Annotated in this window: 41 protein-coding genes and 4 pseudogenes (2 of these 45 cut by a window edge); 6 read left to right on the top strand and 39 right to left on the bottom strand. The window is 42.8% G+C overall.

The features are described from left to right. Positions 1-830, bottom strand: partial view of a LacI family DNA-binding transcriptional regulator gene (locus AC58P7_RS23170; protein WP_497347071.1) — the 5' portion only. Its footprint begins 169 nt before the window's first position; only the first 830 of its 999 coding nucleotides appear in the window; it begins with the start codon at positions 828-830; its stop codon lies off the left edge, out of view. A gap of 367 nt (positions 831-1,197) precedes the next feature. Between AC58P7_RS23170 and AC58P7_RS23165 the strand changes: the two genes are divergently transcribed. Continuing rightward, on the top strand, positions 1,198-1,359 hold the full coding sequence (locus AC58P7_RS23165; protein ID WP_497347069.1) for a hypothetical protein: 162 nt from the start codon (positions 1,198-1,200) through the stop codon (positions 1,357-1,359). Between the two features lie 83 nt (positions 1,360-1,442). Here AC58P7_RS23165 and AC58P7_RS23160 read toward each other — a convergent pair whose 3' ends face one another. The 27 genes and pseudogenes from AC58P7_RS23160 to AC58P7_RS23030 all read right to left on the bottom strand — a co-directional run bounded on the left by AC58P7_RS23160 (position 1,443) and on the right by AC58P7_RS23030 (position 35,484). Then, positions 1,443-1,922 (bottom strand): DinB family protein, encoded by a 480-nt coding sequence (locus tag AC58P7_RS23160; protein ID WP_497347067.1) that lies wholly within the window; start codon positions 1,920-1,922, stop codon positions 1,443-1,445. A gap of 233 nt (positions 1,923-2,155) precedes the next feature. Next, the gene (locus AC58P7_RS23155; RefSeq protein ID WP_497347066.1) at positions 2,156-2,392 is read right to left on the bottom strand and encodes a tautomerase family protein; all 237 of its coding nucleotides are present in this window, start codon (positions 2,390-2,392) and stop codon (positions 2,156-2,158) included. Positions 2,393-2,445: 53 nt separating this feature from the next. Beyond that, positions 2,446-3,183 (bottom strand): SDR family NAD(P)-dependent oxidoreductase, encoded by a 738-nt coding sequence (locus tag AC58P7_RS23150; protein ID WP_497347064.1) that lies wholly within the window; start codon positions 3,181-3,183, stop codon positions 2,446-2,448. 282 nt (positions 3,184-3,465) lie between these two features. Beyond that, a complete protein-coding gene (locus AC58P7_RS23145) occupies positions 3,466-4,098 on the bottom strand; it encodes a DsbA family oxidoreductase (protein ID WP_497347062.1) in 633 nt (210 codons plus the stop codon). Next, positions 4,098-4,637: an NAD(P)H-dependent oxidoreductase gene (locus tag AC58P7_RS23140; RefSeq protein WP_497347060.1), complete on the bottom strand. Its 540-nt coding sequence runs from the start codon at positions 4,635-4,637 to the stop codon at positions 4,098-4,100. Before AC58P7_RS23140 ends, AC58P7_RS23145 begins: the two co-directional genes overlap by 1 nt. 40 nt (positions 4,638-4,677) lie before the next feature. Further along, a complete protein-coding gene (locus AC58P7_RS23135) occupies positions 4,678-4,929 on the bottom strand; it encodes a hypothetical protein (protein WP_497347058.1) in 252 nt (83 codons plus the stop codon). Positions 4,930-5,304: 375 nt separating this feature from the next. Then, positions 5,305-5,475: pseudogene (locus tag AC58P7_RS23130) on the bottom strand (DUF4309 domain-containing protein); the annotation flags it as partial. 43 nt (positions 5,476-5,518) lie between these two features. Further along, positions 5,519-6,889, bottom strand: coding sequence for an MFS transporter (locus AC58P7_RS23125; protein WP_497347056.1), 1,371 nt, complete (start codon positions 6,887-6,889; stop codon positions 5,519-5,521). Positions 6,890-6,936: 47 nt separating this feature from the next. Beyond that, positions 6,937-7,548: a cysteine hydrolase family protein gene (locus tag AC58P7_RS23120; protein ID WP_497347054.1), complete on the bottom strand. Its 612-nt coding sequence runs from the start codon at positions 7,546-7,548 to the stop codon at positions 6,937-6,939. Positions 7,549-7,580: 32 nt separating this feature from the next. After that, complete coding sequence (locus tag AC58P7_RS23115) at positions 7,581-8,003, bottom strand: organic hydroperoxide resistance protein (RefSeq protein WP_497347105.1); 423 nt, start codon at positions 8,001-8,003, stop codon at positions 7,581-7,583. A 62-nt stretch (positions 8,004-8,065) separates the two neighbouring features. Further along, positions 8,066-8,887 (bottom strand): enoyl-CoA hydratase/isomerase family protein, encoded by an 822-nt coding sequence (locus AC58P7_RS23110; RefSeq protein WP_497347052.1) that lies wholly within the window; start codon positions 8,885-8,887, stop codon positions 8,066-8,068. Between the two features lie 86 nt (positions 8,888-8,973). Continuing rightward, entirely contained in the window at positions 8,974-9,747 is a 774-nt protein-coding gene (locus AC58P7_RS23105) for an SDR family NAD(P)-dependent oxidoreductase (RefSeq protein WP_497347050.1), read from the bottom strand. 56 nt (positions 9,748-9,803) lie between these two features. Further along, entirely contained in the window at positions 9,804-10,379 is a 576-nt protein-coding gene (locus AC58P7_RS23100; protein ID WP_497347048.1) for a TetR/AcrR family transcriptional regulator, read from the bottom strand. 240 nt (positions 10,380-10,619) lie between these two features. Further along, positions 10,620-10,706 (bottom strand): annotated as a pseudogene (locus tag AC58P7_RS23095) (hypothetical protein); the annotation flags it as partial. Positions 10,707-10,823: 117 nt separating this feature from the next. Continuing rightward, positions 10,824-12,941 (bottom strand): DUF5054 domain-containing protein, encoded by a 2,118-nt coding sequence (locus AC58P7_RS23090; RefSeq protein ID WP_497347046.1) that lies wholly within the window; start codon positions 12,939-12,941, stop codon positions 10,824-10,826. A gap of 30 nt (positions 12,942-12,971) precedes the next feature. Then, positions 12,972-15,998 carry a glycoside hydrolase family 2 TIM barrel-domain containing protein gene (locus AC58P7_RS23085; protein ID WP_497347044.1) on the bottom strand — a complete coding sequence of 1,009 codons (3,027 nt, stop codon included), beginning with the start codon at positions 15,996-15,998 and terminating at the stop codon, positions 12,972-12,974. Positions 15,999-16,150: 152 nt separating this feature from the next. After that, a pseudogene (locus tag AC58P7_RS23080) lies at positions 16,151-16,324 on the bottom strand (glycoside hydrolase N-terminal domain-containing protein); the annotation flags it as partial. 139 nt (positions 16,325-16,463) lie between these two features. Continuing rightward, a complete protein-coding gene (locus AC58P7_RS23075) occupies positions 16,464-18,266 on the bottom strand; it encodes an alpha-1,3-galactosidase-related protein (RefSeq protein ID WP_497347042.1) in 1,803 nt (600 codons plus the stop codon). Positions 18,267-18,362: 96 nt separating this feature from the next. Beyond that, positions 18,363-20,444 carry an endo-alpha-N-acetylgalactosaminidase family protein gene (locus AC58P7_RS23070; protein ID WP_497347040.1) on the bottom strand — a complete coding sequence of 694 codons (2,082 nt, stop codon included), beginning with the start codon at positions 20,442-20,444 and terminating at the stop codon, positions 18,363-18,365. Positions 20,445-20,539: 95 nt separating this feature from the next. Next, complete coding sequence (locus tag AC58P7_RS23065; protein WP_497347038.1) at positions 20,540-22,207, bottom strand: extracellular solute-binding protein; 1,668 nt, start codon at positions 22,205-22,207, stop codon at positions 20,540-20,542. 74 nt (positions 22,208-22,281) lie between these two features. After that, on the bottom strand, positions 22,282-23,175 hold the full coding sequence (locus tag AC58P7_RS23060) for a carbohydrate ABC transporter permease (RefSeq protein WP_497347036.1): 894 nt from the start codon (positions 23,173-23,175) through the stop codon (positions 22,282-22,284). Between the two features lie 24 nt (positions 23,176-23,199). Further along, the gene (locus AC58P7_RS23055) at positions 23,200-24,147 is read right to left on the bottom strand and encodes an ABC transporter permease (RefSeq protein ID WP_497347034.1); all 948 of its coding nucleotides are present in this window, start codon (positions 24,145-24,147) and stop codon (positions 23,200-23,202) included. A 158-nt stretch (positions 24,148-24,305) separates the two neighbouring features. Further along, positions 24,306-26,087, bottom strand: a complete 1,782-nt coding sequence (locus tag AC58P7_RS23050; protein ID WP_497347032.1) for a sensor histidine kinase — start codon at positions 26,085-26,087, stop codon at positions 24,306-24,308. Then, on the bottom strand, positions 26,080-27,714 hold the full coding sequence (locus AC58P7_RS23045) for a response regulator (RefSeq protein WP_497347103.1): 1,635 nt from the start codon (positions 27,712-27,714) through the stop codon (positions 26,080-26,082). Before AC58P7_RS23045 ends, AC58P7_RS23050 begins: the two co-directional genes overlap by 8 nt. A 328-nt stretch (positions 27,715-28,042) precedes the next feature. After that, on the bottom strand, positions 28,043-28,297 hold the full coding sequence (locus AC58P7_RS23040) for a hypothetical protein (protein WP_497347101.1): 255 nt from the start codon (positions 28,295-28,297) through the stop codon (positions 28,043-28,045). Positions 28,298-28,322: 25 nt separating this feature from the next. Further along, a complete protein-coding gene (locus tag AC58P7_RS23035; protein ID WP_497347030.1) occupies positions 28,323-34,337 on the bottom strand; it encodes a polysaccharide lyase family 8 super-sandwich domain-containing protein in 6,015 nt (2,004 codons plus the stop codon). A 409-nt stretch (positions 34,338-34,746) separates the two neighbouring features. Further along, positions 34,747-35,484, bottom strand: a complete 738-nt coding sequence (locus AC58P7_RS23030) for a response regulator transcription factor (RefSeq protein ID WP_497347028.1) — start codon at positions 35,482-35,484, stop codon at positions 34,747-34,749. Positions 35,485-35,996: 512 nt separating this feature from the next. Between AC58P7_RS23030 and AC58P7_RS23025 the strand changes: the two genes are divergently transcribed. Then, positions 35,997-36,218, top strand: coding sequence for a MerR family transcriptional regulator (locus AC58P7_RS23025; protein ID WP_497347026.1), 222 nt, complete (start codon positions 35,997-35,999; stop codon positions 36,216-36,218). A gap of 529 nt (positions 36,219-36,747) precedes the next feature. Here the strand turns inward: AC58P7_RS23025 and AC58P7_RS23020 are convergent. The 10 genes from AC58P7_RS23020 to AC58P7_RS22975 form a co-directional block, all read right to left on the bottom strand. After that, positions 36,748-37,590 carry a carbohydrate ABC transporter permease gene (locus AC58P7_RS23020; RefSeq protein WP_497347024.1) on the bottom strand — a complete coding sequence of 281 codons (843 nt, stop codon included), beginning with the start codon at positions 37,588-37,590 and terminating at the stop codon, positions 36,748-36,750. Further along, positions 37,580-38,533 (bottom strand): carbohydrate ABC transporter permease, encoded by a 954-nt coding sequence (locus tag AC58P7_RS23015; RefSeq protein ID WP_497347022.1) that lies wholly within the window; start codon positions 38,531-38,533, stop codon positions 37,580-37,582. The genes AC58P7_RS23020 and AC58P7_RS23015 overlap by 11 nt, the downstream gene beginning before the upstream one ends. Positions 38,534-38,606: 73 nt before the next feature. Beyond that, positions 38,607-39,941, bottom strand: coding sequence for an ABC transporter substrate-binding protein (locus tag AC58P7_RS23010; RefSeq protein WP_497347021.1), 1,335 nt, complete (start codon positions 39,939-39,941; stop codon positions 38,607-38,609). Positions 39,942-40,081: 140 nt separating this feature from the next. Beyond that, positions 40,082-40,822: a response regulator transcription factor gene (locus AC58P7_RS23005; protein ID WP_497347019.1), complete on the bottom strand. Its 741-nt coding sequence runs from the start codon at positions 40,820-40,822 to the stop codon at positions 40,082-40,084. Positions 40,823-40,826: 4 nt separating this feature from the next. Beyond that, positions 40,827-42,605, bottom strand: a complete 1,779-nt coding sequence (locus AC58P7_RS23000; protein ID WP_497347017.1) for a sensor histidine kinase — start codon at positions 42,603-42,605, stop codon at positions 40,827-40,829. A gap of 326 nt (positions 42,606-42,931) precedes the next feature. Then, a complete protein-coding gene (locus AC58P7_RS22995; protein ID WP_497347016.1) occupies positions 42,932-45,535 on the bottom strand; it encodes a DUF5054 domain-containing protein in 2,604 nt (867 codons plus the stop codon). A 51-nt stretch (positions 45,536-45,586) separates the two neighbouring features. Further along, positions 45,587-48,316, bottom strand: coding sequence for an alpha-mannosidase (locus tag AC58P7_RS22990; RefSeq protein WP_497347014.1), 2,730 nt, complete (start codon positions 48,314-48,316; stop codon positions 45,587-45,589). A gap of 116 nt (positions 48,317-48,432) precedes the next feature. Beyond that, positions 48,433-49,980 (bottom strand): extracellular solute-binding protein, encoded by a 1,548-nt coding sequence (locus AC58P7_RS22985; protein WP_497347012.1) that lies wholly within the window; start codon positions 49,978-49,980, stop codon positions 48,433-48,435. A 51-nt stretch (positions 49,981-50,031) separates the two neighbouring features. Then, positions 50,032-50,898 (bottom strand): carbohydrate ABC transporter permease, encoded by an 867-nt coding sequence (locus AC58P7_RS22980; protein ID WP_497347010.1) that lies wholly within the window; start codon positions 50,896-50,898, stop codon positions 50,032-50,034. Between the two features lie 21 nt (positions 50,899-50,919). Further along, positions 50,920-51,846 (bottom strand): ABC transporter permease, encoded by a 927-nt coding sequence (locus AC58P7_RS22975; RefSeq protein WP_497347008.1) that lies wholly within the window; start codon positions 51,844-51,846, stop codon positions 50,920-50,922. A gap of 311 nt (positions 51,847-52,157) precedes the next feature. Between AC58P7_RS22975 and AC58P7_RS22970 the strand changes: the two genes are divergently transcribed. The 4 genes from AC58P7_RS22970 (at position 52,158) to AC58P7_RS22955 (ending at position 56,897) form a co-directional block, all read left to right on the top strand. Continuing rightward, the gene (locus AC58P7_RS22970) at positions 52,158-53,975 is read left to right on the top strand and encodes a cache domain-containing sensor histidine kinase (protein ID WP_497347006.1); all 1,818 of its coding nucleotides are present in this window, start codon (positions 52,158-52,160) and stop codon (positions 53,973-53,975) included. Further along, a complete protein-coding gene (locus AC58P7_RS22965; RefSeq protein ID WP_497347004.1) occupies positions 53,953-55,152 on the top strand; it encodes a response regulator transcription factor in 1,200 nt (399 codons plus the stop codon). The genes AC58P7_RS22970 and AC58P7_RS22965 overlap by 23 nt, the downstream gene beginning before the upstream one ends. Before the next feature lie 493 nt (positions 55,153-55,645). Next, positions 55,646-56,257, top strand: coding sequence for a TetR/AcrR family transcriptional regulator (locus AC58P7_RS22960; protein ID WP_497347002.1), 612 nt, complete (start codon positions 55,646-55,648; stop codon positions 56,255-56,257). Between the two features lie 16 nt (positions 56,258-56,273). After that, positions 56,274-56,897: a TetR/AcrR family transcriptional regulator gene (locus AC58P7_RS22955; RefSeq protein ID WP_497347000.1), complete on the top strand. Its 624-nt coding sequence runs from the start codon at positions 56,274-56,276 to the stop codon at positions 56,895-56,897. 146 nt (positions 56,898-57,043) lie between these two features. Here AC58P7_RS22955 and AC58P7_RS22950 read toward each other — a convergent pair. Further along, positions 57,044-57,671 (bottom strand): annotated as a pseudogene (locus AC58P7_RS22950) (IS6 family transposase) (it continues 95 nt past the right edge of the window).

The following is a 57,671-nucleotide window of genomic DNA, read 5'->3' as shown; positions in this document are numbered from 1 at the left end:
GTCATATTTATTCCATCAAATCCACAAACTACAACTTGTCCAGGTACTTGAATGCCCATTCTATGCAGCGCTTTCAAGGCTCCGACAGCCATTAAATCATTTCCTGCAAAAATAGCATCAATATCAGGATGCCGCCGCATAAGTTCATCTGTAGCTTTTATACCACCGCTAATCCCAAAATCCCCTTGAACCATTAAACTTGGGCTGAACCAATCAAAAGCTCTTACGGATTCCTCATATCCAATTAATCTCTCTTTGGCAGGGATCAGATCCTGAGGACCATAAATATGCCCGATTTTCTTGCTTCCTGACTCAAGAAGATGCTTTACTGCTAATCTGCCTCCCTCACGATTGTTCGAACGAACAACGCTGCAAGATTTATTCGTAGGAGCTCGGTCTAAACAAACGAACGGGATGTTAAAAGACGCCAATTTGTCTACATCTTCTTGTCCCAATGTATTGGATGCAAAAATAATGCCATCGATATTTTTGCTCTTTAATATGTCAATATAATTTTTCTCTTTACCAATTTGGCCATCAGAATTGCAAAGTATGACAGTAAATCCATACGTAGAAGCAACATCTTCAACTGCCCGTGCCAGCTCTGGAAAAAAGGGATTTGAAATGTCGGGTAAAATTAGCGCAAATGTTTTTGTGCTTTTTCCAGCAAGCCCTCTTGCTACCACACTAGGTAAATAATTCAGTTTTTCAATCGCATGTTTTATACTCACTTCCGTATCTGCGTTTACATATCCACTTTTGTTTAAGTAACGAGATATAGTGGCAACAGAGACTCCGGCTAACTTGGCTACATCACGTATGGTTGCCATCCTAGTTTCACTTCCAACTTCATATTTATGGTAACGATACCGCAAATTCATATTAACGGCTATAATACTGACGTTTTACTATGTGGTACCGGTTACACATAAAATATAACATAATTTATTTTCGTCCGCAAGTTAAAAAAAAATTTAACACCCCACAAATCAAAAAAGCCGCGATACGCGGCTTTGGTTTATAGGATTATTCTCTTGTTTTCACCTTTTCATACCAGCTGGCATCGGCCCCACATTTCAAGTTTTAGTTCTAAACCATGCTCCATATATATATATCTTGAAATGCTCTAAATTCAGGTGTTTCAGTCACAAAAAAAAGACCATCAAAATCGATGCAAGGGCTTGTTTTGTGCGGTAAATGCGGACGGCGCATGAGTATGCGGTACATTACGGTACACCGGAAACGGCGGAATCTCCCCTACTTACGAGTGCAAGGGCAGATGGGAGCATGGGCACCGCGCAACCTGCACAACGGTTCCTACTCCAAGAATTGATCAAGTCATCTCAAGCCGGTTGTTAGAAGTGATTCAGCCGGCTCAGCTTGAACTGGCTCTCCAAGTGATAGACAAACTGATTCTACATCAATATTTATTATTTCGCTGGTTACCGGGATAGCAATCTTTTGTAAACCGAGATGATCCCGAAATGCAATCCTTCATGATACATGTTATAACGAAGCGACTGCTCTGGAGTAAGCAAACCGAGTCCCGTTGACGTTGTAATGGTAGGTACGCTTTCGTTCAAACGGCTACTAGGCAGCACCGCGCGAATTCTCTCCGGTTGTTCCTTCAACAGGCTTTCCAGCTGCGGTAACGTTGGCACAGGGAACGAGTTTGCGATATTGTCCAGCGGGGACGTTCCGTAAGGAAACCGCTCCATAAACCCTTCCGGCAGATGCATCGGAAGTTTCAATTGCGCAAACGCCAATTTTTCCGTAACGGTATAGACGTGACCAAGCTGCCAACGGAGATTATTGCGGAAACCGGCGGGAATTCGATCCGCCAACTCCTCCGTTACGCCCTCCATTGCTTCAAGCGTTTGACTTCTGATGAAGGCCATTTGGTCGAAAAGATTTGTACTCATTTGTCTCGCTCCTTTTCTTCACACTATAAATAACACATCTTTTCAAAAAAGAAGCGCATTTCTCGGCCGTTTCACGGTTCACACTATAGAAGATGTACGTACCATCCTTGCGATGTAAGTTACTTCCTTAATAGGACAATCTAAACCCCCATGTATACAATTGGGCCATGATCACAATCGTGTCATCAGTGCAAAGACGCTAAATCACGCTCTCATTATTAACGATCAAGCGATTACTTTCTCTTATCGGCAAGCTGCCGGCGATACTCCAACGCAGGCAGTCCGCCCCAACCCCAATTCTCGGTGTCAACCTCTTCGATAACTACGAAGGTAGATTCTAAAGGTTTGTTCAAAACGTTGAGCAGAAGCTCGCTGGCCCCTTTAATGAGTGCCGCTTTTTCTTCCGCCGTGACAGACTGACGATCTGGTGTTGTGCCCTCGCGGGTCACTTGAATCGTAACGATTGGCATGAATATTCCCCCCATTCCGTTTGGATATGTTTTGTATCTGCTGTTCCATTTGCTTAGTGACCAGCATTCTGTCCGCCATCAACATAAAGGATCTCACCTGTTACGAAGTTGGCTGAATCCAGATATATAACTGCTTCAACGATGTCATGCGCCTCGCCCATTTGTCCCATAGGATGCAATTTAGCTAGAAAATCGTGTGTTTCAACAGGGTGCATAGGTGTTTTAATTACCCCTGGTGAAATTGCATTCACTCGAATACCTCTGGAAGCATACTCAATTGCTAGTGATTTTGTTGCAGCTTTCAGACCGCCCTTCGTCAATGAGGCGAGTACGGAAGGAACGTTAACTGAAGGTTGGTCAACTAGACTCGTCGTGATGTTAATGATGTGTCCCGTTCCTTGTTTCAGCATCTCAGCCGCCGCGCGTTGGGAAACGTGGAAGAAGCCGATGACATTCGTGGATAAATATGTTGCAAAGTCCTCTTCTGAATACTCTGTAAATGGCTTAGAAATGAAAATTCCGGCATTATTAATTAGCGTATCGATGCGTCCGTAGTGAGCCAAACCTTCGTCGATTAGACGCTGCGCGATCTTTGGATCTGCAATATTACCGGCAAGAAAACGGACTTGTTTTCCTGTGGGATCAATTTCTTTTGCAGCCTCAGCCAACGCTTGTTCACGGCGTCCATTGATAACTACATTCGCTCCTCGATTCACCAACTCAATCGCCATAGCTTTCCCAAGACCGCTGCTTCCTCCAGTTATTACAAATACTTTTCCTTGAATACTCATGTGTTATTCCTCCATGTGATTTTCTAATTTATGAATAAAATATTAAGCGTAATAATCGCCTACATCTATGATCTTAATATATGATAGCTAGTATTATTATACTGAACCGTTTTTCACCCATCTAGCAACGGATACGGTGCGTTTTGCTTGATGTTCAGCAGCAGCGCGCACGTCTTCCTTCATAACTCCATTTTGATCCACTGTTACACTTGCTGTAATAGATAACTGCTAGATTTACTTTTGTTGCTGACATTTGTGTCGTAACCTTTTAGTCATTTCGGCTTATATTTTTTCAAACAAGGTAATCAATTCATCAGGAGATTGCAGTCCTGATAAGGAGATCTCCTCATTAATTACAAAGTAAGGAACCCCTCTGATTCCTAACTTTTGCGCGTTGCGTTGTCCTAATTCTACCTTTTCAATTCCATCACCATTCATGAGCCGCATTCTTAGCTCGGCATTCTCGTTAGTGATCCCGCTTGCTCTTGCTATTTGCACAAGTGCATCTACATCTCCGATGTTAATACCCTCTTCAAAAAAAGCAGTATAGACCTTCTCAATTAATTGCTCTTTCTTGTCCTCTGGAGCAATAGCTATTAATTGATGGGCTAAAGTCGTATTGGGTGTATATTTTACAATATCCATATTATATTTGAGGCCATAATGAGCACCGTATTCGTTATACTGCCTCATTCTTGCTTCGAATTGAGGAACCCCGCCTAATCTGCCAATCATAACCTGCCGATAATCTTCACCTTCAGGACGAATACCATAATTTATCTGAAAAGCTTGCCAACGGATAGTTACCTTTTTGTCTTTCGGTAGCTGTTTTAAAGCGGTTAATAAGCTCTTTGTTCCCATACGACACCAGGGGCAACTCAAATCCATATAAACGTCAATGATCAAGTCTTTCATTAATCCACCACAACTGGCTTTACCGTTTTAATATGTTGAACGTAATCGATGCTGCTCTGTGCTAATCGTTCATCCGTAACGGCAGAAGTATCGTTTAGTGCAAAGTGAGGCAGATATGTGGCACTTATAAAACGAGAAGTCGCTTCTATCGGTCGCAATATTTCTTGCAGTGTAAAACGATTAAACCCACTTGCTTGATACGACTCTTCCGTACCGTAGGTCGAGATCGCAACACCGATTTCTTTACCTGCTGTTTTATTGCCATCCGGTCCGTAGGCCCAGCCATATAGCAATACGGAATCAAACCACTTTTTGAGTAATGGCGGTGTGCTGTACCAGTAAAGCGGATATTGAAAAATAATCCGGTCATGTGCTTCAATCAACTGCTGCTCTCTAGAAACATCGATATTTTCGTCTGGGTACGCTTTATATAATTCATGAATTGTGATATCGTCATGCTTTTGCAATTCCTCCACCCATGCTTTATTCCAGTTAGATGCTTCGATGTTCGGGTGAGTCACGATTACTAATGTTTTCATTTCAGTTGCTCCTTTTCATAATTGTTTTAAAAATCATTTTTTAATTCTCGAAACATGATACGTTTTTCATAAAAATACTCTCATGTTTGTTCAGTAATGGTCCATCAAGTTCTGTAATTCGTGTTAATTCAATCCATTCAGGATCGTTGCGGAAACGCTCATAGTTGAGGTTACGCATTTCCATATTGGCATGCTCGACAACATAATAAAGTGGGTTATTTGCCGCATCAATATCTTCCCAAAATAGCGTCACTTTCATGCCATGCTTCACATTGGTACACTCGCAGCTCATACAATATCTCTTCACCTCCTCTATTCAGTAGAATGGTTTCTCATTTTTCCTTATCCTTTTGTCTATCTATTAAAAGGTAGATTTTATTTTAAAAAAATATCCGCCTTCGTTTTTAAGTTAAAGCGGATATTAATCTTACGGCGATCATGTTAAACCTACTTAAATCCTGAAAACTTCTTGCAAGTAATTGCGCACCTTGAAGCGAAGCAAGAATTTGATGGGCCTTTCACGCCCGCGGCACCTTCAAAGTTTAAATGCCCTACACGCTGCCCTTGATCCAACACTTGTTCCAACCAATTCAAATTGGCGGTGAACAGCTGAGCTAGGTTTTTGTTCATGGTGTTATTCTATCTTTTAATAGGTAGTTTGTCAAACTTAGAATACCGAAGAGTTTTCGGTCGGCCCGGGCCAATCCTCGAGGAATACCATTGAAGCTTTGGGCTCGCTGGAACGAATATCAATGATTTGACTACCCTTGTTATAGCCGATGACTGAATTTTTCTTAGCAAATGTAGAATATATGCCGCTTCCCGCCGATTCTTCTTTATCTGCTCTCCCTCATGCTTTTTGGTACAACACATTTGTTCATTTATTTTGCTCTCTCGCGAGCACTTATGGTACTTTCCACAATGCTGCCCGGTGAAGACTCAGACCGACGACCGGATAGCATGTACCAGAGCAATGCGCACAATGATAAAACGCATACCACAATTAAAGCACCGTACACTTGTTCATAGGCACGTACCAGCGAGTTCTTTTTTTGATATTCAAGCAACAAACCGCAAACCGCAACGGAAAACGAACCACCGAAAAACTGGATAAGCTGCATGAGCCCCATGCCTGAACCGATTAGCTTCGCCGGCAAAATACGCGACGTTTCATTATTTAACGATGCTATCGATGCCGAAAGCGCCGGCGAAAAGCATAGGTAGCCTAACAGAATAACAGCCGGTGATACGCCAAGTTCCGCCCAAAAAGCTGCCAACACGAAAGCTATAATGACATGCCCGAGAATCAGAAACCGCACATTGCCGTACCGGTCGATCCAGCGTCCGACGAAAGGCGTAAGAAAGGCTGATAAAACGGCGCCCGGCGCGATCGTAAAGCCAATGGCCAAAGGTGATTTACCGAACATATTAGCAAGTGCTAATGGCATTAAAAACAAGTTACCGAGGTTCAGCATCATGATGCAAAATCCGACAGCTAGTAGTTTCAGGTACATAGGCTTTGCTAAGAGCTCCGGGTTAATGAACGTTTCTTTCGAGCGTCTGAGATGCCAGACGTGGGCAGCGATCGATAACAATCCGACGGCCAGCCAGACGACTGAGCGCTGCGTGACAGCGATCAGAATCGTCGCCGCATTGACGACAGTCAGGATGGCCCCGGCGATGTCAAACCGAAATGGCTTTGGCTGCTCTTTGGGAAGCATACGCAGCAGAATCGGAAGAAGGACAATCACAAGGCAAGTGACGGCAAACAGCCCGTTCCAACCGATGTACTCGCTAATCAACCCGCCGACAATTGGCCCAAGTCCAAATGCCATGGCAGCTCCCGCGGAAATCATCGAAATCGCTCTTCCTCGCCTTTCATAAGGAATATACCGGCTGGCGAGAATGAGACCCAGTCCCGCCATCGCGCCGGCGCCGGCGGACTGCGCGATCCGAGCCATAAGCAGCGCTCCAAAATTCGTCGCCATGATACCGAAGACGGAAGAAAGCCCTAGTATCGCGAGTCCAATCGTAAGCAATCTTCGAATCGGCAGCACGTCGGAGAGTCTGCTGTAAATCACCGTTGATAATGCATAGCCGATCGAGTAACTTGAAACAATCCACGATCCGAGAGCCGCCGAAACCCCGATATCCCGAATGATGCTCGGAATGGAGACGTTAAACATAGTCGTGTTCATCACGACGATAAACAATCCGAATGTCCATATCGGCATTACGATTTTGTCATTCATGATAGTACCTCCTATCCGAGGCTACCCCCATCTTCTTTATAGGCTTCTTACAGAGCAGCAAGAAGTTCTTCTGTTGTTAAAATGGCATGTGCAAATGTAGGGCCATTAATTTCGTGCGCCGCATGCATTGCTTCTTTACTAAAAGCCGCTGTAGCATCTTTAACAAGGGTAACATGGTAACCAAGCTCCATGCCGAAGCGTGCAGTCGCTTCAATGCACGTATTGGCTAACATACCGATAACGATAATCTTTTGTACACCATGCATTTTAAGTTGATGATCAAGGTCAGTGTTCGCGAATCCGCTGCTGGCCCAGTGCTCTTTAATAATCACATCACCCTTCTGAGGCTGAAAATCCGGATGAAATTCCCCACCCCATGAATCTTTGGCAAACACCTGTCCTTGTTTAGCACGGAGCTGATAGGGAGTCGGATGCTTCCAGGTTTCGAAATCATCCGGTTCAGATCTGTGATGAGGAACAAAAAAAACTTGAATACCGGCATTCCGAACCGCAAGAAGGATTCCCTTTAAATGTTCAAGCAAGTTCACAGAGTCTGCTACTTCTTTAGTACGAGGGAAAATCTTGCCTTCCGGTGACAAGAAATCATTATAAGGGTCAACTAAAAGAAGCCCTGTTGTTGGATCATATACTTTCGTCAATGGTATGCATTCCTTTCTGGTCTCTTATATCATTAACCAACCACGTTCGTTTCTACTTCGATATTGCCCCGAACAGCTTTGTAATAAGGGCACACCTCATGGGCTTCCTCAACGATTTGCTTAGCGACACTGGTTTCTACTCCGCTTATCGTTATGTCCAATTTAACGGCGAGGACAAAGCCGTTGTTCGCATCCTTACCGATCGTAACATTAGAAGATATTTGTGTACCTTCCGCTTTAATCTTCTTATTTCTAAGAATAAGACCTATCGCACCTTCAAAGCATGCGGCAAATCCTGCAGCGAACAGTTGCTCCGGATTGGTTCCATGTCCGCCGGGCCCCCCTAATTCCTTGGGAACTCTCATGTCCAAGTTAAGGACTCCATCGTTGGAAATCGCTTTGCCTTCTCTTCCGCCTTGAACGTTTACAGTAGCCGTGTACAATTGCTTTTCCATTTTAATCATTTTCGTAACTCTCCTTTAAGATCGATGTTTTTACACTCTTCAGAAAATGGCAACTAGTCAATATTTACTAAATGTTGACCTAAATGAAGCTCGAAATCGCCTCGTTGACCAAAGCCCCGCGCCATTGCTTTTGACACTTTTTCCTGCGTACTTTTTGACAAGGCTCCAGCGATAAAGGCTGCTCGAGATTCCATCAATTCTGAGGTTTCAGGGATTCCAGCACGATTAAGGAGACCCTTGGCTTCACTTATTGTCTGTTTATCGATTGACGAAATTCTTCGAACCAAGTTTTCCACAAAACCTTCTAATTCAGCGTCAGGGATCGCTCTGTTAATCCATCCATAGCGTTCTGCTGTTGAGGCATCATAGTCGTCGGCGGTAATCGTGATCTCAAGAGCTCGAGCACGCCCCGCCAAGAGGGATAGTCTCTCCATGGCACCACCTCCCGGTACGATGCCGACAGCGACTTCAGGCTGTCCGAAGATGGCCTTCTCTTTGCTGGCGAACCGCATATCACAGGCAAGCGCAAACTCGCTGCCGACTCCGCGGGTTCGTCCCCGAATTTCAGCTATGCTGACAACCGAAGTCCTGGAAAGTCGAGATGTTAAATCAATAAATGGTGGAAGGTCACTTTCTTTTGGCGTTCTTTGCTTTTCTCCAGCACGCGCCATGTCATAGTGCGCTATGAAATATTCAGGATCTGCGCTGTCGAAAACAACGACCTTCAGATCCGGGTCTGTCTCGATTTGATCCATAAGCGTTAAAAGCTCAAACATTGTATCAGGATCGAGGAGATTAATCGGCGGGTTATGAAATGTAATGCGCCAATAATCAGGTGTTTTGCGATTTACGGTAAATTGATTGTTTGTGTTCATGTTAATATCTCCTTTTTAGTTGGGTTAATACTTTGGCACTTATTTGAACGATCGTTCAAAAATAAAAATAAAAACTTCAACCATACTTAACCTTGACGGTATATTGGGGCTCCCAACGGAGATGCGTTAGCTCCCCCATCAACGGCAATTTCTGCTCCCTGTACATAGGAAGAATCTTCAGAAGCCAGGAACAAGGCAACCTTGGCAACTTCCTCAGGAAAGCCCATACGGTTAAGAGGAATCGTACGCGCATGTGCAGCCTCCAGTTTTGCTATTTCTTCAGGTGTTGACTGTTTCCAAATTGGTGTACGCGTTGCCCCTGGGACCAAAGTGTTTACACGGATTCCCCGCGGCGACAACTCGGAAACTAACACTCTAGCCATGCTGCTGATGGCTCCTTTACTCGCCGCATAGGCGGATCTTTCCGGCGCGCCATCGGTTGCACGCGTTGAGCCGGTCAAGATTACCGAAGCTCCTTCCTTCAGCTGGGGCAGAGCGGCTTGTACAGTGAAAAAGACTCCTGTTACGTTAACCTTAAGCACTTCTTCAAAAACCGAAAGCTCTGTACCTCCTACAGGTGTGGGAGCTGCAATGCCGGCATTAGCGAATACGATGTCAAGTCTGCCGAAGGTTGCTACTGCTGCGGACACCGCATTTTCCATGCTTGCTGGATCGGCTGCATCCGCTTGAATCGCAAGGACATTGGACCCAAGCTCCTCAGCCACCGAGCTTAACGTGGTCTGATTCCGGCCTGTTATAACGACCTTTGCCCCTTCTACAACAAACAATTTAGCGCTTGCCAAACCGATTCCGCTATTGCCTCCTGTAATTAAAGCCACTTTCTCATCAAGTTTTCCCATATTGCTCCACTCCTTAACCTATATAATTTAGTATTTGAAAATCATCAAATACCCATTCATTCCAAGACCGACATATTCATTTCAATAATTTGGCGTAATTTTTCCTTGTCCGTTATAGTCTTCACCATAACGCGCAGGCCGATTAATGCATTATTAAAATAATAAGACAACCATTCCGCGTTGAGGTTCTTGGAAAATTCCCCCGATTGTTGGCCTTCCATAATAAGATCACGTATTAACTGTTCTGTACGGGCCCAGTCCAGATGAACCCAATCTCTGGCCTCAGAATCATGTTTGGCCAACTCAACCGCGGTATTCACTATGAAGCAGCCGTTAGGAAACTCTTCTCGCTGCCCGATTGCCATTTCAAACAACAGTCGGATTGCTTCCTTGGCAGAACCGGTATCAGCCATACGACGCTTAACCGATTGCTCTAACATTTCACTATAGCGTCTCAATGCTTTGACATATAAGGATTGCTTATCGCCAAAGGTATCATACATGCTCCCTTTATGAATCCCCATATGTGAGACCAGCTCCTGGATGGATGTCTTCTCATAGCCTTGTTCCCAGAATAACCACATGGCTTTAAGCAGAACGGCATCTTCATCAAATTCCTTTGTCCTTGCCATCTCATTGTTCCCTCCTTTCGAAGCAAATTTAACATATCAAGAACGATCGGTCAATAATTATTTTGACCGATCGTTCTTGATTGTGATTGATCATCTGATTAAGATGCAAAATGACCCGTAACAGGGCACTTTTATCAAAGTGTCCATTTTACGGGTCAGAGTTCATATTAAAACAACTTTTTCATCCCATAATTAAGCAGTATTTCCTTTCCAATCCTAGCTGAATCATAGATACGATTCCACTGTGATCTCACAGTGGGACACATTGGGGGTGCAGACATGGATGACAGAAATGTTTTTATCCTCCAAAAGATCGCGATAGAGGTCAAGCCTTGCCGTCGGTATTCCCATTTTCAGAATGCTAATCAACATTTTCACATAATTCTGTGTCTAAGATTCGATATACTGCATAAAAGCCCTACGATTTCTCGTAAGGCCAGTCTATCAAATCTTATAGCTCATAATGTCTAAAGAGAACCTAAACTTGGCATCATCTTCATACCACATTGGAAAATTGGTGCCCCAAATATTATTATGCAAGTTAACATGCATGCCCCCATCCAAAGGTTCGAAGCCATTATCAAATTTTAACAAGTTCTTTCCACCAGGTGAAAGCAAAGGAGCATCTAAGCTGGTAATCATAGCCGAGCCATCAGAGCCTTGGTAAGAAACACCTGTCTGTATAGCGTGCAAATTTCGATTGCCACCCTTGACGACTTGGAGAGGGGACAGCCATTCCCCCATTTTGTCCATTTGCCACAAATTCGGATTGTTCACTTTCAGCCTGAATGAAAACCAGGATGCTTCCGGCAAACGGGATGCCTGTTTATCAAACCATTCTAATTCAATGTCCACTTTATGTTCATTTATATGGAACTTATACTGAATAATCAGCTTGGCAGGAGCCCCCAACACATCTACGGATTCTTGTGGCATTTGCAACTGCGCCTGAATGATATCGAAATGCTCTTCTCTCTTCACACTAAGTAATGTTAGCAAGGGCTTCCATTGCTTATGCTGAGGTTTTGGTTGCACATACTCAAAGCCTGGTTTGCCGAAATCTGAATCTGCCCAACTATGCGTGAATTTCAAATTTTGCATATAGGTTTCAAACCAATGATGATAATTTTCAATTCCAAAAGACTCGTAGCTAAAGCTACCCAATCTGTAGGTTTCGTCGGCCCATTCTTTCCCCGCATTATCTTTCAACCGGATTATGGAGCCATCATCATCGAACTGAACCTCGAATAAGCCGGCATTTATGATCTCTTTTGCCCCAATTATCGATGACTCACTCAGTTCTTTCCATTGCGGTTTTAACAAACCAAGTGCAGCGTTTGCTTCATTCTGTAGATCTGTATGCAGTGAACGCAGTGCTTTGCCAATATATTCCCGCTGCTCGGCCCACGATTGTTCAAAAAAGGAATACGTGCGACCTTCCCATGAAGTGGATTGGATCTCTTTCGAGTTTTTATTAAATTCATCCATGGCAAACTCACCGATATAATTATATTTTGACGGGATAGCATCTTTGGCAATGAAGTCATGTTTCCTTGCTTCTTTGAAATCAGGTTTCGAATAATTTTTATAATCCGTCAAATACTTCTTAAGATCCAACCCCCATGTATGCTCGGAAACAAGCAGCAAGTTATCACTGAAATCCTCGTATTCCTTGCTGTCTATTTGAAGACGACCATCTTGAATCCATGTCTCTCTAATTCGTAAAAGTTCCCTGAAATGTGAGACTTTCTTAGGATCTGTCGCAACGCCATGAATCCATGTATCCCCAATTTCTTCATATACAACGGGTAACTTGTCTCTTAAAGGCCACAACTGTTCAGCAAATACGTCCATCGTGGAAGCCTTAATCTGGGCCCCTGGAAACATTTTAGCTAATTGTTCGTATTTGCTCTTAATGACTTTTATGTCTGGTGGTCCGCAATTATCATCCGTATGAGCAAACACTAATACATCTCGTAGACCTTCAATTTCCAAGATGTCCCCATAAGTAGCCGCATAATTGACAATAATCTCGGAACCATCTTTATTTTTCCATAGGAAGACATTCGGTACATCTGGTTTTTTTGAAGCTGGATTTACACCCAAGTGGAGATACCTGATTCCGTATTTAGCCATATGGGGAATGATTGCGATCGTATGTCCCGGAACGTCGGTCATCTTAGCCGCAATAGTTTGCTTCCCGAATCTTGAATCTAATTTATTGGATAGGGATAGGCCGTATTCAAATAACCTGACGTCCATCAACTCGGTATGTGTGGTAAATGGCAGACCATGCCAAGCAACATGACCTTTGGCGATCGCGGATTCGAGTGCCTCTCTATTGGAAGCAGATGCCTTATTTAAATACTTGTGAATGAGCCATGAGCCTGTCGTCCATAGAAATTGTTCTTGCGAATTTTCTTTCGCCAATGTTTCTGCTAATTCAATCGCTTTCGGAATAAATAATTCCGTATATTGATCAATTACTTTTTCAGCCAAGTCAGTAAAGCCGATATCCAGATGGGTTTTGAAAACCACATGTACGGTTTCAATTTTATGCATCTTTTGGTCACATCCCTTTTTTATTGTATCTCAATCCTCATTACATACCGGGAGTATACGACAAGCAAACTCAAACTCTTTTTCTTCCAATCTATAGGCTGGAAGAAGATCAGGTCCGCAGGAGTTCGACCCCACACCGCTCATTTTATAATCCACATGAACAATCGTTTCCTTCCGCTTCTTCAACTCGTGTGGATGCCCGGCTTGATCTAGCTGTTCTGGTGTGTAATGAGCCGCATTGAAGGAAAATTCACTATCGCTTGAAACCTTGAAACCGATCCCCTGTTGATTCGTCAGATACAACCATTCCGTTCCATATCTTGATCCGTTTTCTTGCGGCATCAAATAGGATTCAAACAAATCATCGACTTGTGCTGAAAACTTGCCTTTTTTAACACTTTGTCGCTTATCAATATAACTTTCATGAGGGCCGTTTCCAAAGTACTCCACATTCTCGAATCCTTGCGGCATCGTAAACTGAAGCCCAAATCGAGGCAGAAACGGGAAGTCTTCTCTTACTTGAACTTTCGTATGTAAGGTGATTTCACCATGACCATCCACCCGCCATAAGACTGTCCCATGAAGAATCGGATACCTGTTGTAGCCACCCAACGAATACTGAACAGCGATCTCCACGAACGATTCGGTACTGTGGGTCACCTTGCTCTCGTATACGTGCATGACTGCTCTTTCGTACCCATTTTCGATCCACTTCAATTTGATATTTCTGTCATTATCAACAGGGGCTCTCCAAATCTGGAATTTGGTTTGTTCACAAATCAAATCCACTCCGTGTTTGGATATACGAGTAAAAGCACCGTCATACAGGTCAAAGACATGTTCAAAATCAAAGCCCTCAATGGTTACAAGATGCCCCTGCTGCGCAAACTGAATAGCAGGAATTGATCGTTGTTCGCTGTGTACCAGCTTCACTATAGGAAGTTCGAATTGTTCAAAAGTGACTTCATCGCCTTTATCCGCCCAAGCCGATGCCAGTTTATGAACACAGGTTAAAGTAAGGAAGTAACGACTATAGGAAGCTGCCGGTAGATCGTATTCCAACGTGAACACTTGGGATTGTTGTGGCTCGACGATTAATTGGGTCAGTTCACCCTGCTGAATCATTTGCCCGTCTTTCTCTACCTTCCAGTAGAGTGCGATATGGGATAAATCGATAAAATCAAAGAGATTAGTTAGCTTCATTTCCCCTTTAATCAGGTCTACCTCTTGAATTCGAATTGGCGCAATAACCTTCTTTAATTCCAGAAGTCCTGTATGGGGTGTCCGGTCAGGATATACGAGTCCATCCAGGCAGAAGTTGCCGTCATTGGGCTTATCCCCAAAGTCGCCCCCATAGGCGAAGAACGGTACCCCCTCCGGCGTCTCTGCCAAAATGCCATGATCGCACCATTCCCACACGCACCCTCCCATCAACAGGGGATACTTGTAAATCACATCCCAGTAATCCTTCAAATCTCCGGGCCCATTCCCCATAGCATGGCTATATTCGCATAAAAACAACGGCTTCGCAGCGTTCTCATTTTGAGCATATTCCTCGATTTGCCGGGGTGAAGCGTACATCCGGCTCTCAATGTCCAAACTTTCCACATCAGGATTTCCTTTGTTTACGGGAGCCGCACCTTCATAATGGACAAGCCGTGACTCATCTCGATTTTTTGTCCACAAGGCCATAGCGATATGATTAACATCATAGCCGGCTTCATTCCCCATGGACCAAATAACAACACACGGGTGGTTTTTATCTCGTTCTACCAGACGCTGCGCCCGCTCGACAAAAGCTTGCTCCCATTTCGGATCTCTGCTCAATTGATGAATATCCGTTCCCACGTATCCGCCAGTACTCAGACCATGGCACTCCAAATCGGCCTCATCCACGACATAGAATCCATATTCGTCGCAAAGATCCAAGAACCGGGGATCGTTCGGATAATGTGCTGCACGAATCGTATTGATGTTATGCCTTTTCATAAGAAGCAAATCTTGAATCATATGTGCAACCGGTATCGTTTGCCCCAGCACAGGATGAGTATCGTGACGATTAACACCTTTAAGCTTGATTGCTTGGCCATTAATCTGAAACACACCTTCTTCGATCTCAACCTGTCGAAAGCCGACATGGAAATGAAGAACTTCATTCCCGCTGCATACAAATAACTGATATAAATACGGCTTTTCGGCATTCCACAGAACTGGCTCGGCTACAATAAATTCAAGTGATCCTTGACCATCTATGGTTGCTTCACATGTTCCTATAGACTTGCCATTGCAATCCTTCAATACAGCTTGAACATGACAACTGCCCACCGTTTCAATTTCACAGCGCAGTGCAGCCTCCTTGAAGTCCTTTGACAATTGCTGCTTATTGAACACATCGCGAATATGGGACTGATCTCTTCCTAACATATACACATCCCGAAAAATCCCGGAATATCTCCAAGCATCTTGGTCTTCCAAATAACTCCCGTCGCACCATTTGAGTACGAGCACGGCGATCCGATTTTTCCCAGGATGGACAAAAGGGGTAATGTTAAATTCGGCCGTCATCCGGCTACCTTGACTATACCCAACGAACTGACCGTTAACCCACACATAGAAGCACGAATTAACGCCTTCAAAAACAACGTATTTCGCTTTCTCATGCCAGTCTTGAGATATATGAAAATCTCTCACGTAAGCACCGGCAGGATTATTATTGGGCACATAAGGAGGATCACAAGGGAATGGATAATTGATATTGGTGTATTGACGTTGGTCATAACCGTTCATTTGCCAACAGGATGGCACAAGTAATTCGTCCCATTTGCTGACATTAGCATCTTCAAGATAGAACCCCTCTTCGACTTGCTTGACGCTAGCGTGATAATTGAACTTCCAATTTCCATTTAATGTTTGATAAAAGGGGGATTGCCCCCGTTTCTTACCAAGCGCAGTTTCAGAATCCCCATATGGAATGTAATAAGCCCTTGGTGCCAGTCTATTCACTTCAAGCACATGAATATCTTCCCAATATTTCGTTATTTGGATCAAATCTATCACCTTGTCTCTTTATAGTAGAAATAGCAGGAACATTTTCACTTTTGAAAAGTAATTAAATATTGATTACCTTTCACTGTTGGAAAGCAGATCATCCCATTGTCAAAAGCTTCTGTATGAATGGGAACATCGGCATCCCATACCACGATATTTCCATCCTTAGCCCGCGGATTGTTCCAGTCCTTTGGAGGACCAGACCATAACGTATCTTCATTTAATTGGAGAAGCTCCTTTTCCATGCCACCGAAGATCATGGCGCCAAGCCGTCCATTACCGATGGGCAATGCTTCTGTCCATTCTTTGGCAGCAGCCGTGTATCTAAGTTCCATTTCAAATCCACTCCTTCACCCAAATTAAAAGTTAAATGCCTCTGTTCAATCCCTAACGGTTAAGTGACCTTCTAATCATCGTCAGATGAATAGAAGGTCACTTAACAAGCAGCGTTTTTGGAACAAGCCTCTGGAATACCTATCTTCTAATCACCATGAACTGCTCTGCCGGTTGGACCGATACGGCATCGGGTGCCATCTGTTGTAATCGGATGGTCCGGTTCAAGCCGTCGTCGTCAAAAAAGTTGTCCTTGATTATAACTTCGCTGCAGGCAGTCAGGCTAATCACATCGGTTATCATTGGGGATTGCGAGAACTTGACTGAACTCGTGATCGTATTATCAGCAAAAGTCAAGTATCGTGTACTCTTGGCGTCCATCACTACCACGTCCTTCATTTCAAACCGATTGCGCTCAATAACAATATTCTGATGAACAGGTTGGTCAGACCGTACTTCCGTATTCTCCGGGCTGATGGAGATTACTGGATGTCCGGGTTCTCCGCATTCGACGAAGACATTGTTGCGAATTATCAAATGCTCCACTCTACCGGACTCATACCAATTCTCAGCATCGTCGGCGACTAGAATAGCGCTCATTGTCATACGATCGAATATATTGTCTGCGATCAATACCTTTTTACGTGTTGTCACCAATACACCGCGAGTAGGAATTTGGGCCATATAGTTGTTTACAATCTCAACTTCCGGCGTCCATGTCACATTTTCAATCACATCGTCATTCAAAATTCCTTCAGGTGCTTGTCCTTCTAGTGTCACTAGAATCTCACGAGGGTTAACGAGCTTAGCAGAAGCAACCGTAGCGCTGGAATAAGCTCTAAGTGAATCAGCACGCACGAATTCGATCTCATCTCCGGGGAAGAACGCATCATAGCCATAACTCTGCGCATGCATAAATCTAAGACGCACCTGATTGTGAGCGGTTTTCTCTATCACACGCAGATGTGTACCATGCACATTGATTACATCGTCGTGAGCCCCAACGAACCTGCTGTTTGCAATCCTTATCGTCCCACGGCAGCTAGAAAAATGAACGCAGTCTGCAAAAGCAGCGACCGTGCGTCCAGTCTCCGGACGCGGTGCCACGTTCATGCTATCGAACAATAGGTTCTCACTGAACTGGCAAACGATCCCTAGTCCATGCATAAAGTGCATGCCCACATTTCGCCAGACGATATTCCTGCTCCTGAGAACGAATGCACCAACCTGATCTCGTATGCCGTCGCGTGTTTGTAGAATGTAACCGGGTGCAATGAAGGGTATGCAATCATCTTCATAATGGAAACGCAATTGTCCAGGTTCGAGTTCTTCAACATACAATGCCAGATCTAATAGATTATCGATCCGCCATGTCCTATTGGCCGTGTGATCGTAAGCCTGCATAGGACCACTGCTAAAGCTCCAGTCATCACCTACCCAAAAAAGCTTGCCATTTTGAATGTTATAGCGGCTATCATGGTGAACTCTGACATCTAGATAACCTTTTCCTGCTGCCTCTACCTTCATTTCTACAACGGTCGGTAGTTCATAGTCCATATTAAGGTTTTGGATCGTGATATTCTCGCACTCCTCTAGTGCGAACGTCGTTAGCTTGCTATGAAAGACGAATAAGGAGCCGTTGCCCTCGAGTGTGACATTCGTTAACCCTTTGATAAGAATGCCGATCGTTTTCGTGACATCCGGATTTTCTTCCTCACTGGTTGTGTTGGAGATATAATAGGGTAATCTGGCTGCATGTTCAACGTAGAAGTCATACCTTCCCTTCAAGCAATTCACTACAACAGGGCCATTAATATGTAACGCGGCCTCAAGTGCTTGCTGCATAGAGATTACCGTATCTTTTCTCGAATCCGGAATTCCTCCAAAATCGGAGAGATGAATGACAGTTGGCTCAAGGCCTGACATATCTTCAGATGTAAGCATCGATGGGATCATCCTTTGCGTATATACAAGGAAACGCTTCTCTTAAAAAGATGAACATTCCTTTGATCGATTCAAATCGATTAGTAATTTTATTCTTCACGTCAGCGCTGATCCCTGTGCAATTTTCTCAAGAATAACAGGAATATGCGGGTCTAGTCTCAGATGGATTGAGCTTTCATCACGTACATATTCGGCTGCTTCACGCCCGCCGTCCTTCGTTAACCGAAATGCGGCAATATCGGCATTCATCCAATCCTCAGGCAGTCGCCAGTCCCTATCCACCCCGTTTCGGCTGTATAGGTAGATACGGTCGTCAAGCGGAATACACCTGTTGTCGTCATCCGCAATGATAATTTCCCCCCAATGGACCATCAGCCGATTCGCAATTTTGTCAATCCGCACATTCACGCCGTCTGCATAGCGGATAAACACGTTGTTCTCGTCCTCACGCAGTTCTACCATTTCGCGCTGTAAATAGAACTGATAGAGAATTGAACCGAGATAAATCAAATCGACGATCCGGGTCCAACTCATTTCGAAATCGTTAGACTGGAACTCATTTCCATCCAATTTCGTCGGTTCGCCGCGGTATAGGATGTCGGCATCGATGGATGCGCCTTTGCCCCATGTCGTTGCGTTCATATCGAAACTGCCTCCACCGACAATTTTCCCATGGTACTGCAGCGACGGAGAAAAATGCCAGTATGCGCTGAAAATCCCGCTATCCTCAATAGGCATTCCATTCTGTCCTTCTGTAGATACATCAATCCCTCTTTCTTTAAAATACGTAAGGATTGGCTTCATCCCGCATATCAGTTCTTCCAAAGGACCGATATATTCGCTCCCGTCCCAGCTTGCGTTTGTATTTCTAAATGCGTCCAAATGAACTGTATGCTCCACAGGAATAAGATCTAAAAACGCATCCAAACGCTTAAATACATGTCCACTCTCGACATCCTTGGTATGATTAATATGGAATACGCGATGATCAACGCTACCATCCATATCAGGATCCTTCTGATCGATCCAAACACGAGCTGCTCCGTCGGGATCACGGCTTAGGATAGCTGGATTCCAATCCGAAGAATCGACATAGGCATCGTCCACGTTGATATGGTAACTAATTGTACAACAATAGTCATCCTTAGCTATTCGAATAAGCTCTAACAATTCTTCACGGGCTCTATCCGGATTCACAGCAAGCTTGGTATTGATACAATTTAGTGAAGGATAGCCAGTATCATGCCCCTCAAACTGCCAACCAACCAAATACACAATTTGTGGAATCCCATTTGTTATATTATGAATCTGACGTATAATATCAAGCGTCTCCTGAAATGTTGTCAATACACCCTTCTTCTTTTCCGCACAAAAAATCTTATACCAGATAGCCTCTTTATAAATGGGATTGGCATCTGGATAATGTCTGTTCAGCCATAGCTGATAGTCACATTCGTCCGCTTTACCATCTCCATTAATATCTGTTAATAACACTACCTTTATCTCTAATGGCTCCATTGTCTGATTACGCACCCGATACTGGTAAGTATTTAGGCTAATTGTGTAACGAACCGATCTATTTGAATGAGCACCCTGTCCCGACACCTCACTAAGCAGCGGAATGACCGGATAATTGCTGTAAACAAAGCAGCATACATCATCATTGAACACACAAGTATGCATAGTAGGCACAGCGTGTCCATCCGCAATGGCGTCTTGAATACTCGCTTTCAATTGCTTTCTGTCATATAACCCTCTTCCGCCGCCAGGAATCAATTTCCAGCTTTTTTGTTGAATCTCTGAGCGAGCAAAAGTAAATGCATCTTGATCACAAGTAAGCAAAGGTTGGTCAATCCAATCCAATCGCTCCAAACAAAAAGACGTATCCTCCACAACACGCCATTTCATAACAAGCTCATTATTTTCCAATCGATATTCGATAGCTAATTTGAGATCCGATTCTTTTAAATGCAAGCTGTAGGAAACCGTTAGCAGATCAGCCATGTGCATCGCATGCACATCCCATTCTTCCCAATGCGTCACTTTCCCATTTACAGCTAGTTTACCTTCTGCGCTGCTGCCCTGCATCACGACTCCAGTTAACTTATGTTTATATGCCTTAACCCCAGGCCATCCATACAAATGCATAGTCAAATGCTCATTCTCTAATGTAAACATACCCTTTACCTCCAAATGTTTAATCTTCATGCTGTCAGAAAAAGAAAAGAGAGGAAACCGTTTGTGTATCCTGCTTCCTCTCTCACATATTTAATTTATTTACTGCCTAGTTTAGCCTTTAATTCCCCATATTGTTTGGTATACTCGGCTTCTAACTTGGCAATGCCAAGATCATCAGCTTTCTTCTCAAATTCAGCGAATAAGGAATCAAATTCTCCTGTAGATTGAGCAAAGATCAACTTAGTTAAATAGGTTTGTTTTAAAGTCTTAATTTTAGCATCAATTACCCCTAAATCGCTTGCGCTGTCAATACTAAAATTAAATTCGGGATAATATTTCATTTTGGGGGACATCAATTTATCGTAAGCCACTTTTTTCGGATCCTGTGGACTCCACTGTACCGTGTTGGATATAGCCCAGTTCGAAATCAAAACAATATGCTCACCGAATCCAACTTGATTCCATGTACCGTTCCAGTCTTTGTTCAAGGCGTCATTAAAGCTCTTTGTAAAGGTTGGCTTGCCTTGCGGATAATAATCATTAGGTACGGATTTGTTATAGAAGAAATGCGGACCATTTGCAATATCCTTGAAATCATCTGCGCTTGTTCCTTCTACACCAAAGGAGAAATCAACCTGTCCTTCTTTAGAAGCCGCATATTCCAATAATTTCATCGTGCGCTCTGGATTTTTATTACTTTTTGGGATTACCAACGCCATCCAACCTTTTGGAATAGATGGAGAGATGTAGCTGCTGAACGGCTGAAGCATTTCAAACTTGGTTTTCGGATTGTCTTTAGGCGGTGCGGAATTCTCAGCGGCTGAATTCAAAGCTGAGACAATGGAATCACCAGCAGCCACTTTTTGCGCTGTAACATCACCAGTGTTAACAAAGGATTCCTTCGTTAATAATCCATTGCTAGCCATAGTAAAGCCGAACTTAATCATTTCTTTCCAAGCTGGATCATGAATTGTATTCTTAACTTCATTGCCGCTTACATAATAAGGTGTGATACCGAATTGAGGTAAGAACCAATTCAAATCATCTGAATGCTGCCCTTTATCGCCGAGATAAGGGATCTTGTCAGGATGTTTCTTAGCCATTTCCTTAAGTGCAGTTAGAAATTTCTCAGGACTCGATGTATCCGGACGTCCAATTTCATCGTAGTAATCTTTACGTACTACAAGTTGCGGCAACCAAACAGGCGCCAATCCAGCATTTTTCTTTGCTTCTTCTAAATATTTTTGCGTCTGATATCCGGATACCAGTTTATAAGTTTTACCGTCTTTTTCCTTGAAATTGGTCAATAGCTCGGGTCCATACTGCTCATTCAAGGTGGTACGCAGGTTTGGTGCATACTTATCAATCAACTCATCCATGGAATACAAGTAATTACCATCAATTAATTTCTGAAGCATTTTATTCCCCGTATCGACCACCATAACATCAGGCAAGCTATTGCTCGCTATCATCAATGAAATATCTTTACCATCGCTATCATCTTGCACAGGCTTCTTAACATTGAAGCTTACTCCCGTCTTAGCCGTAATCCGTTTGGCTCCAGCACCAGTCCAATCACTATACCAAGCACGGTCTGAGTATAGGCTCTGTGTTAAAGGGGAATTACCAGCTTTTGCGCTTGCTTCAGGCACTGTGGACGTTTTTGGTACCACAGTATCCTCTTTCTTTGCACAACCTGCAAACATGGTCATCATAGAACATGCAATCAGTAATACGGATAAGCTTTTAAATGAGTTCTTCATTGTAAACTTCCTCCCCTTATTTTATATATCAATAGGCTAATATGAGCCTCTGACACAATGTTCAAGCTGTCACTTTAGGCTTTGATGGCTCCAACCATCATGCCCTGCACGAAGTATTTCTGGATAAAGGGATAAACGATCGTAATCGGTATCACAGTTACAATCAACGTTGCATATTTAATCGCCAGCAGCGTCGATAGAGGGTCAACTCTCATGTTAGGCGGCAGGTTTTGCATTTTATCAACAATCGTGGTATCCGATAGCATGCGTACAATAATTGTTGGCAATGTCCATAACTGCTGGTTCGAAACAAAGTAAGCTGAGCTAAACCAATCGTTCCAATGATTCACTGCGACGAACAAAGACACTGTTGCAAGCACCGGCTTAGATAATGGAAGAATGATCCGTAAGAAAATATAGAAATCGCCTCCACCATCCACCTTGGCAGATTCCTCAAGCTCCGCAGGCATCTCTCGAAAGAACGCCATTAGCAGAAGCGCATTATAAATATTGAACAAAGACGGTATAATGTATACCCAGAATGAATTCAACAAATGTAGATTTCGCAATAACAGATAGGTAGGTATTAACCCACCGCTTATATACATTGTAATTAGGCCAAAAAGTGAATAAAACTTCCTAAACATTAAACGCTCTTTGGAAAGTGCATAGGCCGCAATAGCTGTAAACAACACGCCAGTAATAGTACCAATTAAGGTTCGTGCAATTGTAATAAGAAACGAATGCAAGAGCTGCGGGTCTTTAAAAACAACGCCATAATTAGCAAAGGTAAATTGTCGCGGATATAAGTATAGATTACCGCTTGCCGCATCCACTGGATCATTTAACGAGTAAATCAATAGATAATAAATCGGATAAAAGGCTGCAAAAAGCACGATTATGGAAATGACAATTACAGCACTATTTACGACCTTGTCTTCTGTGGTTAGCTTAATTTGTGATCGCATTGCAGTCACTCCCGTACAGTTAAATTAAAACAAACGATTGCCGGACACTTTACCGGAGAACCAATTGGCAATTAATACGAGAATCAAAGACGCCACAGCTTGAAAGGAACTTACTGCTGTCGCATACGAATATCGCGTTAACTCCAAGCCCATTTGCAAAGAGTAATACTCAATTACATAAGAAGTTTCTTTATTAAATGAATTGCCAAGTAAAATCGATTGATCCAGATTACCGTTAAACAAGGTGCCAATTTTCAAAATAAAGAGGATTGCAAATAATGGAATAAGGTTCGGTAATGTGATATGTGTAATCTTCTTGATCCGATTTGCCCCGTCCATTGTAGCAGCCTCATATAATTCGGGATTGATTCCCGATATTGCAGCTAAATAAATGATTGCTCCCCAACCAACTTCTTTCCACATACTTACTAGTAGTGATAAAGGTCTATACAATCCCGGCTCCGTCCAGAATTGAATCGGATGCTGTACAAGATGAAGTAACAGTAGCGATTGATTGACAATCCCTTTGTCATCTAGAAGAAAAATCCACATCGAAGCTACCATGGCGAACGATATGAAATAAGGCAAATAACTTGTCGTTTGCACAATTTTTTTCAACCGCAAAAATGGAATTTCATTCATAACTAAAGCAAATAACAAAGGAGCAGGGAAAACTACAACCAAATATAGGGAACTTAGAATAACTGTATTTTTCATTGCTGTGTAGAAGGTAGGATCTGAGAACATCTCGGTGAAATTTTTAAGACCAACGAACGGACTTCCCAAGAATCCAGAGGTAATACTGAAATTCTGAAAGGCAATTATATTTCCAGTAATAGGGATATAAGCAAATACGAGCAGAAAAACCATGCTTGGCAGAACCATCATTTGCAAAGATAGTTGGGACTTAAATAGTTTAAATGAGTCCTTGCGCTTCTGTTTGCGGGGTATACTAAATTCGTTCTCGTTCATAGTGTCTTCCCTCCTGTAAAATAGGATACCATCCATGTTCTCTCTTTCATATGAGACAGATCTAAGCTTTTCTGATACAAATCTAATGTGAATAAAAAAGAGATGACTCTGTTATTAGAGTCATCTCTTGAGTCATCTCTTTTCTGCATATTAGCTTACTACTCTAGCTCCGTAGTATTTTCAGGTAAAATTGGATGTAACAGCACAATCGTCGTGCCTCGATTCAACTCGCTTTGCACCTCCAACCCATAAGGCTCGCCAAAATATAGCCTTAAACGCTCATGAACATTAATCAGTCCTACTCCGCCTTCATTGTCTCTTTTCATTTCTGATAATGGATCAAACAACGTTTTTTTGACATCGTCGGTAATGCCAGGCCCATTGTCTGTGATCCTAAAGCAAATACTATCCTCATTTTTTGTTCCTTGAATAATGATGATTCCGGCATCTCCTTTGTTGGCAATCCCATGACGAATAGCATTTTCAACTAAAGGTTGGAGAATGAGGCGCATGATTGGAAGCGCAAGAATTTCATCTTCAATCATAAATGTGACTCGTATGGGACTCGTATGCCTTGCCTTCTCTATTTGAATATAGGAGTTCAAGAGCTCTAATTCTCTATTTACCTGTGTAAACTCTTTGCCACGGTTCAAACTGAGGCGGAATAGTGTGCTTAATGAAGTAACGATCTCACTAATCTCAGCGATATGATGCGCTTCGGCCTTCCAACGTATTGTATCCAAGGTATTGTAAAGAAAATGAGGATTAATCTGATAAGCTAACACCTTAAACTCCAGCTGTTTTTTACGTTTTTCCGAATCCTTCGTTTCCTGAATCAATTTGTGAATCTCGCTAATCATATTATGCATACCACGATATAACCATCCAACCTCATCATTCCTTGCGGCGAACTTCGAGCTTGCTATGGTTGTTTCATTGAAGTTATTTCTTGCGATCGTTTTCATTTGACGAACAAGCGTTGATATCGGAGTTGTATATTTAACCGTAAGATAGCCAACGAGTAAAATTGCAAGAACGAAATAAAAAATAAGAAAAGATAAGGTTAATTTATTTAAGATTGAAACCGGATTATTCAAATCCCTCGTAGGTGTAATGCTAACAAGTTTTAGTTCATTATCGAATAATTCGGACATATTAACTAACGATTCTTTCCCATTATATTGCATTGTCTTTGAATTGAGAGAATCAAGAAGCGCATTCTTCAAGTCCTGATCAAGGTCCTGATTATCATATTTTCCATCCGTGCTGTAGATAATCTGATTATCCTTGCTCAGCAGCATGATTTTTTGATTCTGAAACTGCTTGATTGGGTATATAAAATCTGCAAGGACAGACGGTCGAATGTCCATACTAACTACGCCGATAGGGTTAAAGTTCCTTAGACTGTGAAGTCTTTTGACACTGCTGAATGTAGGCTGGATGAACAAGCTTGGTTGATCGGCAGGAACGAAAACCTTCCAGAAGGGGCGGCCTTGCTGAACGATTTCCTTAAACCACGACTCATTTTCAATATTCGTCAGACCGTAGATCGATCTCATATATGTTATATGTTTTGCTGGTTCTAAGGGCAGCAACCGTATTTTAAATAGTTTATTTGAATAATTAACCGTATCTGTATAGGATAATAACTTATCCGCATAGGAAATATCATCCAAATTATTCTGTGGGACACTGAACAAGGCTTGTAATTCATCAGAAGCCATCAGTTTATCTTGTTCATTGAGCACATAACGAAAAAAATGATCCAAGCTTTTTCCCGTTTGAACAACAGCAACACGATTGGCAATTTGAATTGTCTGTTCTGATTTGTAAAGCGCTATATACCCTACCAATCCAAAAGGAAGCACAATGAGAATAAAAAAAACAAACATGAACCTATAGCGCATAGACAGTTGGTGGCCTAGTGATCGCTCAGTCATCAATTTGAATCCCTTTCAGGTTGCGATATTCTTTGGGTGTATAGCCGCATCTCTTTTTAAATAATTTCGAAAAATATACCGTATCCTTATAACCAACTTCGTTACTGATTTGATATATTTTTAAGCTTATATCTTGGAGTAATAACTTTGCCTTTTCTATTCTCATATGGGTCACATGCTCCAACAATGTAGTTCCATAATGTTTTTTAAATAACGTGCTTAACCATTCTGGCGTGATAAATACGTACTCAGCGACCGCTTGAATCGTGATTTGTTCTGTAAAATGCGCTTGTATATAACCTTCTGCTTTTTGGAGAATTTGATTATGGGCATTACCATGCAGTTCTGAATTCACTTGTATTAGATAGCTTAATACTTGCGGTTGTAGTGCCTCCATGGTATCGAAAGACTCAATTTTCTCCCAGATTACGAGAGGATTTTTCTTCCACTCCTCTTGCTTCCACCCCGCCTTTCTCGCTTCGTCAAAAATTTCAAGCAACCACTCAAACACACGATGATGTAAATCTCTAAGCTGAGTGACCCCCCATTCCCTAATCATTACTGGAAAATAGGCTATAGCTTCTTGAACATCTTGTTCTTCTCCATGCTTCAATAAATCAACCAAAGCTTTAGCTTCCATCAGAAGATCAATTTCTCTGGGTTGTTGCATCCCCTCCAGTTCAAATTCGTCTGAAGGTTCTGGGTTTCCGTAAATCTTGATATGCGTTAATCTCAAAAGTGCTTCCTCATATAAAGCATGTAACGATTCCAAAGAACCCTCTGAGGTAATAACGATACTCGCACTCACCTTAACATACATTTTCATACGAGCATGCAGCAAGGCTTTAAAATCATTTAACCATTGAAAAAATGTAATAGCCTGGGGTTGATTTACCCCCAAAATTACAATCCATTTATCTTCGAGAGTTGAACGAAAAAAAACATAACTCCCTGCACTTTTACTATGTTCTTTCAATGAATGCTCCAAAACATTACCAATAGCAAACAGGATCCGATTCTTCTCACTCCCTGCTTTCCCCTGCTGTGAATAAGACTTTAAGTTATCTGCTTCGAGCACCATCATTAACAGATTAGTGTGGCACAACCAATTAAGATTGCACTGCTGCAATTGATGTAACAATTGTGGTTCTAGAACCGAGCTCAATGGATGCTCTATCATTCCTTGCAGTAAGGTTTCTCTTAATTTAGGGATAACATCCTCAATCATACTGAGATTATATTGCTGCTGCTCTTCTCTCTCTAACACAGATATCGTTTTTATAATAACCTGTTTCAATTCAGTCATATTGACAGGCTTAAGCAAATAGTCGATTACACCATAGTTCATAGCTTTACGAGCGAACTGAAAATCATCATAGCCGCTAATAATAATCACTTTCCCTGTGAATGACAATTCCCCGTGCAGCTTTTGAATAAATTCCATGCCAGACATACGCTTCATTTTAATATCTGTGATCACTAAACGAATATCCGGCTCTTGTTTAATAATTTCCATACCAGATAGACCGTCATCAGCATCGAAAACAAACTCAATCCCTAATTCATTCCAGATCGAATGATTCAACATGCCTCTGCGAATTTCCAACTCATCTTCAACAATCAGCACTTTATACAAGGTTGTCACCACTTATTTTAAGATTTTTAATGCCTATCCTAAAGTATTTGAATGCATATAGCAATAATAATATGGTTTTGATGCAAGAAATGAATATAACAAACCAAATGTATGAAACGCAGTGTAAAGTTTGATGCATCGTCCCTTGCCATACTAAAATTGATCCAATATATCCCGGCAAAGAAGTTTCTATGCAGCAGTGTCTGCGGAACGATACTAAGAAATATTGTTTGAATATATAAAATGATGAATCTAATCTGCCCAAAAACAAAAAAGGATCTGCCGCAAAGCAGATCCTCAACTATAGATTCTCGTTAGCTCAAAACGAAATATTGGCTGGAATTACATTATTATCTGCTTTCGTATTCCATGAGCTGCCGTGCTGCACATCCAATGCCCAAGAGCTCCATACTGAAATCGAAACACTCTCCGCAAGCCATGAAACCCGACTTTGCGACCTCGGGATCTTCACCCGGACTAAGCTTGTAGTCGATACAACTGATTTGTCTGCCGAAGTGTAATCGCTAAATTTCGCATTTACGCTTGTCGGCAATTGAGGTGCAGTTCCAGCAATTGTCGTTACAATTTGTTGATCAGTTTTACTTTTTCAACATGTTGTAGATAACTTGCGCTGCTTCGGCGCGAGTCGACACACCTTTTGGAGCGAATCTACCTTCTGCGCGGCCTTGAATCAATTGAAGCTTGGCAGCGGCATTGACATATTCTGTTGCCCAAGAGGACACTTCACTTGCATCTGAGAATTGGGCAGATGTTCCTGTTTGTGGAGCAGTGTTCAAGATTGCATAAGCACGCATCATCATGGTAACCATTTCTTCACGAGTAATTTGTGCATTCGGAGCGAAGAATGTTTCGCTCTTTCCAGTTACTATGCCTGCTTTAACAGCGATTGAAATATAATTAGCGTACCAATCATTGGAATCTACATCCGTGAATGAAATTTCAACGGTAGCTGTTAGCTTCAACGCTTGTACAAGAAGTTTAGTAAACTCGGCACGAGTTACATTGCCTTCAGGATTAAACGTTGTATCGCTAGCTCCACTAACAATTTGTTTAGCAACTAAATTCTTGATCACCGTAGATGCCCAGTGTGAACTTGGAACATCGCTATACGATTTGGTCACTTCCAAAACAGCATATTTACTGAAATGGCTGATTTGAGCTACAAACTCACCGTTCTCGAATTTGGCATCAATATATTCTAGCTTGCCATCGTCAGAGATGTAATACACACCAACTTTATTCGAATCAACACTAGCATCAACACTGAAATGAATCGTCATAGGTTGATCGAATTTCGACAAAGTGGCAATTGTATTGCCATTTACATCCGTTACAGACAATTTAAATTCGTAAACTTGACCAGTTAGCTTAATTTGAGAATTCGATGCCGTTTCACCTTTTGTTACGATGCTTGATGCTTCTGAATCTGTTAATGCATCAAATTTCAAGGAAACTTGGCTGCCTTTCAGTTCTTCAGCTGATAACGAACCCGTCAGTTTGCTTAGCAATTCAGTAGGAATATCCACAGAAAGGTTATCTGACTTAATCTCAAGCTTGTTCTGACCCAACAAATCCGCAGCATTGGCTGGCAATTTCACTTCTCTTGCATCCGACGCTACCTCTACAGTTATCTTCCCATCCTTACCTTCTGAAAGCTGATCCGCTGGAACAGTTACTGTATCTTTTTGATCTGTTACAGGTGGTACTGTACCAACGATGGTCACAGGTGTAGCGGATACCGTTATTTGCGCTGTTGCTTGCAGTCCCGTTCCTGCCACCATTCCATTTACGACAAAGGTGCCTTCCTGTGCATATTGCGTTGAAGCGATGCTATCCCAAACAACTAGTTTGGCTGCCGAAGTATTATCGCTATATTTCGCATTGACGCTTGTCGGCAATAGAGGTGCAGTTCCAGCAATTGTCGTTACAAACACTGGATCAAAACCAACGATGGTCACAGGTGCCGCGGATATCGTTATCTGCGCTGTTGCTTGCAGATCCGTCCCTGCCACCGTTCCATTTACGGCAAAGGTGCCTTCCTGTGCATATTGCGTTGAAGCGATGCTATCCCAAACAACTTCTTTGGCTGCCGAAGTGTTATTGCTATATTTCGCATTGACGCTTGTCGGCAATTGAGGTGCAGTTCCAGCAATTGTCGTTACAAACACTGGATCAAAACCTACGATGGTCACAGGTGCCGCGGATACCGTTATCTGCGCTGTTGCTTGCAGTCCCGTTCCTGCCACCATTCCATTTACGACAAAGGTGCCTTCCTGTGCATATTGCGTTGAAGCGATGCTATCCCAAACAACTGATTTGGCTGCCGAAGTATTATCGCTATATTTCGCATTGACGCTTGTCGGCAATTGAGGTGCAGTTCCGGCAATCGTCGTTACAAACACCGGATCAATACCCACGATGGTCACAGGTGCCGCGGATACCGTTATTTGCGCTGTTGCTTGCAGATCCGACCCTAACACCATCCCATTCACGGCAAAGGTGCCTTCTTGTGCATACGCAGATGAATCTATTGTGTCCCAGATCACTTGGAACGTCGCCGTAGACTCATCGTCATACCTAGCCGTAACCGTTGATGGCAAGCTTGGCGCTATGCCTTGGACCGTGTCGACGTTCACTGCCGCTATCGATGTAATCAAAGGAGGCGGCGGCGCTATTTCCCCATTGCCCATTTTTATGCGATCAATATCAAGGTTAGCAAGTGACGCGGTATCACCGCCGATTTTAATAAGAGACGTTCCCGTTCCAAGATTGTGGGCACTGGTCCAAACTTGTTGACCATCTACATATAAATCATAAGTGTAATCCGAATGAACGACGATCGTATAGTCATGATAAACAGTCGTATTCAACGTATAGACTTTACTCGGATTAGAGGCGGTGTTCTGCACAGTTCCAGTTGTACCATAGGTTAAGTACAAACTTATCAGATATTTTTCACTCCGGATTGTGAATTCGCTTAGCGTATTGGCAGCACCTACCTTAGCCCTTGCCTGGAATGTAAACGCTCCTGTTGGTGCTGTAAAATTGCTTTTAATTAAATAATAGGATCTATCATCTTGATCGAGAACCGTTATATAGCCATTCTTCTGCGTTACAGAGCCTATTCCTGTACCCTGAGTGAACCAGCCATTAACATAATTGCTTAATTCATCGTCAATCAAATTCCAATTCGCTACAAACGGAGAAGCGCCTATTTCATTCGAATTGATACCTTCGCCATTCTGATTATAGGCCGAGACGGCAAAGAAATACTGCGTTCCTTCGGTTAAACCGGAAATCGTAAAGCTGTTCGTCACACCCAAAGGTATTTTCTTCGTATATATGCCATTTGCTGTTCCGTATTTTACATAATAGCCCGTTGCCGAGCTTACGCTGTTCCAGTTCACTTTTACCGAGTGATTACCCGTTTCAACATTGGTTAATGTCGGGGCATCTGGCAAAGCCATCGTATGCGCCAGATTGAAGTTAGCGTGGATTGTCGCTCCTCTTGCGCCAGCCGTATTCACCGAAAATTTTATCGTTGGACTCAGTTGCGTAATGGTTATGTCGGAATCAGCTGCAATAACACCAGTCGCCGCCTCATTGATCTCTATCGTAATGGAGCCGGAATTGCTATGCGTCGGATCTGATACGGACACATCCAGGTTGCTAGATGTCTCATGGGTCATTACCGAAGCCTTCTTGTTGCTAGTAATCCAATCTCTTCCATCTACCTTCACCGTATGCGTGATATCGTTCCAGAAGTTGACTCCGACAATGTTCAGGGTATTTTCCTTAACCGCATGAACATCGGGGGAATTTTCCAGAATCGTCACATCGGGACTGTTGGCATAATCGGCTGTCTGCGTAGCAGAGCGATTCGGAAGCGTAACATATTGATAGGTTCCATTATTCGGATTGGCACCATGATCAAACCAAAACGTTAAATAATTGCTCGTAATGAGTGTATCTAACGTTCCAGGTCTTCCGTCGATAGCCGTATATTTCCCTGATCTTGCTTCTCTCAGAGCATGCACACTGGCTGCCTCAGGGAAATAATACCCGATATCCGAGCCGGCTGTATCCCCCGCCAAATGTGCCCAGTTCACTGCATTCAGTGTGTCCGTCCATCCTAACCCCATAGGCTGGGCTGTACCGTCAACGGTAAAGACATTATTTCCGCTGCTATTAATCTTACGGTTATCTATGATCGTCTCGATCGTTCTGTTATCAGTGCTCGTAATTCCCGAGCCTATTGCAACGATTTCATTGTCGAACATAAACCAAGATTTCTTAGCCGTAAGCGTGCTGTTAGTGTCGTCCAACTCCATCCCTGTTGCGCCGAATTGCCCTAAGATTTCCGTGCCTCCTACCCAATCCTTACCTAATTTATTTCCTCCCCCGTTCGATCTTACCAGCGTATCCACCGTGGTCCCAGGTAATCGATATGGATTAACCGTCGGCCAGAAATCATCGCTAAACTGGCCAAGGTCGCTATTATACAGGTAGGTCATACCATCTCCCGTATGCCAGCCCTTTAAATTCTCCGAATTTATGGATTCGTAATTCGCGGTGCGGCTGGAAAACATTTTCAGAGCCATGCTGTAATCTGGACGACGAACAACAGCCTCGTCCATATTCGCAAACTGCCAGAAGCCATTCGGACTATTCCGAGCGATAACCTCCGAATTATTGATTATTCCCTTACCGAGTACGATCTGTTCGATAGAGGAATTCAAGAAGAAGTTCGCGTATGTATCCGCTTCTATCCAGTGCTTCACCATGCTCTTGAAATTCGCTGCGTGAGTACTAGGGGCCATCTGGGATAATCGAAGTACCGCTTTCGTAATCCGTTGCCCCGCAAGATGATCGGTTACATATGAACGCGAGATTTCCCGCCCTCTCGTCATGTCCATTGCAAGACCTTTATACATGATAGGTTCAAAAGTATCGTAGACCCAATGATAGACATTATCAACCTTCGGATCAGTAATCGACCAAGTTGAGCCGTCCAATAAATAGAGCAAGTCGGAAATGCTTTCTAGCATGGTCGCACCATATCCTCCGCTATAGGCGATGATTTCGTGCTGAATGAACGAACCATCCGTGTAAAACCCATCTCCGGAAGTAACATACGTGAATACATTGCTCAGTCCATCCCGCGCATTGGCGATCTTAGCGCTATTCTTCACGATGATTCCGCGAACCGCAATGACCTGGCTTTGCCATACCCGATTGGCAGCAGTCATGTTAACAGTAGGCGTAAAATGATCCACTGCGTTCATATAGTTATTGATCTGCGTTGGCGATAATTGGTTATATAGCAGAACGACAGTCTCGTTAAGCGCAATGGGTGCCCCAATTTTCCAATCCCACCAGTTATCGTATGAATTAGTAACATTCTCGTTGTACCGCTTCACATACATCCAATCCAGAGCGCTGATAATATCCGTCAGAAGTGCGGCATCGCCATATAGCGTTGACCCCTTCGTCGAGTAGGCGATGGCCAGATCCTCCAGACGTGTGTATCCTGAAGTGATTTCCGCGGATTTCGTACCAGTGCCCAGATCGCTCCATAGATAGCTTCTATTCGCTGTTTTATCCATAGTGGCCCAAGAGGCTTGTGCATTCGTGGTGATAGATGCAATCTGATTCGCTATTTCTGCATCATTCGTATCGAAGGTTGTTCCACCGTTCAACATGACCTTCAGCTTTTCTCGGAGTCTGTCATATTCATCCGTAGCCACCGTGACGTTCGCCTTCGCTCGTAGTGCCGTTCCCGATACAACGCCATCAACGACGAAGATGCCCTCTTCTGCGTATTGCTGAGGATTAATGGTATCCCATGTAACTGCTGCTAATGCCGTCGTTGAGTCATCGTAGACAACCGTAACGAACCCAGGAAGAGGGGGAATGGCTCCCGGAGAAGCGCTTACACTTACCGGCAAAATAGATGTGATCTCGGCTGCTTTTACAGGTATGATCTCACCTCTGCCCATTTGGAAATAATCAAGCTGGATATCTGCAAACGAAGCAGTATCTCCGCCGATTTTAATTACCGACGATCCTCCCGTTCCATTAGCGGCCCCAGTCCATCTTTGGATGCCATCCACATATAAGTCATAGGTGTAATTCGCATGAACGACAACCCTGTAATCATGATATACCGTCGTATCCAGCGTATAGGTTTTGCTAGGGCTCGACGCTTTGTTCTGAGCGGATCCCGAGGTTCCGTACGTTAAATAAAGACTGATAAGATAACTCCCGCTTCGAACAGTAAATTCATTCAACGTATTGGCTGTACCCACCTTCGCCCTTATTCCGAATGTAAAAGCACCTGTAGGCGCAGTAAAATTGTTTTTGATCAAATAGTATGATCTGTCACTTTGGTCGAGGATGGTAACATAGCCGTTATTTTGCGTAATTGATCCGACACTCGTCCCCGTTCCAGTCCATCCCGCCACGTAATTGTTAAGATCGTCATTGATCACATCCCATGACTCAGACGCGTGGGTTTCAAGAGGCTTGACCAATATTCCATAGCTAAAAATCATTGAAAAACAAATAAAGACCAGAACGATCTTTCTATACATGTCTGTTCATCCCCCTTTTGCAATTTTGTTAAAACGCTTACATAATAAATTATATTAAAAAAATAACGTCGGCATAATGACACTCTATCCAGAATACACCCAAAATCGTAAGGACATTAATGACAGGCTCACCAAAAAAAGCTTCTTAGGTGTCGAGTAGTTGGAATTATTCAGATAATCGCACCATGCCAAATTTGCTAGAAAAGGTGAAGTGTTTTCTAGCTGAATAAATATGTTCAAGTCTCTTATATGTGTTAAGTATGCCGAAATTACCGATTGATTTTCCTTATGAAGCCCTTTCCGGACTTGTTCTAGTCTTTCTGCCTGCTTCTAATGAAGGTAGTTGTTCGTACCCACGAAGAGCATTAAGCGTGTACCTGTTAATTGAGGCCAAAATGGTAAGATGTTTTTACTGCTCCCTGTACTCATTTGGCGTTGTACCCGTTTGTTGCTTAAAGACGAATCGAAAATATTTAGGATTAGCGAAGCCGCACATCATCGAGATATCAGGCACCTTAAGCATCGTTTCTTTAAGCAGCTTCTTTGCTTTATCCATCCTGCGTTCCATCACATAATCGGATAGGTTCTGGCCTGCCTCGCGTTTAAACATATCAGATAAATATTTGGGATGGAGGTACACGCGCTCGGCAAGAAATTGCAAGGACAGATCATGGTCTACGAATTCATTCACCAGCTCCTTTACCTTGCGGATCAATGATCGTTCCTTATCCTCATTCTTCTCTCCGGCGGAGGATTGGGCTCCCTCTTTTTTCGTTTCTGCCTGCATTTTAATTTTATTTATAACCCGCGCTAGCTCCATGCGATCAATGGGCTTGAGCAAATAATCCACAACGCCGTAGCGAAGAGCTTCCCTTACATAAACGAAATCCTCATATCCGCTAATAATAACGAACGAAATATCGGGATGAGATTCCTTGGCCCGCTTCAACATCTCGATTCCGTCCATGACGCCCATGCGGATATCGGTTATAACGACGTCAACACCTTCTTGTTTTTTTAACCAGTCCAGGGCTTCTTTACCGTTTGCCGCTTCTGCCACCTGCAGCTGCTCAGGGACTATTGACTCCACAAGATTACGAATGCCCTGCCTGATCTTGGTTTCGTCCTCGACCAACAAGATCTTCATTGCTTATTCCTCCCATGAAACGTTATTCTAATATATTAAAATTCTTCTATCGAGAAGCAAAATGGGTCATTTATCTCAGAAAGAAGAACGCTCTTTAATTGTTCTGTTTCAAAATATTTTTTATTATCGCGCATAGTTGGATTTATATGATTACTTGAAAGTTCATCAACATTTCCAAGATGAAACTTGATTTAGTCCATCTAAGTCATTGAATTAACGCAGAACAATAGCTCATTAAAACAGGAGGAGGCTGCCGACAGTATAGGTCGACAGCCTTCTCAGCTAAAGGGCGTTCACCGAGAGCACCCTCATACAGTTGATTGGCGTTAATCGCGAATCAGCCGTTTTATATATATGAAGTAATCCGCTCTTGACGGATTTTTGGATTCTCCAATCGTCTGCTGGAAAGTCGGAACGGTTCAAAGCAACCACCTGCCCGTTCTCTGACAGCAATTTCCGGTTAGTTCCAACCCGATCCCGGCGTTTGCGCCAGTAATTAGTGCGGTATTTTCGTGATTAAGCAAACCGCCGAGCAAACCGATATTTCCGAGGATACGATCCGTTATTACGAAAAGATCGCGCTGCTGCCCCGGGCGGACCGGAAAGACAACGGGCACCGCGTCTACCGGCTGGAAAACATCAATACGATCCGGCTGATATCCTGCCTAAAAAAAACGGGGATGCCGCTGGAGGATTCGCTTCGCTGCAGCAGGTCGTCGATTTTATTGGCATGAAGTTAGAAGAAGGGAGACATCGCCGTGACTGCTCGGACGAAGCCAGGACGGAGTGTCAATGAAAACGATGGGAGAACCGAAACCAAAGCCCGTCTCGCCCGTTGAGATGAGTTATTTTTCCGTATCGGCAAAGCGGGCAAATCATCGGCTTCCATAAAATCAGCTCACAAGAACAAGGGGGTGTACTAGCGAAGCTGCCACCACCAGCAAACATCTGTAAAGATCTGTTTGTAAAAAGTTCTGGTTTTCGATGCGTGGCGACACGTTTACTTACCAAGGCTCTGATGGCTTGGCTTCCCCCATTATGTCCATTCATCAATGTGGACTTACAAGAGCCCGAAGCCCACATACTTGTTGCTGCGACAACCCTATCACAAATTGCAATGTTCAACATTCGTCCGCCACCTTCTCTAGAAATGTTAATGCATACTGTAATTATAATTACAGTATGCATTGTCAAGTGAAGGTTGAAACACATTCGAGGCATCCATATCATATGGACTCCTCAATTCTTCTTCTATTTCTACTTCTACTTCAAACCTGTCGTTGCAATCCCATCAATGAATTTCTTTTGAGCCAAGAAGAATACGAGTAAGAGTGGAACTGTAGCCATAACAGAAGCCGCCATGAGCAAATGCCAGTCCGTCCCTGCTGTATCCGTGAATAACTTCATCGCGATCGGAAGCGTAAACAGCTTAGACGAGCTGATATAAATTAATGGATCGAGAAAGTCCTCCCAGCTATTTAAGAAGGTAAAGATAGATAATGTAGCGAAAGCCGGCGTAGCCATCGGCACCATGATTCGCCAAAAGGTTTGCCAAGGTGTACTGCCATCAATTTCAGCAGCTTCATCTAGATCCTTAGGGATCGTGATGTAGAACTGACGAAGTAAGAACACCCCGAAGATTCCACCTGCCCCCAGCATCGGTGGAATGATTAGAGGGAAGTGATTGTTCACCAGTCCCAGCTTCGAGAACCAAATAAAGTTCGGAATAATCGTTACCTCATTCGGGATCATCATCCCGCTTAGCAGAATGAGGAAGAAGACATTTTTGAAAGGAAAGGTAATCTTGGCAAAAGCAAATCCAGCTAACGCACCGAAGATGCACGTTCCGACCGTCACCAATATCGCGATGTAAAGACTGTTCGCATAGTGCAGTAAGAATTGCGGTTGCGTTGAGAAAACCTGCGAGTAGTTAGACCATACAATTGGATGCGGTATCCACTGCGGTGGAAATGAAAATATTTTCGACTGTTCCTTGAGTGAGGTTGTCAGCATCCAAACAAACGGCATCAAAATCACGGCTGAGACAATCGTTAGAAGAACATAGGTAAACGTATTACTTAGCATCCGTATGGATTTATTGCTCATGGTGCACCCACCTTTTTCTGAAATTCCACTGCACCATCGTGAGCACCAGAACTAGGAAGAAGAGGATAAACGCGACGGCAGATGCGTAGCCCAGATCATACGTTTTGAAGGCTAGCTTATAAATGTAATACACAAGTACGCTTGTGCTATTACCAGGGCCGCCATCCGTCATTACACTGATCTGTGAAAACACTTTAAGTGAGCCGATTAAGGTAATGATCAGGGTTAGAAATAGGGACGGTGAAATCATCGGTAATGTGATTTTGGTGAACTGCTTCCATTTCGTAGCACCATCAATGGTTGCCGCTTCATAGTACATCTTCGGCACGTCTTGAAGCGCTGCGAGGAAGATAACCATGTTCATACCCACTTTTTTCAGTACGCTGACCACAATAACGACCGGCATCACCAGCTTCGTATTATACATCCAGGCAGGTCCTGTTATACCGAAGAAATGCAATATCTGATTCACCAGTCCAGCATCCGTTGCAAATACATATTTCCACACAATGGCCCACACGATAATGGACGTGACGACTGGGGTGAAGATAGCGGTACGGAAGATGCCTACACCGGGAAGTTTTGTCGATAATAATAAAGCTAGTCCTAAAGCGAGAATGAGATTGAGCGGGATCAGTCCTGCTGAGAAATACAACGTATTCTTCACAGAAGTCCAGAACAGTTCGTCCTTCGTGATAACCTGCACATAGTTATCTACACCAACAAATTTTGTTGCATGCAAGAGCGAATAATCGGTAAAGCTAAGTCCAAATGCGCTAATAATCGGTCCTGCCATGAAGATCAAGAAACCAAGCATCATCGGAGCAATAAACAAATATCCATAGATCGCATTTCTGCGTTTAATTCTACTAAAGGCATTCTTTTTTTTCTTGATTTCGGTTGTTGCAGGCACCTCGAGGGTGGCCGTTCTATATATTTCCATAGTGTAGTCTCCACTCCTTTGTAAGACAATGGCCAAGCTGTTTCGGCTTGGCCACAGTTTCTAATTCATTCGATTATTGGGCAAGAACCGTGTTTACATCCGTTTCCATCTTTTTCAAGATGTCAGGAATTGTACCTGCTTGCGTATAGATCGCATCGAAATGCAGCTTCATTTTGTCATCAATTTTTTGGAAGTTAACGAAGCCCTGACGTACGCGAGCCGCTGCCATTTGATCCAATACGGCAGTTTTCATGCTCTCAGGAGATGGTCCTTGCTTCAAGAAGGCGTCAGAGTTCAGAACGGATTTACGGCTTGGCACGAAGTATTGTGAAGTGATTCCCATGTTCTCTTTATTACTCAAGTATTTCACAAACTCAATCGCTTCGGCTGTGTTTGCGTTACCTTTTGGAACCATGTAAGCTGCGTATCCAAGCGTTGTTCCTTGGCCGCCTGCTGCTTTCGGCATTGGTGCGATATCCCATGCGAAATCTTTAATTGCTTTGGCTTTACCCATATAGCTGAGCAAATCCTGTTGCATCCCGATTTTGCCGGATTCGAACGTTGTTTGGTCACCTGGCTTCGGATGCACCTTTGTTTTGAACATTTCATCACTAAACATTTGCAGCGCTTGCTGGCCTTGTGGCGAGTTCAATGCCAATTTCTTGCCATCCTTGGTGAAGAAGTCCGAACCATATGCCCAAACCAAGGTCTGTAAGGACTCAATCCAGCTTGGTCCCCAACCGCCTGGACGAATCAAGTTAACCCCGTAAATACCTTTATCCGGTTGCGCGATCGCTTGTGCCGCTTTATTCATTTCATCATACGTCCAGTTGCCTTCCTTATATAGCTCAGTAGGCGTTTTCAATCCTTTTTCTTTAAACAGGTTTTTATTGTAGTACATCATGTTTGGCGGTGTGGAGAATGCGACACCATACATTTTGTCTGCTTTGGTTACAAGCTCTAACGTCGATGGGATGAGATCGCTTGCATCATACGCCGCATCCGATTTAATGGATGAAAGATCTTCCATTTGTCCTGCTTCAAGGAATTGTGGAATCCCTCTTTCAAGCATCCAGATCACGTCTGGTGCTGTTTTGGACGCTAACATAACAGACATTTTCTGTAGGTAATCTGCCGATGGAATGATCATCACTTCCACGTCAACGTTCGGTTTAATTTTTTTATAATTAGCGATCATGTCTTCATACATTTTCTTGTGCGCGTCACTTCCCCAAATACTGAAAGTAAGCTTAACGTTCTTTGCCGGTGCTTTCGTTGCTTCTGCTGCTTTAGAGTTTGCCGGAGCTGTTGAGGCTGTGGAGGATACCGTATCTTTCGAGCTGCTGCAACCTGCAATGAAACTACTAACTAACAAAACGGATGTCGTTAAGAGTAGTGCTTTCTTCATCGTGTTTAGTCCCCTTTTTTCTTCATGTGGTGTGAAGCGCTTACACACCTTATTATAAACCCTGACCAAATTCAGGATAACGCCATAAAATCCATAAAAGGTTCAATATAGCAAGGTCTTCGAGAGCAATAACAGATCTATTATTGCTCTCGAAACTCCGAAGGGGTGCATCCGCTATGCTGTTTGAAGAGAGCTGCAAAGTATTTATGATTAGCAAAACCACACATCATGGCAACCTCTGCGACCTTCAATGTCGTTTCCTTCAGCAGCTTTCTCGCCTTCTCCATGCGCCGTCCTGTCACGAAATCAGACAAGTTCTGTCCTGTTTCCCGCTTGAACACATCGGATAAATATTTCGGATGTAGATACACGCGCTCTGCGAGGAACTGCAAAGAAATCTCCTGATTGAGATATTCATTCACAAGCTCTTTGATTCTGCGAATTAATAAGCGGTCCTTATCATCATGCTCGACGGTTTCCGTGGAGATCGTTCCCCGTTGCCTCGTAGCATTCATCTGCTCACTAATTTTCTGTAGGACTTGCGCTAGCTCTACGCGCTCAATTGGCTTCAATAAGTAATCACTGACGCCATATCGCAGCGCTTCTCGGGCATAAGCGAATTCATCATAGCCACTGATCACGACAAATAAGAGGCTGGGGTGAGATTCCTTTGCTCTTTTGATCAGCTCGATCCCGTTCATTTCGCTCATCCGAATATCCGTAATAATAAGATCGACTTGATCTTGGGTTTTCAACCAATCCAACGCCTCTCGGCCGTTACTCGCTTCTGTAATTCGCAACTTAGACGTAATCACGTCTTCAATGATTTTCTTTAAGCCCTGCCTAATTTTAAATTCGTCTTCTACAAGCAAAATGTTCATCGAATTATTCCTCCCATTGAAATGGTAGTCGAATACAGAAGGACGTACCTTCGGGACCCGTATGTATGATAGACAAGCCAAAGGACTCTCCATATAAAATTACCAGGCGCTGATGAATGTTACGTAAGGCGAACCCTTTCGTTTTCTTCTCTGAAAGCAAGCCAGATTGTTGCCGTTCTGGTTCAGTTAAGCGGTGTTCTATCATTTTTCTGCGTTCTGGATCAATGCCTTTCCCGTTATCCGTCACATAAATATAGAGATCCTGCGCCTCGGCTCGCGATGTAATTTGAATCGTGATCGGCTCTTTGCCTAGACCATGTTCAATGGCATTTTCAACTAAAGGCTGCAGAATTAGCTTCGGAACCATCACGTATTCATGGGAGAAATCCACATGTATTTCAGCGATAAGCTGATCCTCCAGACGAAAGCTTTGAATATTCAAGTAGTTTTGAACGAATGCCAGCTCTTCCTTTAAATAAACGAATCTCTCCTGCTTATTCACCGTATACCGCAATAGCTTCCCAAGGCTCGTGATTACTTGAGACAGCTCGTTATTTCGTTCTTTTACCGCAACCATATTGATCGATTCTAGCGTATTGTACAGAAAGTGCGGGTTGATCTGGCTTTGCAGCGCATTCAATTCCGAATCCTTCTCTCGTAATCGCAGCTCATACATTTCTTTAATCATAATATCGAGCTGGGAAACCATGCTGTTAAAGCCTTCCGTCAGCAAGCCAATTTCGTCATTTGAATACACCACGGCCCGTTCTTGGAAATCTCCGCTCTGGACACGGCGCATTTTGCGGTGCAGATGAAGCACAGGCTTCACAAGTCGATTTGAAGTAATTACAGCGGCCATAAAAGCGAAAATCAACGAGAATGCCGAGATCCACAGGGTAAAGCTGGTTAGCTTACGGGCATCGGTCAGAAGATCTCCCTTTGGAATCGTACCTACAATTTGAAGGCCTCCATAGGCCGTTGTTCGCAACGATGTGAGTACATCGGAAGAGCTCATGCCAACAATATCTGCGTAGGAAGGGATCGATGCTTCTTCGGTGAACGGATAGATGGGTTGCAAGCTTTCATTGAAGACATACAGCTTACTGTTCTCAGAAACCTTGACGGAGGACAGGATTTTCTCAAAGCCTTTGCTCGTTAAATCAACCTTCACATACCCGAGCTCACGATTCGTAAGCGGATTCTTAATCAAGCGTGCAAAGGAAAGAGCTTCCTTCGGCTTCTCGAGGTAATAGTTCCACTCCACTGGAGGGAGAATGACCAATCCGCCATCCTTCTGTTTCACTTGTTCCATCCAACCTGCTGTACTGCGGTCCCAGTTTCCTCTAGTCGTTTCTGTCAGATTACTGAACAACGTCCCATCTAAACCGAATATGAACACTCCCTCTAGCTCGGTCCGATCAATAATGATGGAAGAAATCAGTTGATTCATTTTGGTCTGTTCATCTATGCCTGTATAGCTACCAGCTTCAGTAGCCACTTTATGTTTTTCTAAAATTTGCAATAAGTTCGGATCATAATATAGCGCAATAGTAATTCGCTCGATTTCTTTCACATATCGTTCCAAGTTAATAGAGAGCTGCTCAGCAATTTGATCCGAGTACGCTTTCGCATCTCTCTCGACATTTGTCGAATACTTCTGATAGGTTAAATAGCCACTAAATAGAAAAGGCAACGTAATCATTAGGCAAAATAAGACGAGAAATTTCATCCGCAAGGACACAAACGGCGTTTTCTTGAACTTCACGAGCTCCACCCGCTTCATATTCGTTTTAGTTACAGTAGGCAAAGTATAAATTGTCCCTATAAAATTTACAAGTTGATCTCGACATTTTTACAGTAGAAAAAGAGCCCCTACTTTAGGTGTGTTAATGCTGAGGAAGCGCATTAATACAACAAAAGGAGGCCCTTCTATAAGAGTTTACTAGAGTACAGCACGAACCGTCGTTATTTCTAATCACCAGCTAAAATTTTCAACACAAACATAGCAACCAGGATGGAGTTCCGCTGCGCTTCATCATGCCAGACGGTTGTGGTGCAAAGTTCTAATCCATGATACCATATTGCCTGCAGCACCGGTTTCAAGAACTTTCATGATTTCACACAACCAAATTTATTATTTAGGCCAAAACGAAGCTTCATTGTTTTAATTTCAAAAGGATTCATTGTCACTATGAGGTGATCTCTATTGAATTCCACTACCGTTTCCTTGTTTCTTTCGACAAGATCGCATTCTTTTACATCTTGGATGGATTCAGTGAACGGAAGTTTCACAGATGTGCGCAAGTCCAACAGATTTTGGAATCGTAAAATATATTCATCACCCTGCTCCGCTTTTTTGAAGGATAAGATTTGGATATCCTCAACGCCTTCCTTCAGGAAACTATAACGTTTGGGTCCAGCAGGATTCCAACCGGAAGTCACCTGAAGCGGTATGCATGCTTCTGCAGCCTGCTGTTGTACACGTCCTTCCTTCCAACCCCCAGCATGCGGCACCAACCGGAACGAATAGTGGAAGCTGCCGCTGATCCATTGCGGAAAGTTCGTCCCCCATTGATTATTAAATAAGTTAAAATGCAGGATAGGCTGCTGTGGCACATATGCTTTCGAATACTGGAATATTCCCTTCTCTCCAATCGAAAACAATGGTGTATCCAATGGAATGATAGTCAATCCTGCATGATCGTCTTGTACATCGACCCATTGACTCGTACAATGAAGGCGGGTATTAGCACCTTTCTCAATATCTTCAAGTGGATTCACAACACTGCCCAATTTTTGAAAACGATACTTCGGATGATCCGCGTTCAATGCAAATGTGAAATGTCCGCTTTCGGCAAATGCGGTAGACGCTTTATGATGAACGGTCACTTGCATATCGGCAAAAGAATGCCTTTCTTCCAAGCGGATCGATACACTTATCCCTTCGCCGTTTCCAAACTCCTCGTAGCTTTCATTTGGTGTAGTGAAGCTAATTTCAATTCTTCCCCAGCCCTCACCATTTGAGATCTTAACGTTAGTTACGTGCAGCTCATAACTCTTATGATCGATTCGGGGATAACCAGGTTTACCGAAATCGTTGATATACCAATCCGTTAGATCATAGCTGTATGTTTTTACAAAATCCAGAATCTCCTCTTTACCGTATACATCATATTCATATTGACCGAACCTTCCGTCTACCGCCCATTCCTTCTGATTCTTCTTATCATAAAAGCTGGTCATACAGCCTATCTGCCTACTGACTTCAATACGTATTGCATTGTTTTCCAAAATCGCATTACCAGCGTCATTAACTGCGATTGCACGTGAAGTAACGGGTTCTGTTCTTGCGGCATACTCAAAAGTACGGTAACCCATTGGCCCTAACTCGCCAATATACGCATCACCAGCTTCATTAACCGAATACGTTTCCTTCGTTTCTCTATCCATGAGTGTACCGCGCTTAAGATTATCCAGCGTGATCTTCACATTCTGACGTTCCCATGCAAGCGGGTTATACACACCAATGACATTAGAATCCTTAGTAATAAAAGGCTGAACCTCACTTAGTGCTTTTTGGGCTTGATCTACGTAGGTTTTCTGTTCGGCCCAAGATGCTTCTGTCTTGGCATAAGAGTCTGGGAACAACGCCCGGTCTTTCTCGATATTTTCCTTCCCAAAAGCGCGATGGCTGTTGCGGCCAGGTAACAAATTCGATTTAATATCAATTCCCCACGTATGTTCCCCAAAGAGCAGCGTGTGCTCATAAGCATCAGCAATTGAAAAGCTGTGATCCTCGCTGCTATATCCTTGCAGTTGTTCAAGTGTTGATAAGCTTTCCAATGTCGCTATGTCCGAACGCAGCCTCCGAACACGAGACACTTCTGCTGGATAGGTGCCTATTCCATGAATCCATGTATCTGCTAAATCTTTTCGAATCACAGGTATATCCTGAAAATCTCTGCCTATAAAATCAAGAGCGAAATCATCCATCGTCCCGATTTTCACCTCGGTGTCTGGACACTTCTTCGCAATGTCATCTAACAGCTCTTGCACCACATTGCCGTCCTGCGGACCAATGTTATCGTGCGTTTGCAGCAGCGCTATCCAAACGGGATATGGCCAGTCCTCCGGCGGAGTCAGGTCTGTCCCGTATGCTCCTTTGGAATAATAGGTTAATACTCTGCTGCCATCCGGTCCTTCCCAATGAAACAGTCGAGGCAGCTCGACAGGTGAAGAACAAGAATTTACGCCCAGATGCAAAAATTCAATGCCTGCATTTTTCAATAAGGTAGGCAGCATCCATGTGTGACCTGGTACATCCGTCATTTTGGCGGATACAGTGGTGTGTCCATATTCATCACGCAGCTTTTCCGAGACATATAACCCTCTAACATATTCTTCAGTGCCGCAAAACTCAGTGTGGGTCGTAAATGGAAGCCCATGCCAACGCAGTTGTCCGTTATGAATCAGCGCCTCCAGCCTTTCTTTTTTTTCTACATTGGAAGTATCCAAGCATTGCTTAAGCATCCATGCAGGAAGTGTCCAAACATAATGATGGTCCGGTCCATCCTTCTTCGTGTCTTCACATACAGCTAAAACGTCGTTCATCATCTCTTCTCTATATTGGGTGACGACATTGCTGGCTAAGTCGGTAAAACCCAAGTCTACGTGAGTTTTAAACACGACATAAATCTTCTCTAATTGTTTCACCGTTCTCTCCTCCGATATTGTATTTCCTTAAATACGTGCAGCAGAGCAGAATTAACGATTCATCCCGATCGTCACAATTTCACAAGAACCAATCGGTAGAGTCATTTGACCGTCCGTGTCAGATTCAATGCGATGCCCATAATCTTCCATAATTGAACTTTTATAAAAATAATAGTATGGCAGATTGGAACTAAGTTTCAATTCAGCCTTTTGGAAGTCCATGTTGTACCAACGAAGCAGCAGATCGTCAGTTCCTTCATTTATTTTCATCGAGGAGAAGGCCATCTTATTGCCTTCCCACTGGAATGGCGCAAACGTTGGTGCCATCCTTCCTTGGTGAATGTCTGTTTGGCATGAAGTCCACGGAATTTGGAACTGATAAGCTTTCGCATAGGCGCCCGACTGTACACCGTCTCCGTTATGTGGAATTATGGCTATACGGACGGTATGTTCGCCCTGACATTGCGCTTCAGGCGTAGGGAATAAGCCCCAGTCACCAAGCTCGCCAACCGCTCGAAGCAGTGTAACTGCAATTGTATTGCGACCATCGCGCAGAACTTCGTATTCATTCAAACCTAAATTGGCCACAACAAGACCTGCTCCTGCCTGGTTGATGTCAACGAATGCCTGCTGATGCTGTGTATTGCTTGGATTTTCCCATTTGGCTGCCGGCAAAATGTCCCTTTGAGGGATTTCAAACATGGAATCGACGCGGTGAACTTGCGTGTTCAGATCGGTTGGGAACAACATCCGCAAACGATGGTCTTTGGCCTGGTTGTTAAAGGTAGCGGAGATCTCTACCCCTTTACCGCTGCGGCTCAGACTTACAACCGTACGAATCTGCATCGGTACCATGCGTTCCGAGCGCTGTGCTTTCCGGTGTTGAAAATGAATCAAAGCGCGCTGCTCTTCTTCGAGCACTTCGTCAGCCGACGCAGGAATTTCCCAGTCGTGTACAATTTCAATAGAAGCCTGGTACGGTGTATCTTGTAACACCCGGATTTGTGCAACCACCCCATTGGTAGTTCGCGGCGTTTCGCCAGCAGGCTGTTTATATATATATTCGTTGCCGATATCCCCTGTATTCTCATACATGCCTAGCTCCCGGTAGATACGGCCATTTATCTTGTCTGTCAAGTTGAATGAACCGTTATCGGCGATTTCAATCTTAACCGCATCATTCTCAAGCACGCGGTCTCCCACTAGGATCGAGGAAGCAGGCATTTCAGCTTCACTTTTAACCCAAGCATAAGCCTTCAGCCCCAATGCAGGAACATTCTCCGCTTCAAAGGTAAGCTTCACCTTGCGGCACATATACGGCTGACGGAACTTATCCTCCGGCAGATCGTAACCGAATTGGAGTCCGAGATCTTGGGACGTGCATGGAATGGCACTCCCATTTTCATCCACAAGCATCATGCCTGAAAGATCAGCCGCTTTCACAATATCGCTGGCTTCCTCTTGCGTATATCCGTCACGGAAATATAAACGTAAAGCATCCAGCTCAATACTCACGACACCGGTTCGCTCCCAACCGGATGTATTCATAACAATGACGGGCAGGGCGTTGTCTCCCGTTCTGGCAAAGCCCGACGTATCGACAGCTTCAGCAATGGCTCGTTTGCTCTCATCTACGATCGCTTCCGCCACATGTCGGCTTTTATCGAAGCGCGTCACCATTTCCCGGTGCACATCATCTATAGAACAGCCACATATGCTGTCATGCGGATGGTTTTGCATCAGTGTTTTCCAGGCATACGTGAACAGATGATGCGGATATTTATCCCCAACTTGAAGGACATGCGCTAAAGCAGCCAGAGGTTCGGCTACTTTTTCGAGCATTACTTGTCCTAGCTGATTCATCTGCTTCAAATATACGCGGGCAGAAGCGGTGTTCACGAGTGTATTCCAGCCGTCTGTACGTTGACTGCGAAGCTCTCCTTTTACAATAGATAGCTCATGCTTCAGGGAACGCCGAACAGCCTGCAAGTAATCATTAAAATTTGAATGAATAAAGGTTGTTTCCGGATAAAGCTCGCGCGCGACTTGAATCGCTTCGGGCAATTCTAACTGAATGGGCTGATGGTCGCAGCCATTCATAAAGAGCAGTTCGTCCATCGATGCGTATTTCTCCACATCCGCCAGCTTCTGCTCCCAATATGCCTTCGCTTCTTCGCGATCAACAGGAATTTCCCATCCATTGTTATACCAGTTGGCAAACAGAATACCGAGTACTTGGGAACCATCGGGTCCTTCCCAGATCAGCTCCGAGAAGGAAGATTCGTAATCACCGTCAGACACGGTATTATTAAAACCTGTCGGTTTAACGCCACGGCCGAACAACACATTCGTAATCCCGGACTGCTGCATCAATTGCGGCGTCTGACCTACCAGACCGAACGTATCGGGAAAATAGCCTATTTTCGACACGGGGCCAAATCGATTCGCATCTTGATGTCCGATCTGCATATTTCTCACGTTGGCCTCGCCGCTGGTCAAAAATGCATCCTGCAGGATATACCAAGGACCAATCAAAATACGGCCGTCTTGAATAAATTTGGCCAATCTGTCCTTTTGATCAGGTCTAACCCCAAGATAGTCCTCAAGAATGATCGTTTGTCCGTCCAAAAAGAAGCTGCGATAATTCTGATCTTGATCCAGTTTATCCAGCAGCGTATCCACAAGCTTTATGAGACGAACATGATGCTTTTCATATGGCAAATACCATTCCCGATCCCAGTGTGTATGGGAAATGATATGCGCTGTTCTCTTTGTACTCATCGTTTAACTCCTCTCAATATGAACTCGTCATGTGTAAGTAAGGCCAACCGATTCGAATCGATTGGCCTTAGTCGCTTTTTAATTAGAGTGGACTTGAATCTGGATTGCCCATGTAGTTACTTCTTTTGTGCTAAGAAAGCATCTAATTGCTTCTGGTATTCTGCAAGAACCTTATCGATTCCCGCATCATTTAAACGGCTTAGGAATTTATCTTTTACAGTTGAGAAATCAACGATCCCATTCATAAGTGGACCTTGTGTTGAATACTCAGATGCAATTGCTGTGACCTTAGCCAATTCTGCTTTTACTGGCTCAGTGTTAATAGAGAATCCTATAAGTGGCGTTTGTACTGCGCCATTATCCCAGGTTTTAATGACATCAAGTTGAGCTGGAGTGATGTATTTACTGAATTTGTTATACCTCAAATCTGTCCAGGCCCAGCTTATCGGGAAATATTGTTTATCGGGTGAGATCCCCTCATAGGAAGCACTATTTCCGTTGGCCTTGAAGTTTACATCTTTAACACCCAAGGAGAATAAATCATAGTTTTCCTGACTGGTGTGTAACCAATTGACGAACGCTACTGCTTCTTTCGGATGTTTGCTTGATGATAATACCGACAACAGATTATCTGCACTAGTGTAGATATATTTGGGTTTATCCGATGCAAACTGTACAAATTCAAGCTCAGCACTAGGAAGATTAGTTTTTAGGGCATCAATTACTTCAGTGGGACGCAGGATATTAGAAGGCATCGCAGCCATTCTACCTTTAGCAAAATCTCCGTTTATGTCTTTGAACATATTAGGGTCACTCGGCAGATAGCCTTTTTTGTACAATTCTCTTGTTTTATTTACATACTGCTCATAAGCTTTTGAGGCATATAGATTTTTTACTTTAAGAGGTGTTTCATTCACGTCAATATAGAAGAAGCTTCCAGTAAAATCTCCATTGGCAAAATAACTTGGTGCTATGTCTCTGACTAGTCCTCCCGCTCCCCCTGCTAGTGGAGTGATCGTCGGATCATTGGTCTTAACTGCTTCCAGATACTTCTCGAAATCAGCCGAGCTTTTAATTTCCGGTAAGCCGTACTTTTTACGCAAGTCACCGCGAATTTGGAAAGTATCATTGCTTTGTGCAACAGGAACAACACGTGGAATTGCATAGGTTTTTCCGCCAACCTTAACTGCTTTCCATACAAAATCCGAAATATCTTTAAGTAACCCGGGACCGCTGCTTTGGAGAAGGTCATCAAGAGGCATTAACACATTCTTGCTTACACCTTGTGATAAATTAGAAATGTGAGTCCAAGTTAAGTCATAATTTTCTCCTGCTGCCACAACTAGACTTTGTTTGTTCGTGTATGATTCCCACGGTACAAAAGTATAGTTCAGCTTCATGTTTAAGCCGTCTGCTTTAAGCTTCTTTGCAATAGCTGCATTAACGGCTTCCAGATCCTTAGGCGGATCTCCCGGGAATAAGATATTTAGTGTAACTTCTCCCCCAGGTACTGTGGTTCCAGTGCTCGTTGCACCCTGCGCTTCCGACTTTTTAGGAGAATCAGAAGGCGTATTCGCATTGTTTGACGTGCTGCAACCAACTAATAGCGATGATACTAAAACAGTTGCAAATATGCTTCCCATAAAGCGCTTACTTTTCATCATGTTATTCGCTCCCTTTTTCTAATGATATATATATTGCCCGATATTCCGGAATCAACCCTTGATTGAGCCGACCATAATACCTTTGACAAAATATTTCTGCACATACGGATAGACGAGAATAATCGGTCCAATCGTAATTAAGAACATCGCGAAGACGATCGTTTCTGAAGGCATCCGAGCAGATGCAACATTCGAATGCTGACTCATATAAGCAATCATCGAATTAATACGATATAATAAGAACTGAACGGAGAACAGCTTCCGATCATCAATTAACCACAGGGACATCGTGAAATCATTCCAATAACTTAAGGAAGAGAACAGACCTACAGTGGCTAATATCGGCATAGACAACGGAGTAATAATTTTATAGAAAATAAACCAAGGGCCGGCTCCATCGATTTCTGCTGATTCTGAAAGCGCAGGTGAAATCGATTTGTAATAATTCCTAAGCAGAAAAATATTGAACGGATTTATCGCAATCGGCAGAATAAGGGCCCAAATCGTATTTTTCAAATGAAGGTAATTAGTGACTACAATGTACCAAGGAACGAGTCCTGCGCTGAATACAATGGGAATAAAGATGATCAGGGCAATGATGTTGCGATATTTCACTTTTTGCACGGACATCATATAGCCGAGCAGCGATGATAAGATTAATGAGATGAATGTACCTACAATTGTTACGATGATGGTGATTTTATAGGCATTCGTCACAATGCTGTCTTGGAAGATAATCTTATACGCATCTAATGAAAATAAATCAGGGATGAATTTGTACCCATTCAGAACGATAGAGCGTTCATCCGATATTGAGACCATTATCGCTAAGATGAATGGGACCAGAGTAACCAGAGAAAAGATAATGAATACCAAATAAATGAAAATATCCAGCCAGCCAAACTTGTTCTTCTTCAATGCAGTCACCTCTCTTGCTGTTTAAAATAAGGAATAGTCCTTATCATAGCGTTTTACTGCCCAATTGCTGCCTACGACTACAAGGAAGCCAAGGATGGATTGGCAAATTCCAATTGCAGTGATCATGCCGTATTCCTGTCCGCCATTGATTAAAGCGCGGTAGATATAGGTGTCGATCACATCCGTCGTTGAAAACAACAGCCCATTGTTCTCTACAATTGCATAGATGAGTGCAAAATCCCCGAAGAATATTCTCCCTATGGACAGCAGTGTCAAAATTATAATAGTAGGCACCAAGTTTGGCAGCAAAATGTACTGAATCTTTTGTACCCGAGAAGCACCGTCTAGAGAGGCCGCTTCCATCATCTCTTCATCAATGGATGTAATAACAGCGAGATAAATAATAACCGAGTATCCCACATTTTTCCATATACTTGCCGAAGTAATGATTTTCACCCAATATTGAGGCGAGGTATACCAATCAATCGACACCCCATGGAACATTTCAATCAACTCGTTCGCAAGCCCGTGTTCATTTTTGAAAATTAATAAGACTAATTTCCCAACAATGACGAAGGAGAAGAAATACGGTAAAAACAGGATGCTCTGGAACCATTTCTTCATTCCATTATTCTTTATTTCATTCAGTAGAACTGCGAAGACTACAGCGAGAATCGTTCCCCATAAAATTTGATTGAAATTGATCCAGAACGTATTAAATGTAATTCGCAGAAAGTCACCATTGGATAGAAAAAATTTGAAGTTATCCAACCCGATCCACGGACTTCCAAAAATCCCCTTCATCGGATTGAAATTTTTAAAGGCGATAATGATCCCCGGGTAAGGCAAGTAAGAGAAAGCAAATAAGATCAAGAGGCCTGGGAGCGCCATCAGATAATAGGCTCTGTTAGTCCACAACTCCCTTACAATGCTGTTGCTAATTTTCATTTCCACATCTCCTTTCTCTCGTTGTAATCGCTTCCCTTATGTTAGGTGATGTTCAATTATTTGAAAATAGTCAAATCTTTTGACCCTGTTCTAATCTTGGGAAACGCTTACTTCACCTTAATACACCATAGAAATTGAATTTTATGTTCAAATATTTGGTTAATGTTCAAATATTGGGAACATTCCAAGATATATTGTTATTCAATGTTTTAAGCACTATAATTGTTTGAAAGAAAAACGAACACTCTGAGATTATCACAAAAGCAGGACTGAGAATTTCTAGAAGGGATCGATTTCGAGATGGTGGGTTCATGAAATTTAAATCATTCAAGTCAAGTATCATCCTCTATTTCGCCCTATTAATATGTGTTTCTCTCAGCCTACTCGGTATTATCAGCTATCAAACCTTCTCTAGCTTTACGAAAAAAGAAATGATCAAAAGCACCACATCGATTACGAACCAAGTAAATCAGAGTCTGGATCTGTATTTACATGAAATCAAGGATTCTCTCCACTTTCTAGCCATCGATCAGAATTTAATAACCATTCTTGAAGACTCTATTACAGAAGGCGGAAAGTATGAGTCTCAACAAGACCGTGCGCGAATTTCCATTCTGTTGAATAATATCTTCTCGGAGAAATCCGATATACGCGGTTACTTTATTTACAATTACGACCATCGCATGCAATATATTAACAGCGCCCAGTCTATTAAATTTGATTCCCCTTTTTTAAAGAAAGTGTGGCTCGATTTTAAGAACACCGAATATGCCTTGCAGATCAAATTCTACGGGGCTCATAAGCCTGATTACTATGATAACTATAGAAGTACGTCCGATCTTAATAACGTAATCACGATTGCAGCTAACATTAAGGATTCCTATGATCCATCCAATCCTAATCTATATGGTGTTGCTGTTTTCGATTACAACATTAATAAGCTCAAGAACATTTTTGAATCTATCCAAACACAGCTTGGCATACAATCTTTTGTTGTAGATGACGGAAAACAAGTGATTTACCAATCAGACCCCTCTCTGATCCTTACTGAATCAGATATGGAAAGCTTATTTCAAGATACTTCGGGATATTGGACCCGTATGGTGAACGGAACAAATATGCTTATCGCCTTTTCAACCTCCTCGGTAACCGGCTGGAAAACCGTAAGTATGCTTCCCTTCACCCAATTCAACAAGAAACTGTCTGTTATTCGCGATACAACCTTGTTTCTTCTGACTATCATGATTGTCATTACGATTTTCCTTGCTTCCGTCATCACCATTCGTGCGACACAGCCCATCTTAAAATTGGTTACATTTATGAAGGAAGTCGGTACAGGTAAGTTGGACATCCGGATTGATCGTCAAACCGAATACGAGGAAATTATGGTCCTTAATAGAGGCATTAACAATATGCTTGATAAGATGAAGGAGCTAATTACTGATTCTATTAAACAACAGCTTCTCCAGAAGGAAGCCGAGTACAGCGCTTTACAGGCCAAGATGAATCCTCATTTCCTTTACAATACACTGCAGTCTATCTCGTCATTGTCCATACTTGGCAGGAATCAAGATATCGAGCTGGTTACGCATTCCCTTAGAGAAATGCTGCATTATTCGTTATACCAGATGAACGAAATGGTTAAAATTAAAGATGAAATACGCTCTGTTGAAAATTATTTGCGCATACAGAACATCCGTTATGATGGACGTCTGCAATCCGTTATCCAAGCCGATGACAGTGTACTGGAATACCCTATTAATAAGTTTATTCTTCAGCCTATCATAGAAAATTCCATCTATCATGGCTTGGAAAGCAAAGATGGGATATGGATCATCAACCTCCTTATTGAGAATGACACTGATCATATCCGCATTGTGGTTACGGATAACGGGATTGGGATAACAGAGCAAAGGTTAAGCATAATCAATGAAGAGCTTTCCTCTACCGCAGCTAATACCAGCAGAATAGGATTAATGAGTATTGCAAATCGTATGGCATTGAGGTTCTCATCTCAATCCAAATTAAAGATCGAGAGTGAATGGGGACAAGGAACGACAATCACCCTGATTATTCCTAAACCTAAGTCATTGGGAGGTGTACAGAATGCTAACGACATTATTAATTGATGACGAACCACTGACGACACAAGCGCTTCGCAAGATTCTAGAAACCCATTTTCCCACAATTGAAATATTAGGGGAAGCGACGAATGGACTTAAAGCTTGGGAGATCATCCAGAATCGAGTACCCGACTTCATCATCTCTGACATCCGGATGCCGAACTTGGATGGTCTGGAGCTCTTGGATAAAGTACGTAATGCAGAGCTGCCAATCAAAGTTATCCTGCTAACCGCCTACGGTGAATTTGAATATGCGCGCCAAGCACTTAAGCTCGGTGCATCCGGCTATTTGCTTAAGCCCTATATCCAAAGCGAACTCATCAAGGAAGTATTTCGTGTCACCAAAGAGATTGAAGCTGAGAACGGGTATAAGAGCATCCTGTCCAAAGCCATCCCTCTGTTCGAAGAGAACGCCCTGAAAAAGCTGCTTGTAGGTAAACTGGATTCAAATGGCTTAAATGAATTCTTAGAAATGACAGAAAGTCGTTGGGAATTTTGTATGGTCAGTGTCTTTCAGCTAGGAGGGTCAAATTTAAAAGCAGAGGAAATCGAGGAAGTCATTAAAATTAGTATAATTGAGGAAATTAACAGCCATTTGCTCTATTCCGGTTATCAAGGAATCAGTTTTTTCCGCAAGCTTAACGAAATCATTTTGATTCATGCTCCTAAGGAAACGGATACTCATCTCATTCAAGGCTGTATTCGAATCCTGATGAATTATATCCATAAACCTTTTCAGGTGGGTTCCAGCCAGAACAAATACCCGCCTCAGCAATTATCTGAAGCCTATGAGGATGCACTGCAGCATTCTACTACTATTCAAGATCTTACTATTACAAAAAACACAACGGATCACCAAGGTGCCTTAATTGATAAAGCAGTAGAATTTTGTAAACGCTATTATACGACAGACATTAATCTGCAGAAAATAGCCGACCATTTGGATATCAACAAATATCATTTCTGCAATCTATTTAAGGATCAATTGCATGTAACCTTCTGGGATTACGTGACCAATCTGCGTATAGATCACGCCAAGAATTTACTTCAATCAAGTGAGGAACGTGTCTCTAGTATAGCCATTCAAAGCGGGTATATTAATTCCAGTCACTTCGGAAAAGTCTTCAAGGAGATCACCGGGATTACGCCAGCTGAATATCGCAAACAGGCTAAGTCAACTTAATCGTACCAGAAACCTTAGTTTTTTCATTATTCAATAATTTCAAGTAACCTTTATCCCAATGTTTTATTAGATACTTATCAAATTCATCTTTGAGAAAACTATTTTGGTTTATTGTTCATACATCACGAGCTCCCAACTTCCATTATTTGGGCGTTAACCAAGAAATATTCCTGGATCCCCTTACGTTTTGGATCGGAACTTTTCCGCGGTATATTATACTTTGGTCCTGAGAATAATATAGTATCACCACTGACTACACTTGGCATCTCAACCGCAATCGTCGTAGTGCTGTCTCTTTTATCAGTCACTGTGAAGTCTCACAAGCTAACGAAGTAATCACTTGAACTAAGGTGAATATACGAATAAAAAAAATCCCTACATGCCAATTGGTCTGTGGGGATTTACATTATACACCCAACTCCTATTGCTGTATAATATAAAAGGAATTTACATTCCGGTTATAACCAAATCTGAACTATTAGGGAGATGGAGGATGAAAACAATGAAGGGTTCGGATTTATCTACGCCAAGCAATCGTAAAGATGCCAATCAAAATACACTAAAAGTTCTTACAGCCGCTTATAAAATTTTTGCTGAGAAAGGCTATGACGCCACAATCGAAGAAATTGCTAATGAAGCAGGCGTAGGCGTAGGGACTGTTCATCGGCGATTTTCCAACAAAACCGTGTTAGCAGCTGCAGTAGTCACCGACATTTTCCAAAAAATTAAAGAAAAACAAATACAGGTCGTCAAAACGGATATGCCTGCAGATCAAAAAATCCGGTATCTATTCGAAATTTTCTCAGATTCTCACTTACAATATGGTAAAATTCATAGTTTGGGGCTTCATTTGGCTACCTTAGGTGAGTTGGGCGATGAAATGAGGGCCTCCCTATTAACCGCTCTAGAGGGCAGCGTATTAGATATTATTATACAAGGCCAAGAGGAAGGAATATTTAGAGAAGGCGATCCGAAACTGCTGGAATTGCTCATTATCAACATGATTAATCCCCATCTCATTCTAAAATTAAAAGAACATGTTCCAGTCGATAAGATCAAAGAGAAGGTATCTGACATGATTCTATTAGGGCTTATTAAGAAATAACTTTAGAGGTGTTATCATGACAGATGAAAATATAAAAAATCAAATCATAACTGTCGCTAAACAACTATTTGCTGAAAATGGTTATGAGGGGACGAGTCTTAGAGAAATTTGTGTGAAAGCGAATGTCAATGTGGCATCCGTGTCATACTATTTTGGAGGAAAAGAAAATCTATTTTTCTCGCTTTTTGGTCCTGATTTTCCTGCTATTCGGCTAATTTCTAGCGATATTTCACACTATAGACCAGAGCTCGGAATATCGTATATTTTAAATGATATCATTAAGTTCCATAAAGAAGATCCTGAAGTATCAAAGATTTTTCATCAAGAAATTGTTATGAATAGTCAAAGGAAAAGTCATTTACTAGCAATCGTATCTCCACTTTTGCAAAGAATTCTCCAATTTCTAAAAGACGGTAAAAATAACGGTGTTTTTTGCTTTACTGATTTGAATCAAGCATTTTTATTTATTATAGGTACCATCATGTTTTCAACCCATTCAGGCATCATATTTCCAAACCTTGAGTTAGACGGTTCGAACAAATACATTGGAGCAACGAAAGACATCATTGTGCTCATTCTAAAAGGGCTGGGTATGAATCAGGAGAGTATCCTGTCCGTTTTATCGGAATTAAACGATTAGCTGTTACTTAGTCTTTCCTAAATAACGTCAAAATAAAAGCTGCTGTCTCAAACTAACATGGCCTGACGGCCACCACCATGAATGAAAATGGGTTCTGGTGCAAGGATTTAAAAAAGTTTGCAGTTACCCGACAAACTATACTTTGTCTATGCCACTAAACAAGATATCTTATTTAGCCATTCAACAGCAGTGAGGACAGTCGAATTATCATCGGCCTGCCCTTTCCTTATCATATGTGTAGCCTCAATTCCCTTTAACGTCTGATCCGCTGTAAGAAACGATTTGAAACCGAGATTTGGTTTTGTGATTTTCTTTATGAACCGGTGATCTTGCTCCACAATGTTGTTTAGATACTTTGTCTGTCTAATCAAGGTTTCTTTTGCTAAGGATTTCTCATTTATTAATTCTTGTATGGCAGGTGGATAGGCTGGATTTTTATCCAAGGTGATTACACGTGGGATTTGAGTATGTGGAGAGGACAACGCCTTTGTAAAGAAGCGCTTAGCTGCCTGCATATCCCGATTTTCAGATAACATAAAATCAATGGTTTTTCCCATAGAATCAACGGCTCTGTATAAATACTTCCACTGACCTTTAACTTTGATGTAGGTTTCGTCAGTCCTCCACGAGTCGTTTGTAGGCTTCAAAAAAGGGCGGATTCGTTTGTCAATTTCGGGTCCAAATTCATGCACTCATCTCATGATCGTCGTATGGGAAATCCTTAATCCTCGATCACTCATCATTTCAACTATATCTCGATAACTTAAACTATAT

Source organism: Paenibacillus sp. J22FR5, assembly GCF_059691975.1.
The sequence above is the reverse complement of the archived record's forward strand: the minus strand, read 5'-3'. Positions and strand labels throughout refer to the sequence as shown.

Coding starts and splice junctions, on each gene's coding strand:
- AC58P7_RS23165 (WP_497347069.1), top strand. CDS start 1,198: ATGCGGACGGCGCATGAGTATGCGGTACATTACGGTACACCGGAAACG.
- AC58P7_RS23160 (WP_497347067.1), bottom strand. CDS start 1,922: ATGAGTACAAATCTTTTCGACCAAATGGCCTTCATCAGAAGTCAAACG.
- AC58P7_RS23155 (WP_497347066.1), bottom strand. CDS start 2,392: ATGCCAATCGTTACGATTCAAGTGACCCGCGAGGGCACAACACCAGAT.
- AC58P7_RS23150 (WP_497347064.1), bottom strand. CDS start 3,183: ATGAGTATTCAAGGAAAAGTATTTGTAATAACTGGAGGAAGCAGCGGT.
- AC58P7_RS23145 (WP_497347062.1), bottom strand. CDS start 4,098: ATGAAAGACTTGATCATTGACGTTTATATGGATTTGAGTTGCCCCTGG.
- AC58P7_RS23140 (WP_497347060.1), bottom strand. CDS start 4,637: ATGAAAACATTAGTAATCGTGACTCACCCGAACATCGAAGCATCTAAC.
- AC58P7_RS23135 (WP_497347058.1), bottom strand. CDS start 4,929: ATGAGCTGCGAGTGTACCAATGTGAAGCATGGCATGAAAGTGACGCTA.
- AC58P7_RS23125 (WP_497347056.1), bottom strand. CDS start 6,889: ATGAATGACAAAATCGTAATGCCGATATGGACATTCGGATTGTTTATC.
- AC58P7_RS23115 (WP_497347105.1), bottom strand. CDS start 8,003: ATGGAAAAGCAATTGTACACGGCTACTGTAAACGTTCAAGGCGGAAGA.
- AC58P7_RS23110 (WP_497347052.1), bottom strand. CDS start 8,887: ATGAACACAAACAATCAATTTACCGTAAATCGCAAAACACCTGATTAT.
- AC58P7_RS23105 (WP_497347050.1), bottom strand. CDS start 9,747: ATGGGAAAACTTGATGAGAAAGTGGCTTTAATTACAGGAGGCAATAGC.
- AC58P7_RS23100 (WP_497347048.1), bottom strand. CDS start 10,379: ATGGCAAGGACAAAGGAATTTGATGAAGATGCCGTTCTGCTTAAAGCC.
- AC58P7_RS23090 (WP_497347046.1), bottom strand. CDS start 12,941: ATGCATAAAATTGAAACCGTACATGTGGTTTTCAAAACCCATCTGGAT.
- AC58P7_RS23075 (WP_497347042.1), bottom strand. CDS start 18,266: ATGCTTACATCTGAAGATATGTCAGGCCTTGAGCCAACTGTCATTCAT.
- AC58P7_RS23070 (WP_497347040.1), bottom strand. CDS start 20,444: ATGTTTACATTAGAGAATGAGCATTTGACTATGCATTTGTATGGATGG.
- AC58P7_RS23065 (WP_497347038.1), bottom strand. CDS start 22,207: ATGAAGAACTCATTTAAAAGCTTATCCGTATTACTGATTGCATGTTCT.
- AC58P7_RS23060 (WP_497347036.1), bottom strand. CDS start 23,175: ATGCGATCACAAATTAAGCTAACCACAGAAGACAAGGTCGTAAATAGT.
- AC58P7_RS23055 (WP_497347034.1), bottom strand. CDS start 24,147: ATGAACGAGAACGAATTTAGTATACCCCGCAAACAGAAGCGCAAGGAC.
- AC58P7_RS23050 (WP_497347032.1), bottom strand. CDS start 26,087: ATGACTGAGCGATCACTAGGCCACCAACTGTCTATGCGCTATAGGTTC.
- AC58P7_RS23035 (WP_497347030.1), bottom strand. CDS start 34,337: ATGTATAGAAAGATCGTTCTGGTCTTTATTTGTTTTTCAATGATTTTT.
- AC58P7_RS23030 (WP_497347028.1), bottom strand. CDS start 35,484: ATGAAGATCTTGTTGGTCGAGGACGAAACCAAGATCAGGCAGGGCATT.
- AC58P7_RS23020 (WP_497347024.1), bottom strand. CDS start 37,590: ATGAGCAATAAATCCATACGGATGCTAAGTAATACGTTTACCTATGTT.
- AC58P7_RS23015 (WP_497347022.1), bottom strand. CDS start 38,533: ATGGAAATATATAGAACGGCCACCCTCGAGGTGCCTGCAACAACCGAA.
- AC58P7_RS23010 (WP_497347021.1), bottom strand. CDS start 39,941: ATGAAGAAAGCACTACTCTTAACGACATCCGTTTTGTTAGTTAGTAGT.
- AC58P7_RS23005 (WP_497347019.1), bottom strand. CDS start 40,822: ATGAACATTTTGCTTGTAGAAGACGAATTTAAAATTAGGCAGGGCTTA.
- AC58P7_RS23000 (WP_497347017.1), bottom strand. CDS start 42,605: ATGAAGCGGGTGGAGCTCGTGAAGTTCAAGAAAACGCCGTTTGTGTCC.
- AC58P7_RS22990 (WP_497347014.1), bottom strand. CDS start 48,316: ATGAGTACAAAGAGAACAGCGCATATCATTTCCCATACACACTGGGAT.
- AC58P7_RS22985 (WP_497347012.1), bottom strand. CDS start 49,980: ATGATGAAAAGTAAGCGCTTTATGGGAAGCATATTTGCAACTGTTTTA.
- AC58P7_RS22975 (WP_497347008.1), bottom strand. CDS start 51,846: ATGAAAATTAGCAACAGCATTGTAAGGGAGTTGTGGACTAACAGAGCC.
- AC58P7_RS22970 (WP_497347006.1), top strand. CDS start 52,158: ATGAAATTTAAATCATTCAAGTCAAGTATCATCCTCTATTTCGCCCTA.
- AC58P7_RS22965 (WP_497347004.1), top strand. CDS start 53,953: ATGCTAACGACATTATTAATTGATGACGAACCACTGACGACACAAGCG.
- AC58P7_RS22960 (WP_497347002.1), top strand. CDS start 55,646: ATGAAAACAATGAAGGGTTCGGATTTATCTACGCCAAGCAATCGTAAA.
- AC58P7_RS22955 (WP_497347000.1), top strand. CDS start 56,274: ATGACAGATGAAAATATAAAAAATCAAATCATAACTGTCGCTAAACAA.